At 71.2% G+C, this 57,234-nt stretch carries 51 protein-coding genes and 1 tRNA gene (2 of these 52 cut by a window edge); 24 read left to right on the top strand and 28 right to left on the bottom strand.

From position 1 onward, the window contains the following. On the bottom strand, positions 1 to 848 hold the 5' portion of the coding sequence (locus ACNF49_RS09745) for a glycoside hydrolase family 26 protein (RefSeq protein WP_482943483.1). It extends 172 nt beyond the left edge of the window; the window shows 848 of its 1,020 coding nt (coding positions 1–848); the start codon lies at positions 846 to 848; its stop codon lies beyond the left edge, outside the window. Positions 849 to 1,197: 349 nt separating this feature from the next. Here ACNF49_RS09745 and ACNF49_RS09740 point away from each other — a divergent pair, with 349 nt between their 5' ends. Genes ACNF49_RS09740 through ACNF49_RS09710 form a run of 7 tightly spaced genes read left to right on the top strand, consistent with a single transcriptional unit; the run spans position 1,198 to position 7,644 of the window. Continuing rightward, positions 1,198 to 2,511: a Wzz/FepE/Etk N-terminal domain-containing protein gene (locus ACNF49_RS09740; RefSeq protein WP_357974778.1), complete on the top strand. Its 1,314-nt coding sequence runs from the start codon at positions 1,198 to 1,200 to the stop codon at positions 2,509 to 2,511. Then, complete coding sequence (locus tag ACNF49_RS09735; RefSeq protein WP_357974781.1) at positions 2,508 to 3,773, top strand: hypothetical protein; 1,266 nt, start codon at positions 2,508 to 2,510, stop codon at positions 3,771 to 3,773. Before ACNF49_RS09740 ends, ACNF49_RS09735 begins: the two co-directional genes overlap by 4 nt. Then, positions 3,770 to 4,075: a hypothetical protein gene (locus tag ACNF49_RS09730; protein WP_482943482.1), complete on the top strand. Its 306-nt coding sequence runs from the start codon at positions 3,770 to 3,772 to the stop codon at positions 4,073 to 4,075. Before ACNF49_RS09735 ends, ACNF49_RS09730 begins: the two co-directional genes overlap by 4 nt. Continuing rightward, a complete protein-coding gene (locus tag ACNF49_RS09725) occupies positions 4,072 to 4,665 on the top strand; it encodes a hypothetical protein (protein WP_482943481.1) in 594 nt (197 codons plus the stop codon). Before ACNF49_RS09730 ends, ACNF49_RS09725 begins: the two co-directional genes overlap by 4 nt. After that, positions 4,662 to 5,516, top strand: a complete 855-nt coding sequence (locus ACNF49_RS09720) for a sulfotransferase (protein ID WP_357974787.1) — start codon at positions 4,662 to 4,664, stop codon at positions 5,514 to 5,516. Before ACNF49_RS09725 ends, ACNF49_RS09720 begins: the two co-directional genes overlap by 4 nt. After that, positions 5,504 to 6,757 carry a lipopolysaccharide biosynthesis protein gene (locus ACNF49_RS09715; protein ID WP_482943480.1) on the top strand — a complete coding sequence of 418 codons (1,254 nt, stop codon included), beginning with the start codon at positions 5,504 to 5,506 and terminating at the stop codon, positions 6,755 to 6,757. Before ACNF49_RS09720 ends, ACNF49_RS09715 begins: the two co-directional genes overlap by 13 nt. Continuing rightward, the gene (locus tag ACNF49_RS09710; RefSeq protein WP_357974793.1) at positions 6,754 to 7,644 is read left to right on the top strand and encodes a sulfotransferase; all 891 of its coding nucleotides are present in this window, start codon (positions 6,754 to 6,756) and stop codon (positions 7,642 to 7,644) included. Before ACNF49_RS09715 ends, ACNF49_RS09710 begins: the two co-directional genes overlap by 4 nt. On the opposite strand, the gene ACNF49_RS09705 is transcribed toward ACNF49_RS09710, so the two are convergent. The 12 genes from ACNF49_RS09705 to ACNF49_RS09650 all read right to left on the bottom strand — a co-directional run bounded on the left by ACNF49_RS09705 (position 7,634) and on the right by ACNF49_RS09650 (position 19,171). Beyond that, positions 7,634 to 8,674, bottom strand: a complete 1,041-nt coding sequence (locus ACNF49_RS09705) for a WecB/TagA/CpsF family glycosyltransferase (RefSeq protein WP_482943479.1) — start codon at positions 8,672 to 8,674, stop codon at positions 7,634 to 7,636. The genes ACNF49_RS09710 and ACNF49_RS09705 overlap by 11 nt on opposite strands. Beyond that, complete coding sequence (locus ACNF49_RS09700; RefSeq protein ID WP_482943478.1) at positions 8,671 to 9,558, bottom strand: glycosyltransferase family 2 protein; 888 nt, start codon at positions 9,556 to 9,558, stop codon at positions 8,671 to 8,673. The genes ACNF49_RS09705 and ACNF49_RS09700 overlap by 4 nt, the downstream gene beginning before the upstream one ends. After that, positions 9,555 to 10,454: a sulfotransferase gene (locus ACNF49_RS09695; protein WP_482943477.1), complete on the bottom strand. Its 900-nt coding sequence runs from the start codon at positions 10,452 to 10,454 to the stop codon at positions 9,555 to 9,557. The genes ACNF49_RS09700 and ACNF49_RS09695 overlap by 4 nt, the downstream gene beginning before the upstream one ends. Positions 10,455 to 10,592: 138 nt before the next feature. Continuing rightward, a complete protein-coding gene (gene cysN / locus ACNF49_RS09690) occupies positions 10,593 to 11,855 on the bottom strand; it encodes a sulfate adenylyltransferase subunit CysN (protein WP_357974804.1) in 1,263 nt (420 codons plus the stop codon). Beyond that, positions 11,855 to 12,769 carry a sulfate adenylyltransferase subunit CysD gene (cysD, locus tag ACNF49_RS09685; protein WP_357974807.1) on the bottom strand — a complete coding sequence of 305 codons (915 nt, stop codon included), beginning with the start codon at positions 12,767 to 12,769 and terminating at the stop codon, positions 11,855 to 11,857. The genes cysN and cysD overlap by 1 nt, the downstream gene beginning before the upstream one ends. 18 nt (positions 12,770 to 12,787) lie before the next feature. Then, the gene (locus tag ACNF49_RS09680) at positions 12,788 to 13,552 is read right to left on the bottom strand and encodes a 3'(2'),5'-bisphosphate nucleotidase CysQ (RefSeq protein WP_357974810.1); all 765 of its coding nucleotides are present in this window, start codon (positions 13,550 to 13,552) and stop codon (positions 12,788 to 12,790) included. Further along, the gene (locus ACNF49_RS09675) at positions 13,552 to 14,928 is read right to left on the bottom strand and encodes a sugar transferase (RefSeq protein WP_482945505.1); all 1,377 of its coding nucleotides are present in this window, start codon (positions 14,926 to 14,928) and stop codon (positions 13,552 to 13,554) included. Before ACNF49_RS09675 ends, ACNF49_RS09680 begins: the two co-directional genes overlap by 1 nt. Before the next feature lie 236 nt (positions 14,929 to 15,164). Further along, a complete protein-coding gene (pth, locus tag ACNF49_RS09670; RefSeq protein ID WP_352321980.1) occupies positions 15,165 to 15,749 on the bottom strand; it encodes an aminoacyl-tRNA hydrolase in 585 nt (194 codons plus the stop codon). Between the two features lie 63 nt (positions 15,750 to 15,812). Next, positions 15,813 to 16,442, bottom strand: coding sequence for a 50S ribosomal protein L25/general stress protein Ctc (locus ACNF49_RS09665; RefSeq protein ID WP_482943476.1), 630 nt, complete (start codon positions 16,440 to 16,442; stop codon positions 15,813 to 15,815). Between the two features lie 97 nt (positions 16,443 to 16,539). Next, on the bottom strand, positions 16,540 to 17,517 hold the full coding sequence (locus ACNF49_RS09660) for a ribose-phosphate diphosphokinase (RefSeq protein ID WP_352321976.1): 978 nt from the start codon (positions 17,515 to 17,517) through the stop codon (positions 16,540 to 16,542). Beyond that, positions 17,514 to 18,965 (bottom strand): bifunctional UDP-N-acetylglucosamine diphosphorylase/glucosamine-1-phosphate N-acetyltransferase GlmU, encoded by a 1,452-nt coding sequence (gene glmU / locus ACNF49_RS09655; protein ID WP_357974819.1) that lies wholly within the window; start codon positions 18,963 to 18,965, stop codon positions 17,514 to 17,516. Before glmU ends, ACNF49_RS09660 begins: the two co-directional genes overlap by 4 nt. Positions 18,966 to 19,099: 134 nt before the next feature. Continuing rightward, positions 19,100 to 19,171, bottom strand: a tRNA-Gln gene (locus ACNF49_RS09650). A gap of 305 nt (positions 19,172 to 19,476) precedes the next feature. Here ACNF49_RS09650 and ACNF49_RS09645 point away from each other — a divergent pair. From ACNF49_RS09645 to ACNF49_RS09630, 4 genes are read left to right on the top strand one after another with little or no spacing between them, the layout of a single operon-like run. Continuing rightward, the gene (locus ACNF49_RS09645; protein ID WP_482943475.1) at positions 19,477 to 20,415 is read left to right on the top strand and encodes an acyl-CoA desaturase; all 939 of its coding nucleotides are present in this window, start codon (positions 19,477 to 19,479) and stop codon (positions 20,413 to 20,415) included. Positions 20,416 to 20,458: 43 nt separating this feature from the next. Continuing rightward, positions 20,459 to 21,364, top strand: coding sequence for a TetR/AcrR family transcriptional regulator (locus tag ACNF49_RS09640; RefSeq protein WP_482945503.1), 906 nt, complete (start codon positions 20,459 to 20,461; stop codon positions 21,362 to 21,364). Positions 21,365 to 21,419: 55 nt separating this feature from the next. Further along, the gene (locus tag ACNF49_RS09635; RefSeq protein WP_482943474.1) at positions 21,420 to 23,480 is read left to right on the top strand and encodes an RNA degradosome polyphosphate kinase; all 2,061 of its coding nucleotides are present in this window, start codon (positions 21,420 to 21,422) and stop codon (positions 23,478 to 23,480) included. Next, entirely contained in the window at positions 23,470 to 24,303 is an 834-nt protein-coding gene (locus tag ACNF49_RS09630) for an NUDIX hydrolase (RefSeq protein ID WP_482943473.1), read from the top strand. The genes ACNF49_RS09635 and ACNF49_RS09630 overlap by 11 nt, the downstream gene beginning before the upstream one ends. A 4-nt stretch (positions 24,304 to 24,307) precedes the next feature. Here the strand turns inward: ACNF49_RS09630 and ACNF49_RS09625 are convergent, their stop codons facing one another. The 4 genes from ACNF49_RS09625 to ACNF49_RS09610 are packed head-to-tail and all read right to left on the bottom strand — an operon-like array spanning position 24,308 to position 28,146. Beyond that, positions 24,308 to 25,483: a cytochrome P450 gene (locus ACNF49_RS09625; RefSeq protein WP_482943472.1), complete on the bottom strand. Its 1,176-nt coding sequence runs from the start codon at positions 25,481 to 25,483 to the stop codon at positions 24,308 to 24,310. After that, positions 25,480 to 26,955 (bottom strand): CYTH and CHAD domain-containing protein, encoded by a 1,476-nt coding sequence (locus ACNF49_RS09620; RefSeq protein WP_482943471.1) that lies wholly within the window; start codon positions 26,953 to 26,955, stop codon positions 25,480 to 25,482. Before ACNF49_RS09620 ends, ACNF49_RS09625 begins: the two co-directional genes overlap by 4 nt. 52 nt (positions 26,956 to 27,007) lie before the next feature. After that, entirely contained in the window at positions 27,008 to 27,358 is a 351-nt protein-coding gene (locus ACNF49_RS09615; RefSeq protein ID WP_357974837.1) for a VOC family protein, read from the bottom strand. Between the two features lie 17 nt (positions 27,359 to 27,375). Beyond that, on the bottom strand, positions 27,376 to 28,146 hold the full coding sequence (locus ACNF49_RS09610; RefSeq protein ID WP_357974840.1) for a trans-aconitate 2-methyltransferase: 771 nt from the start codon (positions 28,144 to 28,146) through the stop codon (positions 27,376 to 27,378). A gap of 56 nt (positions 28,147 to 28,202) precedes the next feature. On the opposite strand from ACNF49_RS09610, the gene ACNF49_RS09605 reads away from it, so the two are divergent. Further along, positions 28,203 to 28,706 carry a MarR family winged helix-turn-helix transcriptional regulator gene (locus ACNF49_RS09605; protein WP_357974843.1) on the top strand — a complete coding sequence of 168 codons (504 nt, stop codon included), beginning with the start codon at positions 28,203 to 28,205 and terminating at the stop codon, positions 28,704 to 28,706. A gap of 46 nt (positions 28,707 to 28,752) precedes the next feature. Here ACNF49_RS09605 and ACNF49_RS09600 read toward each other — a convergent pair whose 3' ends face one another. The 3 genes from ACNF49_RS09600 to ACNF49_RS09590 form a co-directional block, all read right to left on the bottom strand. Next, positions 28,753 to 29,085 (bottom strand): YciI family protein, encoded by a 333-nt coding sequence (locus ACNF49_RS09600; protein WP_482943470.1) that lies wholly within the window; start codon positions 29,083 to 29,085, stop codon positions 28,753 to 28,755. A gap of 164 nt (positions 29,086 to 29,249) precedes the next feature. Next, a complete protein-coding gene (locus tag ACNF49_RS09595; RefSeq protein ID WP_482943469.1) occupies positions 29,250 to 31,067 on the bottom strand; it encodes an ABC-F family ATP-binding cassette domain-containing protein in 1,818 nt (605 codons plus the stop codon). 252 nt (positions 31,068 to 31,319) lie between these two features. Further along, the gene (locus ACNF49_RS09590) at positions 31,320 to 32,222 is read right to left on the bottom strand and encodes a 4-(cytidine 5'-diphospho)-2-C-methyl-D-erythritol kinase (RefSeq protein ID WP_352321954.1); all 903 of its coding nucleotides are present in this window, start codon (positions 32,220 to 32,222) and stop codon (positions 31,320 to 31,322) included. A gap of 377 nt (positions 32,223 to 32,599) precedes the next feature. Between ACNF49_RS09590 and ACNF49_RS09585 the strand changes: the two genes are divergently transcribed. From ACNF49_RS09585 to ACNF49_RS09570, 4 genes are all read left to right on the top strand, one after another. Next, positions 32,600 to 33,112: an RNA polymerase sigma factor gene (locus ACNF49_RS09585; protein WP_482943468.1), complete on the top strand. Its 513-nt coding sequence runs from the start codon at positions 32,600 to 32,602 to the stop codon at positions 33,110 to 33,112. Between the two features lie 224 nt (positions 33,113 to 33,336). Then, positions 33,337 to 34,371 carry a hypothetical protein gene (locus ACNF49_RS09580; protein WP_482943467.1) on the top strand — a complete coding sequence of 345 codons (1,035 nt, stop codon included), beginning with the start codon at positions 33,337 to 33,339 and terminating at the stop codon, positions 34,369 to 34,371. Between the two features lie 267 nt (positions 34,372 to 34,638). Next, positions 34,639 to 35,331: an arginase family protein gene (locus tag ACNF49_RS09575; RefSeq protein WP_498702274.1), complete on the top strand. Its 693-nt coding sequence runs from the start codon at positions 34,639 to 34,641 to the stop codon at positions 35,329 to 35,331. Beyond that, a complete protein-coding gene (locus ACNF49_RS09570) occupies positions 35,232 to 35,459 on the top strand; it encodes an arginase family protein (RefSeq protein WP_482943466.1) in 228 nt (75 codons plus the stop codon). The genes ACNF49_RS09575 and ACNF49_RS09570 overlap by 100 nt, the downstream gene beginning before the upstream one ends. Positions 35,460 to 35,812: 353 nt before the next feature. On the opposite strand, the gene ACNF49_RS09565 is transcribed toward ACNF49_RS09570, so the two are convergent. Further along, entirely contained in the window at positions 35,813 to 36,445 is a 633-nt protein-coding gene (locus tag ACNF49_RS09565; RefSeq protein WP_357974863.1) for an NlpC/P60 family protein, read from the bottom strand. Between the two features lie 436 nt (positions 36,446 to 36,881). After that, positions 36,882 to 37,721 (bottom strand): 16S rRNA (adenine(1518)-N(6)/adenine(1519)-N(6))-dimethyltransferase RsmA, encoded by an 840-nt coding sequence (gene rsmA, locus ACNF49_RS09560; protein ID WP_482945501.1) that lies wholly within the window; start codon positions 37,719 to 37,721, stop codon positions 36,882 to 36,884. A gap of 68 nt (positions 37,722 to 37,789) precedes the next feature. Here rsmA and ACNF49_RS09555 point away from each other — a divergent pair, with 68 nt between their 5' ends. The 3 genes from ACNF49_RS09555 to ACNF49_RS09545 are packed head-to-tail and all read left to right on the top strand — an operon-like array spanning position 37,790 to position 41,162. Next, a complete protein-coding gene (locus tag ACNF49_RS09555; protein ID WP_482943465.1) occupies positions 37,790 to 38,956 on the top strand; it encodes a serine/threonine-protein kinase in 1,167 nt (388 codons plus the stop codon). A 41-nt stretch (positions 38,957 to 38,997) separates the two neighbouring features. Beyond that, complete coding sequence (locus ACNF49_RS09550) at positions 38,998 to 39,918, top strand: hypothetical protein (RefSeq protein WP_482943464.1); 921 nt, start codon at positions 38,998 to 39,000, stop codon at positions 39,916 to 39,918. After that, a complete protein-coding gene (locus ACNF49_RS09545) occupies positions 39,915 to 41,162 on the top strand; it encodes an FG-GAP-like repeat-containing protein (RefSeq protein WP_482943463.1) in 1,248 nt (415 codons plus the stop codon). The genes ACNF49_RS09550 and ACNF49_RS09545 overlap by 4 nt, the downstream gene beginning before the upstream one ends. Positions 41,163 to 41,226: 64 nt before the next feature. Here the strand turns inward: ACNF49_RS09545 and ACNF49_RS09540 are convergent, their stop codons facing one another. Further along, positions 41,227 to 42,072 (bottom strand): resuscitation-promoting factor, encoded by an 846-nt coding sequence (locus ACNF49_RS09540; RefSeq protein ID WP_482943462.1) that lies wholly within the window; start codon positions 42,070 to 42,072, stop codon positions 41,227 to 41,229. 158 nt (positions 42,073 to 42,230) lie between these two features. Continuing rightward, complete coding sequence (locus tag ACNF49_RS09535; protein WP_482943461.1) at positions 42,231 to 43,085, bottom strand: TatD family hydrolase; 855 nt, start codon at positions 43,083 to 43,085, stop codon at positions 42,231 to 42,233. 18 nt (positions 43,086 to 43,103) lie between these two features. On the opposite strand from ACNF49_RS09535, the gene ACNF49_RS09530 reads away from it, so the two are divergent. Further along, positions 43,104 to 46,298, top strand: coding sequence for an ATP-binding protein (locus tag ACNF49_RS09530; RefSeq protein ID WP_482943460.1), 3,195 nt, complete (start codon positions 43,104 to 43,106; stop codon positions 46,296 to 46,298). Positions 46,299 to 46,376: 78 nt separating this feature from the next. Then, complete coding sequence (locus ACNF49_RS09525; RefSeq protein ID WP_357974881.1) at positions 46,377 to 47,606, top strand: FAD-dependent monooxygenase; 1,230 nt, start codon at positions 46,377 to 46,379, stop codon at positions 47,604 to 47,606. Here ACNF49_RS09525 and metG read toward each other — a convergent pair. Then, entirely contained in the window at positions 47,551 to 49,332 is a 1,782-nt protein-coding gene (metG, locus tag ACNF49_RS09520) for a methionine--tRNA ligase (RefSeq protein ID WP_357974884.1), read from the bottom strand. The two genes, ACNF49_RS09525 and metG, sit on opposite strands and share 56 nt — an antisense overlap. A 119-nt stretch (positions 49,333 to 49,451) precedes the next feature. After that, positions 49,452 to 50,672 carry a glycosyltransferase gene (locus tag ACNF49_RS09515; RefSeq protein WP_357974887.1) on the bottom strand — a complete coding sequence of 407 codons (1,221 nt, stop codon included), beginning with the start codon at positions 50,670 to 50,672 and terminating at the stop codon, positions 49,452 to 49,454. A gap of 160 nt (positions 50,673 to 50,832) precedes the next feature. On the opposite strand from ACNF49_RS09515, the gene ACNF49_RS09510 reads away from it, so the two are divergent. Further along, positions 50,833 to 52,320 (top strand): hypothetical protein, encoded by a 1,488-nt coding sequence (locus tag ACNF49_RS09510; protein WP_357974890.1) that lies wholly within the window; start codon positions 50,833 to 50,835, stop codon positions 52,318 to 52,320. Here ACNF49_RS09510 and ACNF49_RS09505 read toward each other — a convergent pair. Continuing rightward, positions 52,256 to 53,833 carry a dolichyl-phosphate-mannose--protein mannosyltransferase gene (locus ACNF49_RS09505; protein WP_482943458.1) on the bottom strand — a complete coding sequence of 526 codons (1,578 nt, stop codon included), beginning with the start codon at positions 53,831 to 53,833 and terminating at the stop codon, positions 52,256 to 52,258. The genes ACNF49_RS09510 and ACNF49_RS09505 overlap by 65 nt on opposite strands. Before the next feature lie 5 nt (positions 53,834 to 53,838). Beyond that, positions 53,839 to 54,681 (bottom strand): 16S rRNA (cytidine(1402)-2'-O)-methyltransferase, encoded by an 843-nt coding sequence (gene rsmI / locus ACNF49_RS09500; protein ID WP_352353055.1) that lies wholly within the window; start codon positions 54,679 to 54,681, stop codon positions 53,839 to 53,841. Between the two features lie 177 nt (positions 54,682 to 54,858). On the opposite strand from rsmI, the gene ACNF49_RS09495 reads away from it, so the two are divergent. Next, on the top strand, positions 54,859 to 56,391 hold the full coding sequence (locus ACNF49_RS09495) for a dolichyl-phosphate-mannose--protein mannosyltransferase (RefSeq protein ID WP_482943456.1): 1,533 nt from the start codon (positions 54,859 to 54,861) through the stop codon (positions 56,389 to 56,391). 112 nt (positions 56,392 to 56,503) lie between these two features. After that, a protein-coding gene (locus tag ACNF49_RS09490) for a hypothetical protein (protein WP_482943455.1) crosses the window boundary here: on the top strand, positions 56,504 to 57,234 show its 5' portion. 469 nt of this gene lie beyond the right edge of the window; the window shows 731 of its 1,200 coding nt (coding positions 1–731); the start codon lies at positions 56,504 to 56,506; its stop codon lies off the right edge, out of view.

Here is a 57,234-nt window from a genome sequence, read left to right as displayed (position 1 = left end):
GACTCGAAGAAGCGCCGTTTGAAGGCCCGGTCGGCCGGCCGCTCGAACACCCCCCACTCGGCCACCATGACCGGCTTGCCAGGGAAGCGGGCCTGCATCCACCGGTAGAACCCCGGCCAGCGCCCGTACTCCTTGCGGGTCTTGTTCACCAGCCCGTCGAAGTCGTGCACCCGGTCGTCGGCGTACGGGTCCATGGCCACCCAGTCGACCACGTCGTCACCGGGGTAGAGATCCTCGAACCAGGGCTTGGCCGCCCAGTTGGGCGCTCCCATGTACGTCATGACCGTCACGGCGTTCTTGACCCCGCGCTCGCGCAGCCTGAGCACGACGTGCCGGTACATCGCCGCGTAGTCGCCGGCCTGCATGCCCGACCCCGAGCGGGCGTCCACGTCGTTCTCCGGCTCGTGGTGGAGGGTGAGGAAGAAACGTTCGGGGAAGGTGCGCCTGAGGTAGTCGGCCAGGCGGTCGATCCGCCGGTCGAGCGCGCCGTCGGCGATGTCGGCCCAGGTGCGGTCGAGCGACGGCTTCCAGTTGATCATGAGGAGCCTGGGGCGGCCCGGGTCGCGGGCCAGGCCGATCTCCTGCGGGGTGGGGAACAGCTCGCTGCCGCGATGGTAGACGTGCAGCACGTCGGCGCCGACGCCCATGCGCGACTCGGCCCCGCGCAGCGCCTCGGCCACGGGAGCGCCGGTGAAGACCTCGGGCGCCACGCCCCACCAGGCGCCGCAGGAGGGGATGAGCCTGGCGGTGACCGCGCAGGAGGGCGCGCCGGCCAGCTCGGCCGTGCTGGTGTCGACCCGGGCGGGCGCGCCCTCGGCCGTCGAGCAGGCGGCCAGGAGGGCGAGCACCGCGCAGGTGATTGCGGTTTTCGTCGCGAAATGAGAAAAGCCCCGAAGCTGCAACGCCTTCCAACCCCCTTGTCGACGGACCCCCGCCTATCAAACCTGAACCTTGCCATGCCATTCCTCGAACTTCAGCCAGTGTGCTCGTCTGCCCAGGTCACAGCACCAGACCCGCCACCCGCATTTTCTGGAAATATCCATTTAAAAAGGGGCATCTTCGCGGCCGTACCGGAAAAAATCTTCAGTATTCGACTTGGGTAATATCCGTCCGGCCTATAGTGGGCGCACACTGCGCCGAGTGACGCAGCGTTGCCCACCCGCGACAGCGCGCATCCCCCTCCAGGAGACCGTCCCCATGAGCCCGTCGCCGGACCTCCAGGCGCGCCGCCCGGGCGCCGACCTGGACGAGCATCTCTCCCTGCTGCGCAGGCGGTGGCTGCTCCTCGTCGGCTGCGTCGTGGTCGGCGGCACCGCCGGGCTCGCCCTGCTGCGGGCCACCCCGCCGGCCTACACCGCGATCACCCAGGTCCTGGTCACACCCGTCGACGGTCAGGATCAGGGCAACCAGGTGAGCAACCGGCAGCGCGAGCCGCTCAACCTCGACACCGAGGCCCAGATCGCCCAGTCGGCGGTGGTCTCGGCGCGGGTCGCCCAGGCCCTGCGGATCACCGCGCCGCAGCCGGTCGAGGTCTCCGTCCCGCCCAACTCGGCCGTGTTGTGGGTCTCGGTGACCGACGCCGATCCCGTGGCCGCCGCCGCGCAGTCCCGGGCCTACGCCGACGCCTACCTGGCCAACCGGCGCGAGAGCGCGCAGGCCGCGATGGCCGAGCGGCAGCAGGCGGTGCTGGCCAAGCTCAAGCAGGTCGACGCCGGCCTCGACGCGGCCATCAAAGAGGTCGGCCGCCTGCCCAAGGGCAGCGCCGAGCACGCCATCGCCACCCAGCGCCAGAGCGTGCTCAACCGGCAGGCCGCCAGCCTGACGCTCAAGTACGACGCGCTGCGCACGGTCGCGGTGACCCCCGGCTCGGTCATCAGCGAGGCGCTGCCGCCGACCCGGCCCAGCTCCCCCAGCCTGCCGCTCCACCTCGGCACCGGCCTGATGGCCGGCCTGCTGCTCGGCGCGGCGGCGGCCTACGCCCGCGACCGGCTCGACACCCGGCTGCGCACGGCCGCCGACGTCGAGCGGCTGACCGGGCTGCCCGTGCTGACCGACCTGTCCGCCTCCCGCGAGCACGGCGTGCTGCACGAGCTGGCCTGCGCCGTGGTCGCGGCCTGCCCCGGCAAGCGGCTGCTGGTGCGCTCGCTGCCCGCCGACCTCTACGCCTCCTCGCTGGCCGAGCCGCTGGCCATCAGCGCGCCGCTGTCGGTGCTCGACGGCTCCGACGTCCGCGACCTGGCGCGGGCCGACGCGGCCCTGCTGCTGGTCGGGCTGGGCCGGGTCACCTCGCCGGAGGTGACGGCGGCCGCCCGCCATCTGGAGCGGCACGACGTGCCGGTCGTGGGCGTGGTGACGGCGACCGACGCGGTGCCGGAGTTCGTCCCGCTGCTGGAGCCGCGTACCCACACCTCGCTCGGCAAGCTCGTCGCCACCGGCGAGCTGGAGGTGAGCCTGGCGGCCGAGACCACGCCCATGCAGTCGTTCCACCACCGGCAGCGCAAGCAGACGTGACAGGACCAGCCTGGCCGATCGCGGCGCTCCTGCTCGGCTACCCGATCTGGTGGGCGCTGGGGTTCGGCGGCCTGTCGGTGATCGTCCTGGCCGTGCCGATGGCGGTGATCCTGTGGCGGCGCCGGCCGGTCCGGGTCCCCCACGGGTTCGGCCTGTGGCTGCTGCTGCTGGCCGGCTACCTGCTGAGCGCGATGATGCTGGACGAGCTGCCGCCCGGCACGTACGGCGGGTTCAGCACCGGCCGCCTGATCGGCTGGGCCATGCGCCTGGCTCTGTACGTGTCCGTCCTGATCATGGTTCTCTACCTGGGCAACCTGACCGAGCGCGAGCTGCCGCAGCTGCGCCTGGTGCGCTGGCTCGGCGTGCTGTTCCTGACGACGGTCGCCGGCGGCCTGCTGGGCGTCCTGGTCCCGCACTTCGCCTTCACCTCGCCGGTCGAGCTGCTGCTGCCCGGCTGGATCAGCGAGAACTCCTTCGTCCAGAACCTCATCCATCCCACGGCCGCCCAGACCCAGAAGGTGCTCGGCTACTCCTCGCCCAGGCCGGAGGCGCCCTTCGAGTGGGCCAACGCGTGGGGCAGCAACGCGTCGGTGCTGCTGATCTGGTTCGTCGTCGGCTGGTGGACGTACGGCGGGCGGGGCCGCCGGGTGCTGGCGGTGCTGGTGATCGCCCTGGCCGCGATCCCGGTCGTGTACTCGCTCAACCGCGGCCTGTGGATCGGGCTCGGGCTGGCCGTGGCGTACCTGATCGTGCGGGTGGCCGGCCGGACCAGGATCGTGTTGTGCGGGGCGGTGGCCGCCGGGCTGATGGTGTTCGCCCTCAGCCCGCTGGCCTCGGTGTTCGCCCAGCGGCTGGACAAACCGCACTCCAACGACGTCAGGGCCTTCACGATGACCGCCACGGTCGCCGCGGCCCGCCACTCGCCGGTCATCGGCTACGGCAACACCCGCAACTCGCTCGGCAACCACCGCTCGATCACCACGGGCAAGACCCAGTGGTGCGCGGCCTGCGGGCACCCGCCGCTCGGCAGCGACGGGCAGCTCTGGCTGCTGCTGATCACCCAGGGCTTCACCGGGGCCGCCCTCTACGTGGCCTTCTTCCTCGGCGCCATCCGCCGCCACTGGGCCGACCGCTCCCCGATCGGGCTGGCCGGGGTGCTGGTGATGGGTCTCGTGCTGCTCTACATGTTCGTCTACGACGGCCTGGTGACGCCGCTGAGCCTCTATCTCATCTCGTTCGCCCTGCTGTGGAGAAACGCATGAAGGACGCCTCCGCGCGGCTCGGATACCTCCACGAGACCGTGCGCCTGCTGTTCCCGGGTACGGGGTCGCCGCGGCCGTACTCGGTGCTGCCGCACCGGGTGCTGCCCCGCCGGCTGGCCCCGCGGCGCTGGTGGCACGTGGGGGGCGCGGTCACCGTGCCGCTGGAGGGGTCCGTCGCGGCCTACCTGGGCGAGGTCTTCGACGCGCCCGTGGAGACCGTGCTGCACGTGCGTCCGGCGTTGCGGCCCAACCGCAAGCCCGTCCTGGAGGTTCGTACCGGGGGCGGCTGCTGGCGTACGTGAAGGTCGGCGACAGCCCGCTCGCCCGCGAGCTGGTCGGCCGCGAGGCGGCCGCGCTGCGCGGGCTGGCCGCGGCGCCGCTGAAGACCGTCGTCGTGCCCGACGTGCTGCACCACGGCGAGTGGCGCGGCCTGCCCGTGCTGGCGCTCTCGCCGCTGCCGGTACGGCGCGGCCGGGTCCGCCCGGCCCTGCTGCACGCCGCGATCATGGAGATCGCCGCCACCGGCGGCCCGGTGCCGGCCTGGCACGGCGACCTGTCCCCGTGGAACATCAGCCCGTCCGCCGACGGCCGGCTGCTCGTCTGGGACTGGGAACGGTACGAGACCGGCGTCCCCTACGGTCTCGACGCCGCGCACCATCTCTTCCAGCGGGCGCTGCGCAGGATGGACCCGCCCACGGCGGCCCGCGCCTGCCTGGCCAGGGCGCCCCGCGAGCTGGCCCCGCTCGGCCTGTCGTCGGCCGAGGCCAGGCGGACGGCGCTGCGCTACCTCATCGTGCTGGCCGACCGGCACGCCGCCGACGGCCACTGCCCGCTCGGGCCGCCCGAGACCTGGCTCAACCCGGCCGTCGACCACGAGGAGCTGCTGCCATGAGGACGCTGAAGCGGCCGGTGTTGTCCTTCTCGCGCCTGGCGGGCCGGTTCACGTCGAGCGCGCGGGTGCTGCCGTCGTTCCTGATCGTGGGGGCGCAGCGGTGCGGCACCACCTCGCTCTACCGGGCGCTGGCCCAGCACCCGCTGCTGCTCAAGCCCGTCCTGCACAAGGGGGTCCACTACTTCGACGTCGGCTACCACCGGCCGATGGCCTGGTACCAGGCGCACTTCCCGCTGCGTGCGGGCGCGGCGCTGCTGGCCCACCGGTACGGCGGCCGCACCCAGGCGTTCGAGTCGTCCCCCTACTACCTGTTCCATCCGCTGGCCGGTGAGCGGATCGCCGCCGACCTGCCTGGGGTCAAGCTGATCGTCCTGGTCCGCGACCCGGTCGAGCGGGCCTGCTCGGCCCACGCCCACGAGCTGGCCAGGGGCTTCGAGTCCGAGTCGCACCTCGAATCCGCCCTTGAGCTGGAGGCCGGGCGGCTGGCCGGGGCCGAGGAGAGCCTGCGCGTGTCGCCGTTCTCCGAGCACCACTCCCACCGCCACCACGCCTACCTGGCCCGCGGCCGGTACGCCGACCAGCTCGACCGCCTCGAACCGCTCTTCGGCCGCGACCGCGTCCTGGTGCTCGACAGCCACCGGTTCTTCGCCGAGCCCGAGACCGCCTACGACCGCGTGCTGGAGTTCCTGACGGTGCCGCACCTGGGCTATCCGGCGTTCGAGCGGCACAACGGCCGGCCGCTGCCCCGGCCCGTGCCCCGGGTACTGGAACGGGCGCTCAGGGACCATTTCGAGCCCTACGACGCGCGGCTGACGCGCTGGCTGGGCGGTGAGCCGTCGTGGCGCCGGTGATGGTCCGGCGCGGGATCGCCGGGCTGACCGGGGCCGGGGTGAGCGCGCTGGCGCAGTTCCTGGTGGCCGTGGTGGTGACCAGGACGTTCAGCCCGGCGCAGGCGGGGGCGTTCTTCAGCGTGACGGCCCTGGCCCTGATGGCGGCCGGCATCGCCAAACTGGACGCTGGGAACGGGCTGGTGTACTTCATCGCGCGGGCCAAGACGTACGGCTATCGCGGTATCTCCGGATATTTCCGGGCGGCCATGGTGCCGTGCGCGCTGGCCGCCTGCGCGGCCGGGGTGCTGCTGGAGCCGCGCATCGGGCTGCTGGCCTGGGCCCTGCCGGTCATCGTGCTCGGCGACATCGCGCTGGCCGCCACCCGCGGTTTCGGCTCGATGCGGCCCACCGTGCTGCTGGACGGCGTGCTGCTGCCCGCCGCGCAGCTCGTGCTCGTCACCTGGGCGGCGCTCGCGCACGCGCCGCAGTGGCTGCCGGCGGCCTGGGCGCTGCCCTTCCTGCCGCTGCTCGTCCTGGCCCTCGCCGACCTGCGCGGACGGGCGCCGCGCACGCCGTACCTGCCGGGGACCGGGCGTGACCTGTGGCGGTACACCGCGCCGCGGTCCGCCGCCGGCGCCATCCAGGCGGTGTTCCAGCGGCTGGACATCGTGGTCGTCGCCCTGCTCGGCGGACCGGCCCAGGCCGCCGTCTACACGGCCGCCACCCGGTTCCGGGTCGTCGGGCAGCTCGCCAACCAGGGGCTGGCGCAGGCCGTCCAGGAGCGGCTGGTCCGGGCGCTCGCCGACGGGGAGCTCGGCCGGGCGCGCGAGCTGTACCAGGCCACCACGATCTGGCTGGTGCTGCTGACCTGGCCGGTGTGGCTGGGCTACGCCGTCCTCGCGCCGTGGCTGCTGCGCGTCTTCGGTCCCGCGTACGGCGCCGCCGCCCCCATCGCCCTCGTCCTGGCCGGGACCATGCTGGTGGCCACGGCCTGCGGCATGGTCGACGTCGTCCTGACGGCCGCCGGCCACACCCTGGCCAGCCTGCTCAACCTGCTGGCCGCGGTCGCCTGCACGGTCGCGCTCGACGTGGCCCTGATCCCCTCCCAGGGGGCGTTCGGCGCGGTCGTCGGCTGGTCGGCCGGGGTGATCGTGAAGAACCTGTTGCCGTTGTGGCAGCTCCACCACCGCTACGGCCTGCGCCCGTTCGGCCGCCACACCCTGCCCGCCCTGCGCCCGCGCACCTGGGCGGCGGCCGCGTGAACACGCCCGTCCTGGTCACCGGCCTGCCCAGAAGCGGCACGAGCTGGGCGGGCAAGATGCTCACCGCCGGGGGCGGCCTGGTCTACGTCAACGAGCCGCTCAACCCGCAGCACCCGCCCGGCCGCTGCCCCGGCGTGCTGCGGGCCGAGGTCACCCACCGGTTCCAGTACATCTGCGACGACAACGCCGCCGACTTCCTGCCCGCCTTCCGCGACACGGTCGCCCTGCGCTACCACTGGCTCGCCGAGTTGCGCGCCAACCGCTCCCCCTACGACCTGGCCCGTCTGGCGCGCTACGGCACCGCGTTCGCGTTCGGCCGCCTGAGCGGGCGCCGGGCGCTGCTCGACGACCCGTTCGCGGTGTTGTCGGCTCATTGGTTCGCCCGGCGGCTGGGTTGCGCGGTCATCGTCCTCGTCCGTGATCCGGTGTCGTTCGTGGCCAGCTGGCGCCGTCTCGGGTGGCGGTTCGACGTCGGCGACCTGGTCGGCCAGCCGCTGCTCGTCCGCGACCATCCCGGCCTGCTGGAGCTGTGCCCGCTGCTCGGCTCCGCCGACGACCTGGCCACCATCGCGGCCCTGTGGCGGGCCGCGCGGACGGTGCTGGCCGCCACGCCCGGCGTGCTGGTCGCCTCGTACGAGTCGCTGGCCGAGGATCCGGTCACCGGCTTCCGGCGTCTCTACGCCCATGCGGGCCTGCCGTGGTCACCGTCCGCCGAACGCCGGATCGTCCGGGCCTGCACCACGCCGTCCCGCCGGTCGGCGGCGTTCGCGTGGTCGGGGCTGTCCCGGACGGCCTTCCGTCCGATGGACTCCCGTCACGCCCTGGCCACGGCGGCCCGGGGTCTCACCCCTCAGGAGGCGGACCGCGTCCGGGCCCTCACCGCCTGAGCCTGGTCAGCAGGCAGCCGGCGAGCAGGCGTACCGCGAAGGGGAGATCGTCCACGAGGTAGCGCCGCGCCAGCCGTCCGGGCTCGCTCATCAGCCGGAACGCCCACTCCAGCCCGGCCCGCCGCATCCAGCGCGGCGCCCGCTGGACCGTGCCGGCGGCGAAGGCGATGGCCGCCCCGCAGCCCACGAACCACGCCTGCGGCAGCTCCTCGCGCAGCTCGGCGATGAGCAGGTCCTGCCGGGGGAAGCCCAGCCCGACGAACACCAGGCGGGGCCGCGCCGCGACCACCCGGCGCCGCACCCGCTCCCGCCCCTCCGCCGTTTCGTCGAAGTGGTACGGCGGCGCGTGCACCCCGGCCACCTTCAGCCCGGGACGGCAGCTCCTGAGCTCGTCGGCGGCCAGCTCGGCCACCCCCGGCGGCCCGCCGAGCAGGTACACCGGCCAGTTGCGGGCCGCGGCCATCTCGCTGAGCGACCAGATCAGGTCGGCCCCGGTGACCCGTTCGGGCAGCGGGGTGCCGAGCAGTCTGGCCGCCCACACCAGCGGCATGCCGTCGGCCACCACGATCTCGGCCGAGCCCACGAGCTCCTGGAGGGCGGGGTCGCGGGCGACGGCCCGGCAGATGTCGACGTTGGGCGTCACGATGCGACCGCCCCTGCCTGCCGCGGCCTCCGCCGCCACCCAGCGCACCACGTCGGCCTCGGTGACGACGTCCAGCCCGACGCCGCCGACCCGCACGCGCTCCCCCGCACGCCTCCGGCGACCGGCCTCGGCGGGCCCGCGGCCCGCCGGTCGCTCGGGCGGGAGGTTGCGGGCGGCCCCCGGCTCGGAGCCACGGGCCCGGCCGGCCACGGGCCCGGCCGCGCGGGTCCACGCGGACTCGGCGGCATGCCCGGCCCCGGACGCGTGGGTCCGGGCGGACGCGGACTCGGCGGCATGGCCGCGGGCGGTCGCCGGGTCGGCAGCGGGATTCGGGGTGGGCGGGCGCTGGACGGGGACGGCGGGAATGCGGGTCCTGGGCGGGGTCATATGCCGTGCCCCCGTCCGTGCAGCAGCCCGAGCACGGTCGCGGCCGGGACGATCCCCGCCGCGACGGCCAGCGCGATCGGCGCCCGCGGCTCACCCGGCCGCGCCCCGAACGCGCGCAACGCCCACCGGACCGCCGCGCGCCGCCGCCCGAGCGCCGCGTACGCGAAGGCGAGCTGGCCGTAGACCCGCGCCGCGCCGCGCCGGTCGGCGGCCAGCTCGGGATGGCGGTCGAGCATCCAGTCGAGCCCCGCGATCCGGTCCGCCCAGCGGGCCGCGTAGTAGGACGACCCACCCCACCGCACGCGGACGAGCGGCCGGTCTACGTGCGTGATCGGCCGCCGCCGGGCCGCGCGCAGGGCCAGGTCCCAGTCCTCGTTCTGGCCCCCGGGGGCGCTCTCGTCGACCCACAGGGCCCCGCGCCGGAACAGGAACGTCGAGGAGTGCACCATCACCATGCGCGACCGCAGGAGGTCGGCCGTGGTCACCGAGTCGGCGCCCGCGAGCCTGGCCACCCGGCGCCGCCCGTGCTCGACCTCGATGGCGCAGCTCGCGAACTCGCCACCGGCGGCGGTCAGCGCCCGCACCTGGGCGGCGAGCTTGCCCGGCAGCCACAGGTCGTCGTCGTCGCAGAAGGCGACGAGATCGGTGTCGAGAGCCGCGATGCCGGTGTTGCGCGCTCCAGGAAGCCCAGGGGTACGCCGGTTGGCCAGGACGGGCACGCCCAGCTCCGGCCCCGGGCGCCCGCGCCCCCCGTCGTCGACCACGACCACGACGAGCCGCCCCGGATAGTCCTGGGCCAGCACCGCCGCCACCGCCTCGCGCAACAGCTCGGGCCGGTCGCCGCAGGTCGGGATCACCACCCCCACGGACGGCAACGCGCTCACGCGGCGACCTCCCGGTAGCCGTACCGGACGCGGAGGGGCCAGGTGAGCGCGGTGACCAGCCGCCGGTCGCGGACGGGCAGCGCAGAACGCCACGAGTCGTCGCACCGCAGCCTGATCCCCCCGACCTGGAAACGCATCGGATTGCCGGACGCGGTGTGCGCGGGCCCGAGCCGCGCCGTCGTGCCCTCCAGGAACGGCAGGCCGGGAACGTCGAGCCCGAGGAAGCCGGCCAGCGCGGTCAGCGTGGGCCCCGGGTCGGCGACCAGGTCTTCGTAGCGCACCCGGGTCACGCGGGCCCCCTGGCGGGCGAGGAGCTCAAGACCGGCGTTCTGGGCCGTCCAGTGGAGGGACGTGCGCAGCGGCCCCCAGCGGGTCATGGGACGCCCGTCCTCGGGCCGTTCGACGGTCCTGCGCCAGGAGTGGGCCACCGCCCGCGGATCCCGGACGACGTGCACGACGCGGACGTCCATGCCGGCCGCGACCAGGCAGTGGGCGAGGGAGGCGTGCTTGCTGGAGTCGATCACGACGGGCGCGCCGGTCGCCTCGTAGACCCTCCGGTAGGCCCGCGCGTACTCGGCCAGGTCGGGATGCGCGATGCGCCCCATCCGGTGGGTGCGATCGACCCGCTGCCGCAACGTGAGCATCCGCTCGGCCAGCGACGGCCGCCACCCGCCGAACGCCGCCCGGCCCACCTGCCGCCAGAAGTCGCAGGCGGCGAAGGCCGCGCCGCAGCCGCACGGCTCTCCGGCCAGCACGCCCCTCGACCACAGGTGGACCACCTCGCCGAGCGCCACCACGCCGGGCAGCTCGGCGAGCAGTCGCTCCAGCAGAGTCGTGCCACTACGGCCGAGGCCCCCGAGGAAGATCACTCGGGTGGCGGATGCGCGGTCGGTCACAGGGGGAGGGCCTTCACGTCGCCAACACGGAACGCGACGACCCTAGCGCGGAGGGTAATCAGAGGGTCAGGAAACCCCGCAAAGATCTACCGAAACGGCGAACGGCCCGGCGTGGTGTCGCCGGGCCGTTCGGAACGCTCAGCTGGCGTCGATGATCATGCCGGCGCCGACCGTGCCGTTGGTGGCCTCGTCCACGAGGATGAAGCCGCCGGTCAGCCGGTTGCGGGCGTAGTCGTCGACGAACAGCGGCTGGGTGACCCGCAGCGAGACCCGGCCGATCTCGTTCAGGCCGAGGGAGGTGGCCTGCTCGTCCCGGTGCAACGTGTTGACGTCGAGCCGGTAGTGCAGGTCGCGCACCAGCGCCCGCGCCGTACGGGTGGTGTGCTTGATCGTCAGCTTGGTGCGCGGGGTCAGCTTGAGGCTGTCGGCCATCCAGCAGACCATGGCCTCCAGCTCCTGGGCCGCGTGCGGCTGGTTGTTGGGCCTGGCGATCATGTCGCCGCGCGAGATGTCGAGGTCGTCCTCGAAGCGCAGCGTGACCGACATGGGCGGGAACGCCTCCTCCACCGGCCCGTCGAACGTGTCGATCGAGGCGATCCGCGTGCTCAGCCCGGACGGCAGGTGGGTCACCTCGTCGCCCGGCTTGAGCACCCCGCCCGCGACCTGGCCCGCGTAGCCGCGGTAGTCGTGGAAGGCGTGGTCGGTGGCCTTCTGCGGACGGATCACGTACTGGACGGGGAAGCGCACGTCGACCAGGTTGCGGTCGGAGGCGATGTGCACGTTCTCCAGGTGGTGGAGCAGGGAGGTGCCGAGGTACCAGGGCATGTTCTCCGAGCGCGAGACGACGTTGTCGCCGTTGAGCGCGGAGATCGGGATGAACGTCAGGTCGCTCACGTTGAGCTTGGAGGCGAAGGAGGTGAACTCCTCCCGGATCTCCTCGAAGCGCTCCTGCGAGTAGTCGACCAGGTCCATCTTGTTCACGGCCAGCACCAGGTGCGGCACGCGCAGCAGCGAGGTCAGGAACGCGTGCCGGCGCGACTGCTCCAGCACGCCCTTGCGCGCGTCGATGAGGATGATCGCCAGGTCGGCCGTGGAGGCGCCGGTGACCATGTTCCTGGTGTACTGGATGTGCCCGGGCGTGTCGGCGATGATGAACTTGCGCTTGGGCGTGGCGAAGTAGCGGTAGGCCACGTCGATCGTGATGCCCTGCTCGCGCTCGGCCCGCAGGCCGTCGGTCAGCAGCGACAGGTCGGTGTACTCGGTACCGCGGTCGCGGGAGGTACGCTCGACCGCTTCGAGCTGGTCCTCGAAGATGGCCTTGGAGTCGAAGAGCAACCGTCCGATGAGGGTGGACTTGCCGTCGTCGACGCTTCCCGCGGTGGCAAAGCGAAGAATGTCCATCAGAAGTAGCCCTCTCGCTTGCGGTCCTCCATGGCGGCCTCGGACGAGCGGTCGTCGGCCCTGGTGGCCCCCCGCTCGGTGATCCGGGTGGCCGCGATCTCCTCGATGATCTCCTCGACCGTGGCGGCCGTGGACTGCACGGCGCCGGTGCAGGTCATGTCGCCGACCGTGCGGTAGCGCACGACGGCCTCGAACAGCGGCTCGTCGTCGCCGCGGGACACGACGTCGGAGTCGGGCAGCAACATGCCGTCGCGCTCGAACACCTTGCGGGTGTGCGAGAAGTAGATGGACGGGATCTCGATGCCCTCACGCCGGATGTAGTCCCAGATGTCGAGCTCGGTCCAGTTGGACAGCGGGAAGACCCGGATGTGCTCGCCCTTGCGGATGCGGGAGTTGTAGAGGTTCCACAGCTCGGGGCGCTGGTTCTTCGGGTCCCACTGGCCGAAGTCGTCGCGGAAGGAGAACACGCGCTCCTTGGCGCGGGCCTTCTCCTCGTCGCGCCTGGCCCCGCCGAAGACGGCGTCGAACTCGTGCTCCTCGATCCCGTCGAGCAGCGTGGTGGTCTGCAGGCGGTTGCGCGAGGCGCGCCGGCCGGTCTCCTCGACCACCCGGCCGCTGTCGATCGACTCCTGCACGCTGGCCACGATCAGGCGCGCGCCCAGCTCCTCGGAACGGCGGTCGCGGAACTCGATGACCTCGTCGAAGTTGTGCCCGGTGTCGACGTGCATCAGCGGGAACGGGATGGCCGCGGGCCAGAACGCCTTCTCCGCGATGCGGAGCATGACGATCGAGTCCTTGCCGCCGGAGAAGAGCAGACACGGCCGCTCGAACTCCGCCGCCACCTCGCGCATGATGTGAATGGCCTCGGCTTCGAGTACGTCGAGCTGCGACGTCGTGTAGTCGCGCTGGAGCATGGGCGCTTCCTCCGGCGGTTAGCGATGCAGGTCCCGAATTCCGGCGAGCAGGGATGTCGCCAGCTCCGGTAGGGAAACCAGGATATCCGGTAGTGAGGGGTCGGCTTGGTTGTAGGTCAGCTCCGAGCCGTCGACGCGGCTGGCGAACGCCCCGGCCGCCTGCGCGACGGCGACGGGGGCCGCGGAGTCCCACTCGTACTGGCCGCCGGCGTGCACGTACGCCTCGACCTCGCCGGTGAGCACCGCGGAGATCTTCGCCCCCGCCGATCCGATCGGCACGAGGTCGGCCCCCAGCAGGTAGGCCAGCTTCTGGACGAACTCCGGCGGCCGGGTGCGGCTCACCGCGATACGGAAGCGGCCCTTCTCGAAGGCGGGAAGGGCCGGCGGCTCGGCGGTGGTCAGCGTACGGCCCTGCGCGGGCAGCGCCACTGCGCCCGCGGTCAGCTTGCCGCGCTCCCACAGCGCGACGTGCACGGCCCAGTCGGCCCGGCCCTCCTCGGCGAACTCGCGCGTGCCGTCGAGGGGATCGACGATCCACACGCGCTCGGCGCCCAGCCGGCGCGGGTCGAGCCGCTCCTCGCGGGTGGCCTCCTCGGACAGGACACTGTCACTGGGACGCAACCGTGCCAGCGCCTCCATGAGGAACACGTGCGCGGCCCGGTCGCCCTCCGCGCGCAGCGCGGCGGAGTCGCCGAACCCGGTCTGCTCGCGGACCCGCAGCAGCCTCTCGCCAGCTTCCGTCGCCAGGTCGCCGGCCACGGCGTGGTCGTCGCGAATCGTCATCAATATGCTCCTTGCCCGCGGGCGACGGCCGACCAAGTCTTCCACAGGATCTGGAGGTCCAGCGTGAGGGACCAGTTCTCCACGTAACGCAGGTCGAGACGGACGGATTCCTCCCACGATAGGTCAGATCGCCCGCTCACTTGCCACAGCCCGGTCAGCCCCGGACGCACCAGAAGCCGTCTGCGCACGTCGTCACCGTAGCGCGCCACCTCCTCCGGAAGCGGCGGACGGGGGCCGACCAGCGACATGTGTCCGAGGAGCACGTTGATGAGCTGGGGCAGCTCGTCGAGGGAGTGGCGGCGCATCAGCGTGCCGAGCGGCGTCACGCGCGGATCGTTGCGGATCTTGAACAGCACGCCGTCGTGGTCGCTGACGAGAGTGATCTTCTGCTGCTCCGAGCCGCGCCGCATGGTACGGAACTTCAGGATCGTGAACGGCCTGCCGTCTTTGCCGACCCTGGTCTGGCGGAACAGCGCGGGCCCCGGGCTCGTGCCGCGTACGGCCACGGCCAGGACCGCCAGCAGCGGCGACAGCAGCACCAGCAGCGCGGTGGCGACCACGCGGTCGAAGACGTTCTTGACCAGTTGCCGGGCGCCGGTCAGCTCGGGGTGCTCGACGTGCAGCAGCGGCAGCCCGGCGGCCGGCCGGATCATCGTGCGCGGGCCGGCGACGTCCATCAGGGCGGGGGCGACCACCAGCTCGGTGTGGGTGCGCTCCAGCCGCCAGGCCAGCCGGCGCAGCGCGTCGCCGTCCATCTCGGGGCAGGCCAGCACCGCCACGGTGTCGGCGCGCACCTGGTCGACGACCAGCGGCACGTCGCCGAAGTCGCCCACGACGGGCACCTCGGTCAGCACCCCGGGCGGCTCGCCGTAGGGCAGGCAGGCGGCCACGACGTCCATGCCGTGGTGGCGCTCCCTGCGGAAGAGGTGGACCAGCTCGGCGATCGAGGCCGGATGGCCGACCGCGACCACGCGGCGCATGCAGGCCCCGGCCGCCCTGCGCCGGTTGAGCGAGCGCCGCAGCAGGTAGCGGGTGACCAGCGTGAGCAGCGTGACCAGGGGCAGCGCGAGCACGACGTAGCCGCGGGCGACGTCGGTCTTGGTGACGTACGAGCCGATCGCGGTGGCCGCGGTCAGCGCCACGCCGGCGTGCACGACGCGGCGGAACTCCTCGGAGCCGACGCCGATCATGCGCGGCTCGTAGGCCCGGTTGAGCGCGACCGCGCAGACCCACACCCACGGCAACGCCACGCTGACCAGCAGGTACGGCAGCACGTAAGGGGTGAACCCGCCGAACCTGCCGCAGAAGGCGGCGGCGGACCCGATGCCCGCCCCGCACAGATCACCCACCACGGCACGGAACCGGTAGGAACGCATCCACGCCGGAGTCACCGGGCTGACCCGCCACGAGAGGGCCTCGCCGGACTTCACGGGCTCTCCTGCCTCACTCCGTGAGGCGGCCTCGGTCGCCAAATGCCGTCTTCCCCCGCTCCGCTCCCGCCGTCGCTCCGGGCGGTGGCACGCACGCCTCTGTGTGCCCGTTCCCGAACGGACAGTCACCGATGCTAGCCGCGCCTGCACCGCGACAGGCGGCGAACGGTTCTATGCGGCGATCAGCGCGGAGGGCCGGAAATGTGCAGATCAGCCCGGTGGAAGTCGTTCTGGGTGGCTTCCAGGCCACGTGCCATGAGCGACTCGACGACGTCGGCGCCCCGGTCGACGAGGAAGGGCAGATCCTTGCGCTCGACGGTGGCGAAGTCGCGGAGCACGAAGGTGGCCGGGTCCATGCGGCCGGGCGGCCGGCCGATGCCGAAGCGCACCCTCAGGTAGTCGCGGGTGCCGAGGACCTTGGTGATGGACTTGAGCCCGTTGTGGCCGTTGTCGCCGCCGCCGAGCTTGGCGCGCAGCGCGCCGTAGGGGACGTCGAGCTCGTCGTGGACGACGATCAGCCGGTCGGGGCCGATCTTGTAGAAGTCGGCGAGCGCCTTGACCGGCCCGCCCGACAGGTTCATGTACGTCAGCGGCTTGGCCAGCACGGCCGCCCGCGTCTCCAGCACCTCGGACCTGCTCTTGTGCGCCTTGAAGCGCCCGCCGGCCCGCGCGGCCAGCTCGTCGAGCACCATGAAGCCCGCGTTGTGCCTGTTACCCGCGTATTCGGGCCCCGGATTGCCCAGTCCGACGATCAGCCAGCGGTCCATGTGCGCTCCCCTTACAGCGGAACGGGGGCGGCCTCGCGCCACCCCCGTTTTCGCGGTACGTGCTTACTCGGCGGCAGCCTCGGCGCTCTCGCCCTCGCCCTCGCCCTCGGCGGTCTCGCCCTCGGCGGCCTCCGCGGCCTCCGCGGCGGGCTCCTCGGTCGGCTTGGCGATGACGTGGAGGACCACGGCCTCGGGGTCGGCGGCCAGCGTGGCGCCCGACGGCAGGTTGAGCTGCGCGGCGGTGATCACGGTGCCGACCTCCATGCCCTCGACGTCGACCTCGACGCCGGTCGGGATGTGGGTCGCCTCGGCCTCGACGGCCACCGAGACGAGCTGCTGGTCGAGCAGGCCCTCGGAGTTGACGTCGCCGGTCGTGGTGACCGGGATCTCGACGGTGACCTTCTCGCCGCGCTTGACCAGGAGCAGGTCGACGTGCTCGACGAAGCCCTTGATCGGGTCGCGCTGGACACCCTTGGGCAGGGCCAGCTCGTCGACGCCATCACCCTGGAGGCGGATCAGCACGTTGGGCGTGCGGAGGGCGAGCAGCACCTCGTGACCGGGCAGGGTCAGGTGCTTGGGGTCGATGCCGTGCCCGTAGAGGACGGCGGGCACCTTGTCGGCGCGGCGGATCTTGCGGGCGGCGCCCTTGCCGAACACCGTGCGCGACTCGGCGGCGATACGTACTTCAGACACGACATCTCCTAGGGATGCAGAGATCGGATTGTGGCGCGCTCCCCCTCACCCGCCCTAGCGGAAGGCGTTACGAGCGCAACCCGTACAGCTTACTCGCTCAGGTGTCGCCCTCGAACAGGCTCGTGACGGAGCCGTCGGTGAAGACCTCGGTGACGGCGCGGGCGATGAGCGGCGCGATCGAGAGCACCGTCAGCTTGTCGAACCGCTTGGCCTCCGACAGCGGCAGCGTGTTGGTCACGATGACCTCGGAGATGCGCGAGTTCTTCAGCCGGTCGACGGCGGGGTCGGAGAAGACCGCGTGGGTGGCGGCGACGATGACGTTGGTCGCGCCCTGCTCGTAGAGGGCGTCGGCGGCCTTGCAGATCGTGCCGGCGGTGTCGATCATGTCGTCGATCAGCACGCAGGTGCGGCCGCTGACCTTGCCGACGACCTCGCTGACCTTCACCGAGTTGGCCACGTCGAGGTCGCGGCGCTTGTGGATGAAGGCCAGGGGCGTGCCGAGGGTGTCGGCCCAGCGCTCGGACAGGCGGACGCGGCCGGTGTCGGGCGAGACGACGGTCGTGTTCTCCAGGTCGAGCTTGTTCTTCAGGTAGCTCTCCAGCACCGGCATCGCGAACAGGTGGTCGACGGGACCGTCGAAGAAGCCCTGGATCTGCGAGGTGTGCAGGTCGATCGACATGAGCCGGTCGGCGCCGGCGGTCTTGAACAGGTCGGCCATCAGCCGGGCCGTGATGGGCTCGCGGCCGCGGCCCTTCTTGTCCTGGCGGGCGTAGCCGAAGAACGGCATGACCACGGTGATGCGCTTGGCCGAGGCCCGCTTGAGCGCGTCGACCATGATGAGCTGTTCCATGATCCACTTGTTGATGGGACCGGTGTGGCTCTGGATCACGAACGCGTCGCAGCCGCGGACGGACTCCAGGTAGCGGGCGTAGATCTCGCCGTTGGCGAAGTCGATCAGTTTGGTGGGGGTGAGGGAGACGCCGACGTGCTCGGCAACCTCTTCGGCCAGCTCTGGATAGGCCCGGCCGGAGAAGAGCATGAGGTTCTTCTCGCCCGGCTGTTTGATGCTGGTCACTGTTCGTTCTCCTGCTGTGCTCGCTCGGCCAGCGCCCGTTCGGCGGCGGCGGCCGACTTGGTGCCCGCGCGCTTGCGCAGGACCCATTTCTCGATGTTGCGCTGTCGCGCCCTGGCCACGCCCATCGCCCCTGGGGGTACGTCGCTGACGATCACGGATCCGGCCGCGGTGTTGGCGCCTTCGCCGATCGTCACGGGGGCGATGAGCATGGTGTCGCAGCCGACGAACGCGCCGTCGCCCACGGTGGTGTGGTGTTTGTCGACCCCGTCGTAGTTGACGAAGACGGTGGAGGCGCCGATGTTGACGTCTTCCCCGATGGTGGCGTCGCCGGCGTAGGTGAGGTGGGGCACCTTGGAGCGCTCGCCGACCTTGGTGTTCTTCATCTCGACGAACGTGCCCGCCTTCGACCTGCGGCTGAGCACGGTGCCGGGGCGCAGGTAGGCGTAGGGGCCGACGTTGGCCTCGGGGCCGATCTCGGCGTTGTCGCAGACCGCGTTGCGCACGACGGCGCCCTCGCCGACGCGGGTGTCGGTCAGCGTGGTGGCCGGGCCGACCTCGGCTCCGGCGCCGATGACCGTGCGGCCGTGGAGCTGGGTGCCGGGATGGACGACGGCGTCGGGCCCGATCTCGACGCCCACGTCGACCCACGTGGTGGCCGGGTCGACGACGGTGACGCCGGCGCGCATGTGCTGCTCCAGCAGCCGCTGGTTGAGCACCTTGCGGGCGAAGGCGAGCTGGACGCGGTCGTTGACGCCCTCGACCTCGACGTAGTCGGCGGCCACGCAGGCGCCGACCCGGTGACCGTCGCCGCGCAGGATGCCGAGGACGTCGGTGAGGTACTCCTCGCCCTGGGCGTTGTCGGTGGACACGCGCTTGACGGCGTCGGCGAGCAGCAGGCCGTCGAAGGCGTAGATGCCGGAGTTCATCTCCTTGATCGCGCGCTGCTCGTCGTCGGCGTCCTTCTCCTCGACGATCTCCAGCACGGCGCCGGAGGGGTCGCGGACGATCCGGCCGTAGCCGGTCGGATCGGGTACCTCGGCCGTCAGCACGGTGACCGCGTTGCCGTCGGCGGCGTGCTTGGCGAGCAGCGTGGCGAGGGTGCGGGCCTGCATGAGCGGCACGTCGCCGTAGGTGACCAGGATCGTGCCGGCGATCGTGCCGACCTCTTCGAGCACGGTGCGGACGGCGTGGCCGGTGCCGCGCTGCTCACGCTGGACGACGGCGCGCGCGTCGGGGCTGGTGGCGGCCAGATGACCGCCGACCTGTTCGAGCGCATGGCCGATGACCACGATGAGCCGCTCGGGATCGAGGTCGCGGGCGGCGGCGAGCATGTGGTCGACCAGCGCGCGGCCGCACAGCTCGTGGAGGACTTTCGGGGTCTGGCTCTTCATCCGGGTGCCCTCGCCCGCGGCGAGGACGATGACGGCTGCCGGGCGCGGCACACTCACGGACTGAGACTCCCTGTGACTGGACGGATCAGGGTCGTCGGCGCGGCTACCGCGCCGCAACCCCCCGACACCGTGAGGATACCTGCCCGGTTCGTAACTCTCTCGCGCGGGGAGTCGCGGGATGGCTGTCAAGGCTCCCGGAAGAGGACTCGAACCCCTACAAAGTGGACCAAAACCACTTGTCCTGCCGATTAGACGATCCGGGACGGACCGGACGCCGTGGCGTCCGACACACAGCCCCTACGATACCGAGCCCGCACGGGCGTATGCGCCCTCAATTCTCTCCCACATCTCCAGTGGCCGTGAATACCGGGGACACGCAGGGGTAGTCGGCGCGCTGACCGTATAACAGACCACCCCAAATGCCGCAAGGCACGAAACCCACTCACCTGGGCGAGCCGACCGTCAGCTAAGTGACATCCACAACTTAGGGCTTCCTTACTTACGATGGCGTAGGTTACGGTGGCGTAGCCTGGACATTCATCCTCATACATGTCGTTGGAGGTAGCCCATGACCGTTCTCGCCGAGCGTTCCTCCCCCGCCCCGAAGCCCGACTTCGAACCCGAACCGAAATCCAGGGCAGAGATCATCACGTTCGCGCTCGTGGTCGGACTGCCCCTGGTCGCGCTCGCGGCGGCGGTGCCCCTGGCCTGGGGATGGGGACTCGGCTGGACGGACATCGCCATCGCCTTCGTCTTCTACGTCGTCTCCGGGCTCGGCGTCACCGTCGGGTTCCACCGCTACTTCACGCACGGCTCGTTCAAGGCCAAGCGGCCGCTGAAGATCGCGATGGGCATCGCGGGCAGCCTGTCGCTGGAGATGTCCGTGCTCGACTGGGTGGCCACGCACCGCAAGCACCACAAGTTCTCCGACAAGGAGGGCGACCCGCACTCGCCGTGGCGCTTCGGCCCCGGCTTCAAGTCCATGTCCAAGGGCCTGCTGTACGCCCACATGGGCTGGCTGTTCGAGAGCGAGCGCACCAACCGCGAGAAGTACGCCCCCGACCTGTGCAAGGACGAGGACATCCAGAAGCTGCACAAGTGGTTCCCCACGCTGGCCCTCGTCTCCATCCTGCTGCCCGGCGTGCTCGGCCTGCTGCTGACCTGGTCCTGGCAGGGCGGCCTGACCGCGCTGTTCTGGGGCTCGCTGATCCGCATCGGCCTGCTGCACCACGTGACCTGGTCGATCAACTCGATCTGCCACGTCTTCGGCGAGGAGTCCTTCCAGACGCGTGACAAGTCGCGCAACGTCTGGTGGCTGGCCATCCCGTCGTTCGGCGAGTCCTGGCACAACCTGCACCACTCCGACCCCACCTGTGCCCGGCACGGCGCGCTCAAGGGCCAGATCGATCTCAGCGCCGGCACGATCCGCCTCTTCGAACGGGCGGGCTGGGTGTCCGACGTGCGCTGGCCGACGCCAGAACGCCTGGCGGCGAAGCGCATTGCCTGACGAGAATCAGCCGATGAACGGCCATTCGTCCGTGGCCGTCATTATGGAACCCGTGACCGAACCCCGATCTCGCAGGCGCATGTCCGGTAGAGAGCGCAGAGAGCAGCTGATCCGGATCAGCCGCACGCTGTTCGCCGAGAAGGGGTTCGACGGGACCTCCATAGAGGAGATAGCCGCCACCGCGCAGGTGTCGAAACCCGTGGTGTACGAGCATTTCGGCGGCAAGGAAGGCGTCTACGCGGTCGTCGTCGACCGCGAGATGCAGAAGCTGCTCGGCATGATCACCTCGGCCCTCGCCGCCTCCCACTCCCTCATCAAGCTGGAGCGGGCCGCCCTGGCCCTGCTCCAGTACATCGAGGAGAGCAGCGAGGGCTTCCGCATCCTGGTGCGCGACTCGCACGCGGCCTCGGGCACGGGCACGTTCGCGAGCCTGATCAGCGAGATCGCCAGCCAGGTCGAGGACGTCCTGGCCGACGAGTTCGCCGGCCGGGGCTACGACCCCAAGCTCGCCCCGATGTACGCCCAGATGCTGGTCGGCATGGTCGCGCTGACCGGCCAGTGGTGGCTGGACGTGCGCAAGCCGGGCCGCGAGGAGGTCGCCGCGCACCTGGTGAACCTGGCCTGGAACGGCCTGACCGGCCTGAACCCGAGCCCGGCGATCTCGGTGGCCACCCGCAACCAGGCCGCCGCCGCCGCCAAGCCGCGCGTCAGCGACAAGGATCTGCGCGACTTCGAGAAGGCGCGCGAGAAGGAGCTCAAGGAAGCCGAGAAGCTCCGCCAGCGAGAGTTGCGTGATGCGGAGAAAGCCAGGGTACGAGAGTTGAAGGAGCGCGAGCGGCTGCTGAAGGAGGCGGAGAAGGCCCGCGAGCGCGAGGAGAAGATCCGTCAGCGGGAGGCCAGGCTCGCCGAGCGCGCCGCACGCCTGGAGCAGGCCGACCAGCCAGAGTGAGTTCGTTGCGGCTACGTTAACGTTCCGTTCAACCAATCGGGGCAATATAGGCCATATGTCCGCGGAACCGCTGCAATCGGGAAACGACCTGCTCCTGCCACAGGAGCGGTTCCTCAACCGCGAGGAAAGCTGGCTCCAGTTCAACGAGCGCGTCCTCGAACTGGCCGAGGACCCGTCGGTCCCCCTGCTCGAACGGGTGCGCTTCCTGGCCATCTTCGCCAGCAACCTCGACGAGTTCTTCCGCGTACGGGTGGCCGGCCTCAAGCGGCGCATGGCCACCGGCCTGCTGCTGCGCACCAAGAGCGGGCTGAAGCCGCGCGAGGAGCTGGCCCGGATCGCCACGATCGCCGACTCCCTGGCCAAGCGGCACGCCGCCGCCTTCCACGACCGGGTCTGCCCCCAGCTCGCGACCGAGGGCATCGAGATCGTCCGGTGGGACGACCTGGGCCGCGAGGAGCGCACGGAGCTGCGCAAGCTGTTCAGGGAGCGGATCAGGCCCGTGCTGACGCCGCTGGCGGTCGACCCGGCCCACCCGTTCCCCTACATCTCCGGGCTCAGCCTCAACCTGGCCGTGCTGGTGCGCAACCCGATCACCGACCACACCGTCTTCGCGCGGGTGAAGGTGCCCTCGCAGCTCCCCCGGTTCGTGCCGGCGTCGAAGGACCGGTTCGTGCCGATGGAGGACGTCATCGCGGCGCACCTCGGCCAGCTCTTCAAGGGCATGGAGATCCTCCAGCACCACGTCTTCCGCGTCACCAGGAACGAAGACCTCGACGTCGACGAGGACGTCACCGAGAACCTCATGCAGGCGCTGGAGAAGGAGCTGCTCAAGCGGCGGTTCGGGCCGCCCGTGCGGCTGGAGGTCGAGGACACGATCACGCCGGAGGTGCTGGCGCCGCTCATCGAGGAGCTGGAGCTGGCCCCGCACGAGATCTACCGGCTGCCCGGCCCGCTCGACCTGACCGGCCTGCACGCCATCGCCGACCTCGACCGCGGCGAGCTGAGCTACCGCCCGTTCGTGCCGGCCGAGGTGATCAACGCCGAGGACGACCTCTTCTCCACCCTGCGCGAGCGCGACGTGCTGCTGCACCACCCGTACGACTCGTTCGCGACCAGCGTGCAGCGTTTCATCGAGGTGGCCGCGGCCGACCCCCGGGTGCTGGCGATCAAGCAGACCCTCTACCGGACCAGCGGCGAGTCGCCCATCGTCGACGCGCTGATCGACGCGGCCGAGGCGGGCAAGCAGGTCGTCGTGGTCGTGGAGATCAAGGCCCGCTTCGACGAGCACGCCAACATCTCCTGGGCCAGGAAGCTGGAGCGGGCCGGCTGCCACGTGGTCTACGGCGTGGTCGGCCTGAAGACCCACTGCAAGCTGGCCCTCGTCGTACGGCAGGAGCCCTCGGGCGAGCTGCGCCGCTACTGCCACATCGGCACCGGCAACTACAACCCCAAGACGGCCCGCCAGTACGAGGACTTCGGCCTGCTCACCGCCGACCCGCTGGTGGGCGAGGATGTCACCGACCTGTTCATCCACCTGACCGGCTACTCCAACCACTCGGCCTACCGCCGGCTGCTGGTCGCGCCGCACTCGATGCGCAGCGGCCTGCTGGCCAGGATCGACCGGGAGATCGCCCACCAGCAGGCGGGCCGCCCGGCGCGGATCAGGATCAAGACGAACTCGCTGGTGGACGAGCCGATCATCGACGCGCTCTACCGGGCGTCCAGGGCGGGGGTGCCGGTGGACCTGTGGGTGCGCGGTATCTGCATCCTTCGCCCAGGAATCCCCAATTTGTCAGAAAATATCCGCGTAAGGTCGGTTTTGGGGCGCTTTTTGGAGCACTCCCGCGTGTACGAGTTCGGCCTCGGCAGACGTCCCGAGGTGTGGATCGGCAGCGCCGACCTGATGCGCAGGAACCTCGACCGCCGGGTCGAGGCCCTGGTCAAGGTGACCTCCCAGCAGCACAAGGCGTACCTGATCGAGCTGATGGACCTGGCCATGGCAGACACCACGAACGCGTGGTGGCTCAACTCCGACGGCACCTGGATCCGCCACCAGGGCGAGGACCTGCAGAGCCATCTCGTCGGAACCAGGCGATGGAGGACCGTTGACGACTGACCTGCTCCGGGCCGCCGGGGCCGTGGTCTGGAGGGGCGCGGAGAGCAGCCCCGAGGTCGCGGTGATCCACCGCCCGCGCTACGACGACTGGACCTTCCCCAAGGGCAAGCTGGAGAGCGGCGAACACGTCATCGCCGCCGCCCTGCGCGAGGTCGCCGAGGAGACCAGCCTGACGGTCGTCCTGGGGCGCGCCCTGCCGCCGATCCACTACCTCAGCGGCGGCCGGCTCAAGCGCGTCGACTACTGGACGGCGCGGGTCACCTCCGACGCCGGCTTCGAGCCGGGCGACGAGGTCGACGGGCTGCGCTGGCTGCCCGTCGACCGGGCTCGCGAGCTGCTGACCTACGAGTGGGACGCCGGGCTGCTGCGCGCCCTGGCCGCCGCGCCGCTGGCGACCGTGCCGCTGGTGCTCGTCCGGCACGCCACGGCCGGGTCCAGGAGCCGGTGGGAAGGCGACGACGCGCTGCGCCCACTGGACGACCACGGCGGCTCCCAGGCCGCCGCCCTGGCCACCGCGCTGCCCGCGTACCGGCCCGAGCTGCTGGTCAGCTCGCCCAGTCGGCGGTGCGTCCAGACGCTGGAGCCGTACGGGACCGAGATCAGGACCGAGCCGCTGCTCAGCGAGGAGGGCCAGGATCCGCACAAGACGCCGGACCTGGTCGGCGACCTCGCCGTGCCCGCCGCCGTGTGCAGCCACGGCAAGGTCCTGCCGCACCTGATCCACGCGCTGAGCGGCAAGGACGTGCACCTGCGCAAGGGCGCGTTCGCGGTGCTGCACCGGGTCGGCGGGCACGTCGTCGGCGTGGAGCGCTACGCGACCTGACGGCTCACCAGGTGACCGGCAGCCGGGCGAAGCCCTGGGTGATCCTGCCCTCGTTGCGCGGCAGCTCGGCGACGGGGACGGCCAGGCGCAGGCCGGGGAACCGCTGGAAGAGCCGGCTGAACACCGCCTCCAGCTCCACCCTGGCCAGGCTCGCGCCGATGCAGAACCGCGGGCCGTACCCGAAGGCGAGATGCGGGTCGGCCGGAGGACGTCCGATGACGAAGGTGTCGGGATCGGGATAGACGTCTTCGTCCCGGTTCGCCACGCCGGTGTTGAGGACGACGGCCTCGCCGCGGCGGATCGTGCGGCCGTCGATCTCGATGTCCTCGTGGGCGTACCTGGGCAGGCCGTGCAGGCTCGGCACGGCCATGCGCAGGATCTCCTCGACCGCGGCGGGCGCGAGCCCGGGGTCCGACCGCAGCAGGGCGAGCTGGTCGGGGTTGGCCAGCAGCAGGAGCACGCCGTGGTCGATGCGGTTGACCGTGGTCTCGTGCCCGGCGAACAGCAGGCCGGCGGCCAGCTCGGCGATCTTGCCGTCGTCGTCCAGCTCGTTCGCCAGGTCCGACAGGACGTCCTCGACCGGTTCGTGCCGTTTGCGGGCGATCAGCCCGGCCATGTAGGCGCTGAGCTCGGCCCGTGCCGCCTCGCCGGCCGCCTCGTCCTGGAGGTCGGCCATGCGTGCCGACACGCCGCTGAAGTACTCCCTGTCCTCGTACGGGACGCCGAGCAGCCGGCAGATGACCAGCACGGGCAGCGGGAAGGAGAGCTCGGCGTGCAGGTCGGCCGGCCGCGTCAGCCCGGCCAGGCGGTCCAGCCGCTCCTCGACCAGGGAGCCGACCTCGTCGGCGAGCCGCCTCATCCGGCGGGCCGAGAAGGAGGGGGCGAACAGCTTGCGCAGGCGCTCGTGGTCGGCCTTCTCGGTGGCGGCCTCGCCCTGCGGCCCGCCGAGCAGGGCCGAGTTCGACACGCGCGGCGCCCGCTCGGGCTCGGGGTGGGAACGTCCCAGCCGGCTGTCGGTGAACAGCCTGCGTGCCTGTTCGTAGCCGGTGACCAGCCAGACCTCGTCGCCCACCGAGGTGCGCACCCGCGCGATGCCCTCCTTCGCCCGCAGCTCCCGGTAGGCCGCCGGAACGTCGAGGGGGTCGCTGCGCGCGAAGGGAATTGCCGGAAGGTTCGTCATAGAACCTTCTTAACCGCCTTCACGGTTTCCGCCCAGACTCTGGGGAAATCGGCCTCGGCGCGTTCGGCGGTGTTGCGTTCGATCCCGATCAGCAGCCCGTACGTGAAGGTGTCCTCGCCCGCCTGCCGGGCGCCCTCGGCCTCCTTGGCCAGCGTCTCCTGGGCGACCACGCCGTCCCGGTGCGCCCCCAGCACCTCCTGGACGTTCTCGGCCAGCTCGGCCAGCCTGGCCATGCCCTTGCCGAGGGTGGGTTCGAGCGCCTCGGCGGTGTATCGAGCACGTTTGGCCGCCTTGCGGACGTCGTGCAGGGCGATCTCGCGGCGTCCGGCGTCCTCGGTGGCCTGGGCGGCCTCGTACGCCCTGGTCACGCGGTCCCAGCCGGCGGAGGCGAGGGCGGTGAGCTTGTCCTTCGCCGGCTTGGCGGCGGCCCTGCCCAGCTCGGGGGTGGCGATCAGGGCGTCGAGGGCGTCCAGGAGGGTGTAGTAGCGGGCGCCGCTGAGTGCGTCCTTGATGCGCTCGTACGCCTCCTGCTCGCGTACGCGCAGGTCCGCGCCGAGGCGGGTCTGGATGGGGCCGGTGACCAGCTCGGGGGCGAGGCCGGACAGCTCGCCGGCGAACCTGGCCCTGATCACCTCCAGGTCGCGGGCCTCGCCGAGCACCGTGCCGAGCCAGCGCAGCTCCTCCTGCACCTGCTCCGTGCCGGTCACCACCGACTTGAACGCCTTGAGCGCGCTGCGCAGCCTGCGCGAGGCCACCCGCATCTGGTGGACGGCGTCCTCCTCGGCCCTGCGCACCCGCGGATCCTGGCTGAGAAGGGCGGCGACCTGGCTCGACAGGTAGTCGATGACGGTCTCGCCCGCCGTGCCGGGCTCGGTGGCGACCCTGGCGGGCGGGGCGGGTTCGAGGAGCCGGGCGAGCTTGCTGGCGCTGCCCGCCGGGCTCGCCCCCGCCTTGCGCAGCCGCTTGCCGACCTTGGCCAGCAGGTCCCGCCGGTCCTCGGCCAGCAGCTCGGCCTCGACCTCACGCCACCGCAGCACCCTGCCGTCCCGGTGGACGGTGCCCTTCACCCGGTCGTCGGCGATCTCGACCAGCCGGGTGTCGCCGTCGTGCAGCAGGGTGACGCTGCGGCGGGTGTCGAGCTCGGCCACGACCTGGAGCTCCGCGCCCCGGGCGTAGGCCCGGACGAGCTCGGCCAGCTCCGGCGGCACGACCTTGGTGCTGCGGGTGAGCGGGCACGTGATCTCCTGGCGCACGCCCCTGGCCTTGGGCAGCTTCAGGTGCCAGCCCGCGTCGTCGCCGCCGCGCCTGCGTCTGAGCGTGACGCCGCGCGCGGCCAGCCGCAGATCGGCCGTGTCGTAGTAGAGCGCCACAAGCTGATGGCCGCGCGGGCCCGTGACCTGGGCCAGACTGCTCAGGTCCGGGATCGCGTAGTCGGTTGGAACGTCGAACTTGTCCTCGATCTCGATGCCCACTGCACCTCACAAGTGTCCGATTTCGGACCATGATGCCACCTGCAGGTGAACATCACACGGCCTGCAGGAGCTCGATCCGGTTGCCCACGGGGTCCGTCACGTAGATCCGGCGGTAGCCAGGGAAGAGGTCGTCGGGCACCGCGCCGGGGATCTTGGCCGCGTAGGCGTCGAGGTCCTCGACCAGGAACGCCGGGTGGGCCTTGCGTGCGGGCCTGAAGTCGTCCTCGATGCCGAGGTGGATCTCCACGCCGTCGCCGCGGAACCAGGCGCCCCCGCGTTTGGCCAGCTCAGGCGGTTTGGGGACCTCGCTCAGGCCGAGCACGTCGCCGTAGAAGGCACGCAGTTCGGGCTCGCTGCCCTTGGGCGCGGCAAGCTGGACGTGGTGCAGGGCTTTGATCGTCATCTCTGGGCCTCCGGGAGCTATTTCTGGGCCACCACGAAGATGCGACGGAAGGGGAAGGGGGTGCCGTAGCTCCTGGCCGGGTAGGCCTCGGCGAGCGGCCCGGCCAGGTCGGCCTTGAACCGCCGCTGCTCGGCAGGGTCGAGCCGGTCGAAGATCGGGCGCAGGGCCGTGCCGGAGACCCAGTCGAGGACCGGGTTCTCGCCCTGGAGCAGGTGCACGTACGTGGTCTCCCAGGCGTCCACCTGGCAGCCGCCGTCGTTGAGGAAGTCGAGATACTGGACCGGGTCGTCCACCGGGTTGTTCCTGTTGAGGTCGCTGAGCCGGTCGGACCAGGCGCGGGAGGCGCACAGCTCGCGGATCGCGACGTGGCTCGGGGCGTCGAAGTTGCCCGGCACCTGGAAGGCCAGCCAGCCGCCGGGAGCCAGCTCCTCCAGCCAGTGTTCGAGCACGCCGTGGTGGGAGGGCACCCACTGCAGGACGGCGTTGGAGACGATCACGTCCATGGGGCGGTCCGGGTGCCAGGTGTCGACGTCGGCCACGGCGAAATGCACCCGGCTGGTGAGCTGGCGGGCCTTGGTGATCATCGCGGGCGAGGCGTCGAAGCCCTCGACGGTGGCGCCAGGCCAGCGTTCGGCCAGCATGACGGTGAGTTCGCCGCTGCCGCAGCCCGCGTCCACGACATAATCGGGAGCCACCGCACCGACTCTGGATATCAGCTCGATGAACGGCCGCGACCGCTCGTCGGCGTAGACGGCGTACGTCACCGGGTCCCAGATATCTCTTGACATAGAGATAATTGATATCGAGAGAGATATCTCGATGTCAAGACAGTAGACTCTGTGTCATGACGCCACAGGATGACGAGGTCGACCGGCTGGTCGCGGCATGGCGGATCGAGCGGCCCGATCTCGACGTCGAGCCCCTCCAGGTCCTCTCCAGGGTGTCACGGCTGGCCAAACATCTCGACCGCGCCAGGCGGGCGGCGTTCGCCGAACATGATCTGGAGCCTTGGGAGTTCGACGTGCTCACCGCGTTGCGGCGGGCCGGGAAGCCGTACGAGCTGAGCCCCGGGGCCCTGTTGCGGGCCACACTGGTGACGTCCGGGACCATGACCAACCGCATCGACCGGCTCGCGCAGGCGGGCCTGGTGCGGCGGCGGCCCGACCCCGAGGACCGGCGCGGCGTGCTGGTGTCGCTGACGGACACGGGGGTGGCGCGGGTGGACGCGGCGTTCGCCGACCTGCTCCGGCGTGAGCGCGACCTGCTCTCCGGCCTCCCACCCGCCGACCAGCGCTCCCTCGCCGCCCTCCTCCGCCTGCTCCTCGCCCCCTTCGACTCCCCTCAGTAACCCCTCGACGAGGTCATGCACGCTCTGCCGCGGGCAGCGCCGCACCTCAGGACGGGATGGGCGGGCACTCGAGGACCTCGATCGAGTTCCCCGGCATCAACGCGATATGAGGGTGGTCACTGAAGAGCCGCGCCGCGGCCTCATGTGTCTCGGCCTCCACGATCGCGTATCCGGTCTTCGAGTCAGTGAAGTCCTCGACGCCCTGGGCCGTCACCAACTTCTTGCGAAAGAGCGGCGCCCCGGGATCGACCAGGGCGTGCTCGTTCTTCTGGGCCCACACCGCCCAGGCGTTCATGAACTCACTCTGCTGCTGCTCGGTGAACTTCGCCTTGTCAGCCTCGTCGGCCGCGCCGTTCAGGACAGCGAGAAACTTCCCCATGGCCGGAGGCTAGCCCACGAAGGTTCTGGAGCGTCGCAGAGCCAGCACGTCGGCCGCCGCCTTGCGACCCGCACCGGCGACGGATCCGGGCCGGCCCGCCGACGCCGTCTCTCCAGCTGCCGTCGAACCGGCGCGCACCCTCGCGTGCGAGGGTTCGGCGCCGGTCAGTCGCCGAGGCGGTCGGCCACTTCGAGCCATTCCGCCTCGACGGTGTCCTTCTGGGCCAGGACGTCGCGGAGCTGGGCGTCGAGGGAGCCCAGCTTGGCGTAGTCGCTGGCGGCTTCGGCCATGGATGCGTGGAGGCGGGCCTCCTGGTCGCCGAGCTTGTCGAGCTGGCGTTCCAGGCGGTTGAGTTCCTTGCGGAGCTCGCGTTCCTCCTTGGCCGACAGCCCGGTCTCCGCCTGCGTGGCGGACGAGGCCGCGGCAGGGGCCGGAGCGCCGGATGCCGGGGCAGGAGCGCTGCCGATACGGGCGGTCACGGCCGTGCCGGCGCTGCGGCGTTCGAGGTATTCGTCGACCCCGCCCGGCAGCAGCGCGAGCTTGCCGTCACCCAGCAGCGCCACGCACCGGTCGGTCACCCGCTCCAGGAAGTAGCGGTCGTGACTCACCAGCACCAGCGTGCCCGGCCAGCCGTCCAGCAGGTCTTCGAGCTCGTTGAGCGTCTCGATGTCGAGGTCGTTGGTGGGCTCGTCGAGGAGCAGCACGTTGGGATCGTCCATCAGCAGGCGCAGCAGCTGCAGCCGCCGCCGCTCGCCGCCGGACAGGTCGCCGATGACCTTCCACTGCGCGTCGCCCTTGAAGCCCAGACGCTCCAGCAACTGGGACGCCGTCCACTCCCGCTTGCCCAGCTGGAGGTACTTGCGGATCTCCTCCACCGACTCCAGCACCCGCCGCGACGGGTCGAGCTCGGTCAGCTCCTGGGACAGATGCGCCAGGCGGACGGTCTTGCCGCGGATCACCCGGCCCGAGTCCGGCTGGACGCCGTCGGCGAGCAACCGCAGCACCGACGACTTGCCTGACCCGTTGACGCCGATCAGGCCGATCCGGTCGCCCGGCCCGAACTGCCACGTGCAGTGATCGAGCACCAGCGGCCCGTCGCCGGGGCCGCCCGCGTGCAGGGTGACGTCTTCCAGGTCGTAGACGGTCTTGCCGAGCCTGGCCGCGGCGAACCGCATCAGCTCGACGGTCTCCCGCGCCGGCGGCTCGTTCGCGATCAGGGCCTGCGCGGCGTCGATCCGGAACTTCGGCTTGGACGTGCGGGCGGGCGGACCGCGACGCAGCCAGGCGATCTCCTTGCGCATGAGGTTCTGGCGACGGTCCTCGGCGGCCTGGGCGATGCGCGCACGCTCGGCCTTGGCCAGCACGTACGCGGCGTAGCCGCCCTCGTAGCGCTCGACCCGGCCGTCGACGACCTCCCACGTGCGGGTGGAGACGGCGTCGAGGAACCAGCGGTCGTGGGTCACGACCAGCAGGGCGCTCTTCCTGGCCGCCAGGTGGGCGGCGAGCCAGGCGATCGCCTCGATGTCGAGGTGGTTGGTGGGCTCGTCGAGCATGACCAGGTCGTGGTCGTCGATGAGCAGACGGGCCAGCGCCGTACGCCGGCGCTCGCCGCCGGACAGCGCGGCGGCCTTGGCGCTGAGGTCGAGGTCGCCGATCAGGTTCGCCAGGATCTCGCGGACCTGCTGGTCACCTGCCCATTCATGCTCGGCCCTGTCCCCCAGGACGAGCTGGCTCACGGTTGCCTCGGGGTCGAGGGTGTCCTGCTGGGACAGCAGCCCGACCCGCAGCCCGCGCGTGTGGGTGACCCGGCCGCTGTCGGGACGAACGTCACCGGCGATGACCGACATCAGGGTCGTCTTACCGCCCCCGTTGCGGCCGACGACGCCGATGCGCTCCCCGGCCTCGATGCCCAGGGAGACGTCGCTGAGGAGCGGCTTGGGCCCGTAGGCGTGGGAGACCGACTCAAGGTTGACCAGATTCATGACGTGTCCAGGGTATCGGTCCCCTCAACCGCTTCCCGACGCCCACGACGTCCCTTGATCGTCTACGGGGCTGGGATTGCCGGACCGCATGCCGACTGCGAGCGCCGGTCTTCTCGTCCAGGCCCCATGCAGCGTCAGCCCCTCACACGACGGGAAGGTGCGCGCGATGCCCGCCCGCACTGTGGGCGGGTCTGTCGTCCCGCGCTCAGCGTGGCGGTGGTGGTTGGGGCCCTGGTGGGTGTCACCAGGGGGTCAGAGCAGGGTGGCGCCGGTCACAGGGCCGTGGGCGGCGACCGTGGTGGTGGCGGCGCCTGTCGCGGTGAGGCTGTTGGCGAGGTCGCGGGCGTGGGTGGCGTCGATGGCCAGGAAGGCGCAGGTGGGGCCGGAGCCGGAGACGATCGCGCCCAGCGCGCCGTGCTGGCGCCCGCTGTCGAGGGTCGTGGCGAGCTCGGGGCGCAGGGCCAGGGCGGCGGCCTGGAGGTCGTTGCTCAGGTGGGCGCCCAGGGCGTACGCGTCGCCGGTGCCGAGGGCCTCGATGAGCGGGGCGTCGAGCTCGGGCCAGGGCACGCGGGCGTTCGAGGCCTCGCGCTGGCGGTCGCACTCCGCGTAGACCTTGGCGGTCGAGAGGCCGCCGTCGGCCAGCGCGAACACCCAGTGGAACGTGCCGCCCGTGGGCAGCTCGCTGAGCTGCTCGCCGCGGCCGGTGCCGACCGCCGTGCCGCCGAGCAGCGAGAACGGTACGTCGCTCCCCAGGTCTCCGGCGATCTCCATGAGGTCCTCGAAGGGCAGGCCGAGCCCCCAGAGCTCGTTGCACGCCACAAGGGCCCCCGCCGCGTCGGCGCTGCCGCCCGCCATGCCGCCGGCGACCGGAATGGCCTTCTCGATGATCAGGTCGGCGCCGTAGGAGCGGCCCGCGTGCTTGGCGAGGGCGCGGGCGGCGCGGATGGCGAGGTTGTCGTCGTCGACGGGCACCTGGTCGGACCATCTGCCGTTGACCGTGACGGTGATCGACTCGGCCTCCTTGGCGACCACCTCATCGAAGATCGACACTGCGTGGAAGACATTGACCAGGTCGTGGTAGCCATCTTCCCGGAGCGGGCCGACTGAAAGCTGCACGTTGACCTTCGCGGGCACACGTACGGTCACCGAACTCATCGATCTTCTGCCACTTTCATCGCTTGCCGGGGTCAAGGACACTCGATGTTATCGGGGTGGGGTGCGCTGACATGCGGTTCTCGGAATTAGACGTGTGAGATGGCCGACTGTGGGCCACGCAGAGTGAGGTTCGTCCGGCTTTCTACCCGTCAGAGGGTCATACGCCGACATTGCCGTCTTTCTGCCACCGCCTTCGCTTCGGGCCAAGCTTCTCTCCCGGACGACGCCTTGCCTTCTCTTCGGGCCAAGCTTCTCTCCGGAACGACGCCTTGCCTTCTGCTTCGGTGGCGGTCGCGGCCGTTGTCGGCGGTGGTGCAACACGTGGGCGGGTGCCGGACATTTACCACTGTGTCCGGCACCTTTCGCTAGGAGAACCTGTGACACAGCGAGATCGCTTCGAGGCGGTCTACGACACGTACTACCCGGCGATACAGCAGTACGCCACCCGTCGTACCAGCTCGCCCGAGGACACGGCCGACGTGCTCGCCGAGACGTTCCTCATCGCGTGGCGGCGGATCGGCGACGTCCCCCAAGGGGACAAGGCGTTGCTGTGGCTGTACGGCGTGGCACGGCGGGTGCTGGCCAACCAGCAGCGCGGCGCCTCGCGGCGGGCCGTGCTGGCCGAACGCCTCCGCGACGAGCTGGCCGCCACCCGGACGGTGACGCCGGTTGAGCTCGACCACGTGCGCAAGGCGTTCGACGAACTGCCCGAACGGGACCGCGAGGTGCTGGCGCTGGCGTGCTGGGAGGGGCTGAGCGGCGAACAGATCGCCCAGGTCCTGGGATGTACGGCGATCGCCGCCCGTACCCGGTTGCATCGTGCGCGCAGACGGCTGGCGGCGCTGCTGGAGCGGCAGCCGTCCTGGACGATGGTGATGAGGAAGGCATGAACGACATAGACGATCTGGTGAAGGCCATCGATCCCGCCCCGCAGGCGCTTCCTCAGGGACCCGGTGCGCGCCAGCTGCGGGACGCGATCATGGCGGACGAGCCGCGGCGGGCACGCCGCCTGCGGTTCCTTCGCCTGCCAGGCCGGAGGCGTGTGCCAGTCGTCGGTGGCGTACGTGCGGTGCGGGAGCCGCGCCTCCCCCGTCTGCGGGTTCTCTGGGCGCCGGTGGCGACGGCCGCGGTCGTCGCCCTGGTCGTCACGCTGGTCACGAGCTTGACCGCTGCCCCGCCCGTGCTCACGCCGTCGAGACCCAACCAGGAGCTGTACGACCTCGCCGACAGGATCGAGAAGCTCCCTGCGAGCGGCGGCGCGTACTGGCGCGATGTGCGGATCGAGGGCAACGCCTGGTCGGCCGGCAGCGGGTACACGATCATGGTGGTCGAGCGCCGGGAGACCTGGCAGCCGCGCGATCCCGCCGACGTGGTGATCAGGCAGCGGTCGCCGGTCGTCGCCCGCCCGGCCACGGTCGCGGACGAACGTGGCTGGCGCGCTTCCGGGGCACCCGCCCAGGTGGCCGGCCCGTGCTACGGCGGCGGCAGGACGTCGTGCCGTCCGGTTCCGATGAGCGAAGGGGATGTCGTGGGCGGGACGCCGTCGGCTCGTGGCGGCGAGGCCAAGTCGATCACCGGTGTGGACGGTCCCAAGGGTTGCGTGTACAGCGCAGGGCTGGAGCCTAGGGGGATCTATCCCGATATGACGGTCGCCGAGTTCACCATGGCGGATCTGTCCGCGTTCCCTGCCCGTCCTGACGACCTTCTGAAGCGGCTGCACGGCTACCACGAGCTCTCGACGGCCCGTGGGTTCGCCCAGTCCTTCCAGGAGTTCCTGCCCGTCACCGTGAACCTTCTGGCCATGCCGCTCGGCCCGTCCCAGCGTGCGGCGGTCATCCGGGTGCTGGCCGGGCTGCCGTCCACCAAGGTCGTCGGCACGGTCAGGGATCCGCTGGGCAGAGCAGGGCTGTCGGTGGACTTCGGCGGCACCGGGAGCCAACTGCTGTCGCCGAGCAGGACGGTGGCGGTCCGCGACAGGCACATCCTCGATCCCGGGACGGGCGAGCTGCTCGCGTCGGTCTCCTATGCGGCTCGTACGGCTGCGGGGGTGAGTGAGGACGAGGTCGTGAGCTATCGGGCACGCGGCCCCGAATCCGGCTGGACCGGCCCGCCGGCTCCGGCGCCCAAGGGGTGCAAGCGGGACAGATGACCACGTACGGGGTGGTGCTGCCGCGTCGGCCTTCTTGGCCTGACGTTGGGGACGTTCGGGGTCAGGAGTGCTCATGGCACATCACCGCCCACCTGTGAGTTGAACGTGCGGGATCCGGCCGAGGCGGTCGTGGTGGGTGGCGTTCGGGGGCGCCCGCCGTTCAGGACGACGGCCGGGGCTTCCATGTGGCACTCATCGATCGGGTTAGCGGGGTTTGTGGTGGTCAGCATGGGTTCGTCCTTGGGATGCTGAGAGGGACTACTTGATGTGGAGGTGCTCGTGTCCGAGGTGACGGTTGTCGAGGTGCCGCAGTGGCGGGGGTCGGGGGCTCGTACGGCTGAGCGGCTGCGTGAGGGGGCTCAGCTGGTTGCGGAGATGGTGGACGCGGATCGTCGGATTCAGGTCGAGGTCGATGACGATGATCTGGTGGTCACTGCTTCCAGGGTTCGGGCGGCGGTCGCCGCGGCTGGATGGGACGGGCTTCTGGTCACCGCGGGTGGGGACTGCGGTGTCGAACTGGAGCCGGTGGCGGCGGCGCGGCGGAGGTTCGGGGATGGGCTGGTCGTCGTCTGGTTCGATGCGCATGGGGATCTGAACACGCCGGAGTCGTCGCCGTCGGGGGCCTTTCATGGCATGGTCCTGAGGGCGTTGACCGGTGAAGGGCCTGACGGGCTGGTGGCCGGGCAGCCGGTCGGGGCGGGGCAGGTCGTGCTGGCGGGGGTGCGGGATCTGGATCCGGCCGAGGTCGCGTTCGTCGAGGCCCGGGGGGTGCGGTGGGTACGGGCGGCGGATGCGGAGGCTCTGGTCGAGGCTGTCGGTGCCGCGGCTGCGGCGGGGGCGGGGAGCGGACGGCTGTTTATGTGCATGTCGACTTCGATGTGCTTGATCCGCAGATCTTCGGGAGCGTGGGGTCTCCTGCGCCGGAAGGGTTGCGGCCCGAGGAGCTTCTGGAGCTGGTGAGGGCCATTGCGGGGCGGTTCGAGGTGGTGGGGTTGGGGCTCATGGAGTACGAGCCGGCGGGGGCTGAGGATCAGGCGTTGCTCACGTCGGTGGTGAAGGAGTTGGTGACGGTCTGCGCCGGGCGGTAGGTGGCGCTTCCGGTGGAGTGGTCCTCCCGGGGTGCTGGCCGGGGCAGGCGGTCGCCTGCGGCGCTGATCGGGTAGACGGTGGGCGCCCGTGGTGCTGGTCCGGGGACGATGGGTGCTCGTTGCGCTGCTCGGGGTAAGTGGCTGGTCGCAGTGCTGGTCCGTGGTGGCCGGGCTCGGGTGACGAGTAGGCATCCGGGCGGATGGCCGCCCGCCGAAGGGCGCGTCGTCAACAGTTGGTGGACGCCCGGGGTTGGCGCGCACTCTGGTTGGCGGGCGCCCATGGCTGGTGGACGGCCGGGGTTGGTGGACGGTCGGGGGCGGGCAATTCCTTGCCGGCCCGGGGGGCGGTGGTGTCAGGCGGGGCGGATGGTTCCTCGGTAGGTGGTTCGGTAGTAGGCGGAGTTCAGGAAGTTGGTTCTTCGTACTACGTCGCCGGTGCGGGGGGCGTGGATCATGATGTTGTCGCCCAGGTAGAGCGCTACGTGGGTCGGGTCGCCGGTGCCGCCGAAGAAGAGGAGGTCGCCCTTGCGTCTGGAGGCGAGGGGGACTCTGCGGCCCTGGCGGAACTGGGTGCCGGTGTAGTGGGCGAGCCTTACTCCGGCTTTGGACCAGGCGTAGAGGGTGAGGCCGCTGCAGTCGAAGCCTCTTGTGTTCGCGCCGGTGCCCACTCCGATGGTGGGGCCTCTTGAGGAGCCGCCGCCCCAGGAGAACGAGACGCCCAACTGGGTGAGGGCTGCGGCGGCTGCGATTTCGCCCTTGTGCTTCGGGCGCTTTCTGGGTTTCTTCGGCTTCGGTTTCTTGGGGTGGTGGGGGGCCGGGCAGCGGGTGGTGGCGGTTGCTTGGGCGCCGGTGGCGGGGATGGTGACGGTGGCCCGGAGGCAGGGAGCGGGTGTGGCTCTGGCGAGGGCGGGGTGGGCTCCTGTGACGGTCAGGAGGCCGCCGCTGAGGATGATCGACAGTTGGGTGACGTGGTGGCGGCGGTGCATGAGTGGGCTCCTTCGTCGTGATGAGGGACGGGAGCCAGGATCACGTGGGTGAACCGGGGGCGGAGGGGCCGAACGGGATTCTGTGGATAGGTGGTTGTTGAGCGTCTTGGGTTGTGGACAGCCGCCTGGTGTCGGGGGACCCGTGCGAGCGAGTGTGGGTGCGGGTGGGGCGATTGCGCGGAAGGGCGGATGTGGTGGGGGCTGTGCAGGTTCGCCGTGCCGACGTAGGCGGACGCCCGGGGGTCGCATGCGATGTGAGGCGAGGCACCTGAGGGTGTGCGGGCCCAGGGGTGGCGGTTCTTCGGGCCGAAGTTGCACGTGGCCAGGGCCGGGTGGCGGATGCCTCAGGCTGGAGAGAACCTTGGCATGGTCGCGGGACGCCACAAGCCCTGGGGGGTGGAGGGGGTGCTCTGGTGGGGCTTAAGGGCGGGGCGGGTTAGGGCTTTTGTTCGGCTATTCGGGCGAAGGACTCGATGGTGAGTTGTTCGCCTCTGGCCGAGGGGTCCACGCCGGCGGCTCTCAGTGCCGTTTCCGCCTGGGACGGGCTGCCGGCCCAGGACGCCAGGGCCGCCCTCAGGGTCTTGCGGCGTTGGGCGAAGGCGGCGTCCACGACGGCGAAGACCTCTTGCCTGGTGGCCGTGGTTGCGGGGGGTTCGCGGCGGGTCAGGGAGACCAGGCCGGAGTCGACGTTGGGGACGGGCCAGAACACCGTACGGCCGACCGGGCCCGCCCGGCGTACGTCGGCGTACCAGGCGGCCTTGACCGACGGCACGCCGTACACCTTGGAGCCGGGACCGGCGGCGAGGCGGTCGGCCACCTCCAGTTGCACCATGACCAGGCCCTTGCGCAGCGAGGGCAGCGTCTCCAGGAGGTGGAGCACCACGGGGACGGCCACGTTGTACGGGAGGTTGGCCACCAGGGCTGTGGGGTCGTGTCCGGCGAGGTCGTCGAGGGAGACCTTCATGGCGTCGGCGTTGACGACCGTGAGCCGGTCGGACGGGCCGCGCTCGGCGACGGTGAGGGGCAGTTGGGTGGCCAGGACCGGGTCGATCTCGACGGCCACCACGTGCGCGGCCTCGGGCAGGAGCGCCAGGGTGAGCGAGCCGAGGCCGGGCCCGACCTCGATGACCACGTCGTCGGCCGACAGGTCGGCCACGCGGACGATGCGCCGGACGGTCCCCGCGTCGATCACGAAGTTCTGGCCTAGCTTTTTCGTGGGGCGAAGATCTAGCTTGTTCGCCAAAATACGTATTTCTGCAGGGCCCAACAGCCTCATCATCCAACCAGTCTCCCGCATCGAACAACCTGCGATGGCGGATGGGGGAGACCTAAGGAGAGGATGGCGTGGAACAGGAAGGGACGTCCCTGATGGAGCCAACGGGCGCCGCGCCGCTCCGTCCGACCGATCTGCGGGAGATCGGGCCCTACCGCCTGCTCGGACGGCTCGGCGAAGGCGGCATGGGGACCGTCTTCCTCGCCAGGGCCCCGACGGGGCGGTTCGTCGCGGTCAAGGTGGTGAAGGCGGAGTTCGCCAACCAGGAGGGGTTCGCCGCCCGCTTCCACGCCGAGGTGGACAACGCGCGCCGGGTGGCGTCCTTCTGCACGGCTCAGGTGCTCGACAACGGCAACACCGGGGACGGACGTCCTTACATGGTGACCGAGTACATCGCGGGCACCCCTCTTTCCGACCAGATCGTGACTTTCGGGGCGCTCGACCCGGGGCCGCTGCACGGCGTGGCGCTGGGGGTCGCCGCCGCGCTGGCGGCGATCCACGTGGCCGGGCTGGTGCATCGGGATCTGAAGCCGGCGAACGTCATCCTGTCGCTGTCCGGGCCGCGGGTGATCGACTTCGGGATCGCCAGGGCGCTGGACCGGGAGACCGGGTTCACGCTCTCCGGGGAGCTGCTGGGCAGCCCCGGGTGGTGGGCTCCCGAGCAGGTGCGGGGTGAGCTCGTGTCCCCCGCGGCGGACATCTTCGCCTGGGGGTGCCTGGTGGCGTACGCGGGCAACGGGCGGCATCCGTTCGGGCGGGGCGATCCCATCACGATGGCGACCCGCGTGCTGAACACGCCGCCCGACCTCGGCGCGCTTCCCGCGCCGCTCAACGACCTGGTACGCCGCGCCACCGCCATGGACCCCGCCCATCGGCCCACGGCCCAGGAGCTGCTGATCGCGCTGGTGGGCGGGAGCACTCCGGCGATCGCCGACAATCCGCCCACGCTGGTCGCCACGGAGATGCTGACCGACTGGGAGCCGCCGCAGAACGTCGTGGACGAGCCGGACGCCACGGCCACGTTCACGACCCCGCCGCCGAGCGACGCGACGGGCGCGCGCACCCCCGCCCCTGGGGGCGCCGCGGACCCGGGAGGGGGTCAGGGCCAGGAGCAGACCCAGGCCCCGGAGCAGAGTCGGGGTCAGGAGCGGGGGCGGGGCGGCGCAAGGTGCCGGGGGCGTTCGGGGCGGACGCCGGGCCTGATGTTCGGAACGCGCCCGGAGGGGCCGCCGACTTAGCGGGCGGGCAGGCAGGGGCGCGGCAGGCGTCCCCGGACGAGTTGGCGCGGCGCGAGGAGCAGGCCGCCCGCGAGGAGCTGGCCCGCTGGGAGGCCGAGGCGCAGGCCCGCCGCCAGGAGCAGGAACGCCAGCTTGAGCAGGCCCGCCAACTGGCACGCAGACAGGCCGCCTCGGGCGGGCACCCGGCACGGCCCCGCCCGATCCCGGAGTCCCAGACGACCCCCGAGTCCCGGCGGCCCCCCGAGTCCCGGCCGATCTCCGAAACCCGTCCCGCCACTGAATCCCGACCCTTCACCGGGTCCCGATCCACAGCCGACTCCCGGCCGGCTGCCGAGTCCCGGAGCGGCGGGTCCCGGAGCGGCGGGTCCCGGAGCGGCGAGGGTACGGATCCGGGCGTCCTGACGTACGCCCCCGACGAACCGGACACCCTGGGCGGCACCCGTACGAAGGGCACCCGCTGGCTGATCGCCGCCGCGGCCGCCGTCCTGGCGATCGTGGTCACCGTCACCGTCCTGATCGTGAACTCCGGCCGCAACTCCGCCGGCGTCGCCACCTCCAACAGCCCCTCCAGGACCGTGACGAACCCGCGTTCGGGCGACGTGGGCCGCAGGTTCGCGCTGGGCGGGAACTTCGACGACCCGGTCGTGGTCGTGCCGGAGGCGCCGGAGTGCGGGCTGAAGGAGTTCGAGGGGCAAACCACCACGAAGGGGCAGCTCTGCGTGGTCCACTGGACCGTGATCAATCCAGGCGGTGAACGCCGCCGGCTCGTCCGGCCCGTCGTCACCATGGTCGACGACAAGGGCGGCGAGCACGCCCCCGCCCCGGTCACCCTGCCCCCGGCCCTCCAGCCGGGCGGGCGGGTGGACGGCGCCTTCGTGTTCGACCTGGCGCCTTATCGCAGGCCCGTGAAGATGACCGCGACCATGCTGGAGAACGGCCGACAGATCGAGGTCGCCCTGTGAGCCCCGTCCGAACGCTCCCCGCCGGTCCCCTCAGGACGGCCGTGGCGATGGCCGTCCTGCTCACCGCCGGCGGCGTCCTGGCGACGGCGCCCGCCGCCGCGTCGGAAACGGCAACAGCAGGGGGCGCCTGCGCCGGAGCCGCCGACTTCGACGGTGACGGCGCGGACGACGTGGCCGTGGGCGACCCGTTCGGCGACGGCCGGAAGGGGTCGGTCCACCTGCTGTCGGGCGCCAAGGTGACCCCCGTCGCCGTGCCTGGGCCGGTCAAGGGGGACGGGCTGGGCTGGTCCGTACGGCTGGCCGACGTCAACGGCGACTCCTGCGCCGACCTGCTGATCGGCGCCCCCTTCGCGGACGTGGACGGCGAGCAGGACGCGGGCAGCGTCTACGTCGTCTACGGCGGCAAGGCCGCGCCCCCGCAACGCCTGACCGCCCCGCAACCGCAGCGGTTCGCGCACTTCGGCTGGTCGCTGGCGGCCAGGGGCGGCCTGACGGTGATCGGCGCGCCCTACGAGGACGACGGCCAGATCGAGGACGCCGGCGCGGTCTACGTGCGCCAGGGCTCGGACGCGCTGCGCCGGATCAGCCAGGAGACCGTGGACGTGCGCGGCAACAGCGAGGTCGGCGACCAGTTCGGCTGGTCGCTGGCGATCGGGCCGCGGAACGGCCTGGTCGTCGGCGTCCCGTACGAGAACGACGACGGCGCGGGACGGCAGGTCCAGGCCGGCAAGATCGACTCGGGGTCGGTGGTCTTCATCGACGATGTGCTGGCTCCCCGGATCGTGAGCCTGAAGCTCGACTCCCCCACCAAGGCCTCCGGCGACCGGTACGGCTACGCGGTCGCCTACGCCGAGGGCAACGGTTACGCGGTCAGCGCGCCCGGCCCCGGCTACGTGCAGCTCCTCGACCTGGGCAGGAAGCAGACGAGGATGCTGAAGCAGGGCGGCCGGCAGGCGTTCGGCTTCTCGATGGCCGCCTCCTCGGACGGCAGGCTGGCCGTCGGCGCGCCCTATGGCGGCGGCGTCCAGGTGTTCTCGTGGAAGAACCCGGCCGACGACCGGAAGCTCCCGGCGGCCGAGGGGCTGTTCGGCTGGTCGGTGGCCTTCAGCGGGAACAAGCTCTTCGTGGGCCAGCCGGACGGGCCGCCGTACGGGAAGGTCGCGGTGGCGCCGCGCAACGCCGACGACGTGCAGTCGGTGCAACCGGCCAAGGGCACCGACTTCGGGACGTCACTGGCCGGGTGAGCGAGCCGGGGCCCCGGACAGGGCCCCGGGCAGGACGGCGAACAGGGCGGCGGACAGGACGGCGTCAGGTGAACAGGCGGTCGCCGCAGTTGGGCCACTGGGTCTGCCACCGGCCGCCGACCCGCTGGTAGAGCAGCTGCGCCCGGTAGGTCTGCTCCTCCTCGGGCCAGGCGCTCGGCAGGCCGACGCCGCCGACCGCCTGCCACATGGGCAGGCTGAACTGGTACATCCCGTAGTAGGGGCCGTCGGGGTTGTACGCCTGGGGGTCGCCGCGCGCCACGCAGGCGGCCAGCGCCTGCCAGTCGAGCCTGGTCACCTCCCACGGGATCTGTACGGCTCGCGGCGGCATGACCGTGATGACCGTCCCGTCCTCGGGGAAGCTGCCGAGCGGCGGGCGCACCATGGACCCGCGCCGGACGACGACGCGCTCCTGCCTGAGCACCTGCCGGACGGTACGCGCCGTGGTGCGCGAGGCGAGCCGGGTGGTGCCCGCGACCACGTAGACCCTGCGCTCGGTGTACGCCGTGAGCGACATGCCCGACAGCGGCACCGGGCGGCCGGGCGGCGCGGACAGGCTGCCGGCCGCCGCCTCGACGTCGAGCTCGGCCAGGACGTCCCGGACGTTCGTGGCGGTGACCAGGTGGGTCGTGGTGTGGCCGTCGAGGGTCAGCGTGATCAGGCGGGCGTGGCGTACCTCGATGGTGGAGCCGTCGGCGAGGCCCTCGCTCAGGGCGGGACGCACGACGTCGCCCTGCCCCACGGACACGCCGGCCTCGCCGAGCGCGTCGGCCACCCGCGCGGCGAAGCTGCGGATCGCCACCGGGCTGCCGTCGACGACCACGACGACATCCTTGACCAGGTACGAGGCCGCGACCAGCAGGCCGGCGGCCAGCGTACCGACGACGCACACCACCGGCGTCCACGGAGAACGCCAGGGGATCCGCGGACGCGGCGCACGCCTCCTGCCTCGCACGAACCACCTCCGGAAACGGCCAGGGACCGCCCGAACGCTAGCGGCGGCGGCGCGACCGCCTCCACCGCTTCACGAAAAGCCGCACCGAAAGATGGTCACCACTCGCCGAAGACCGTGACTCCGTTGGTGCTGATCGCCGCGCACAACTCGTCCGGATGGACACCCTTGACCTCGGCGAGGCAGCGCAGGGTGAGCGGGATGAGGTAGGGGGCGTTGGGCTTGCCCCGGTACGGGACCGGCGGCAGGTACGGGGCGTCGGTCTCGACGAGCATGAGCTCCATGGGGGCGACGGCAGCGGCCTCGCGCAGGTAACCGGCGTTCTTGTAGGTGACGGGACCGGAGAAAGACATGAAATATCCGGCTTCCGCGCACTTTTTCGCCATTTCGGCGTCGCCTGAGTAGCTGTGGAACACCACCTTGTCCGGCGCGCCCTGCTCGGCCAGCACCCTCAGGACGTCGTCGTGCGCGTCCCGGTCGTGGATGACCAGCGCCTTGCCGGTGCGCTTGGCGATCTCGATGTGCGCGCGGAAGCTCGCGTGCTGGTCGTCCTTGCTCGCCCAGTCGCGGAAGTAGTCGAGGCCGGTCTCCCCCACCGCGCGGACGTCGGCCTGCCCGGCCAGCGCCTCGATCTCGGCCAGGACCTCGGGGGTCGCCTCGTGGGCCTCGTTGGGGTGGATGGCGACCCCGGCGTACACGCCTTCCTGCTCGGCCGCCACCTCGGCGTTCCAGCGCGAGGAGGGCAGGTCGTACCCGATGGTGACCAGCCTGGTCACGCCGACCTCGCGGGCGTCCCGCAGGATGGACCGTACGGTGGCCGACGCCGCCTGGGCGGCCTGGGCCACCGGATCGCCCGAGGACGCCTGCCTGTTGCCGACCATGATGTCCAGATGGCAGTGGCTGTCGAACACCGGTACGGAAAGCGGCTCGGGCGCGGCGGGAATCTTGCTCACGCATCTAAAGTAGCCTCCATGCGCTTCGGCATTCTCGGCAGCACCCGAGCCTGGGACGCGGCCGGCGTCGACGTACCCCTGGGTGGTCCGGCCAGGCGCGCGCTGCTGGCGTTGCTGCTCGTCCGTCCGGGCGAGATCGTCAGCCAGGACCGCCTGGTCGACCTCCTGTACGGCGACCGCTCGCCGAAGAACGCCCAGCACGCCCTGCACTCCCAGGTCTCCCGCCTGCGGGGCGACGGGATCCCGGTCGAGCTGACCCCCGCCGGCTACCGGCTGCCCGTTGCCCCCGACGACATCGACGCCGGCCGTTTCCTCCACCTCGCCGACGCCGGCCGCGCCACCCTCCTCGGCCACCACCCCGCCGACCGGGCCGACGCCGCGCTGGCCGGGAAGTTGTTGCGGGAGGCGCTGGCCCTCTGGCGGGGGCCCGCGTTCGCCGACCTCGACCCCGTGCACGGCGCGCCGCTGGAGGAGCGCCGCCTGGCCGCGCTGGAGGACCGCATCGAGGCCGACCTGCGCTGCGGCGGCCACCAGGGCGTCATCCCCGAGCTGGGCGAGCTGGTCCAGCGCCACCCCCTGCGCGAACGGCTGCGCGGCCAGCTCATGCGGGCGCTGCGCGCCGACGGCCGGCCGGCCGAGGCGCTGGTGCTCTACGAGGAGACCCGGCGGCTGCTGGCCGAGGAGCTGGGCGCCGACCCCTCCCCCGAGCTCGCCGCGCTCCACCGGTCCCTCCTGCGCGGCGCGACCAGCACGCCCCCGCGCTCGGCGCCCCGGGCCGAGACGCGCACAGCGCCGGTGCCGTTGCCCGGGAGGCTCACCAGCTTCGTCGGCCGCGACGGCGACCTGGCCGAGGTCCGGGCGCTGCTGGCCGCCACCCGTCTCGTCACGCTGCTCGGCCCCGGCGGCGCGGGCAAGAGCCGGCTGGCGGTCGAGCTGGCCAGAGACCACCGCGACGCCGTCCTGGTCGAGCTGGCCCCGCTCGGCCCGGGGGCCGACCTCGCGCGAGCGGTCCTCGTCGCGCTGGGCGTACGCGACGGCGCGCTGCTGGGGGCCGCTGCGCTGGGCGCGTCCGGTGAGCCTGATCCGCTGGCCCGCCTGGTCGCGGTGCTCGCCGATCGGCCGGCCCTGCTGGTCCTGGACAACTGCGAGCACGTCGTCGGCGAGGCCGCGGCCCTGGCCGAGCGGCTGCTGTCGGCGTGCCCGGCGTTGCGCGTGCTGGCCACGAGCCGCGAGCCGCTCGCGATCACCCCCGAACACCTGTGGCCGGTACGCCCCCTCGCCCCCTCCGACGCCCGCACGCTCTTCACCGACCGGGCCAAGGCCGTACGTCCCGGTTTCACCCCTGGTGAGCCGGTCGAACGCATCTGCGCCGCGCTCGACGGCCTCCCGCTGGCCATCGAGCTGGCGGCCGCCCGCATGCGTACGCACGAGGCCGGCGAGCTGGCCGAACGCCTGGCCGGTCAGGGCCGCTTCAGCCTGCGCGGCAGCCGTACGGCCGACGCCCGGCACCAGACGTTGCGCGCGGTCGTCGCCTGGAGCTGGGAGCTGCTCACCGAGCCCGAACAGGCCATGGCCATGCGCCTGACCGTCTTCTCCGGCGGGGCCACCGCGGCCGCCGCCGCGGCCGTCTGCGGCCTGCCCGAGCACCTGCTCGACTCGCTGGCCGACAAGTCGCTCCTGGAGGTGGCCGACGGCCGCTACCGCATGCTGGAGACGATCCGGGCGTTCTGCGCCGACCGGCTCGGCGAGGAGGCCGCGACCTTCCGGCGGGCGCACGCCGCGTACTTCCTCGCCCTGGCCGAGGAGGGCGATCCCCGGCTGCGGGGCGCGGAGCAGCTGCCGTGGCTGGCCCGGTTCGCGGCCGACCACGACAACCTCCAAGCGGCGCTGCGCTGGACGGTGGAGCAGGGCGAGGTGGCGCTCGGGATGCGGCTGCTGGCCGCGCAGACGTTCTCGCTGTGGATGCGCGGCATGCGCACGGTTCCCGCCAAGGCGGCGGCGGCCCTGCTGGAGGCGGCCGGTCCACGGCCCGATCCCGCGCTGGGGGACGCGTACCTGCTGACCCTGCTCACCGCGGCGAGCGGGCGGCGGGAGCTGTGGGAGCACCACAAGGACGACGCCGAGACGATGATCGCGGCGGACGGCCTGCGGAACCCGGTCGTCACGTGCCTGTGGCCGATGGTCACCTCGGCGGCGGTCGACCCGGCCGTCACGATCGCGCTGATCCGGCGCGGCGAGCGCGGCCCCGACGCATGGGAGAAGGCCGCCACCCGGCTGATCTGGGCCTACCCGCGGATGGCGGCGGGCGAGTTCGCCGCCGCCGAGGCGGACCTGAAGGCGGCCCTCCAGGGTTTTCACGGCCTCGGCGAGCGCTGGGGCTCGGCGATGACGCTCGACGCCCTGGCCTGGCTGGCCAGTACGTGCGGCGACGAGGCCACCGCGCTGGCCCGCACCGAGGAGGCCATCACGCTGGCCGAGCAGCTCGGCGCGGAGGAGGACCTGGCCGACCACTACTGCAACCGGGGCGACTACCGCATCCGGCACGACCTGGCCGGCGCGCGGGCCGACTACGAGCGCGCCGCCGAGCTGGCCGGGCGTACGGGCGGCGCGATCCTGCCGGCGGCCCTGCGCGGCCTGGGCGACGTGGCGGTACGCGAGGGCGACCTGCCCAGGGCCCGGGAGCTCTACGAGGACGCGTTGCGCCGGTCCGACCCGGTCTGGGTGAAGACGTCCGGGAACATGGCCAGGCTGCTCGTCGGGCTCGGACGGCTGGCCGCGTCCGAGGGCGACACGGCCGGGGCGCGGGCCTCCTACCTGCGGGCGATGGAGAGCACGGTCACGTCGGGCGCGCTGTCGGAGAGCGTCCGGGCGATCGAGGCGCTGGCGGTGCTGGCCTTCGACGACGATCCGGCGGCGGCGGCCACGCTGCTCGGCGCCGCCGTCGCGATCCGTGGCATCGACGTGCCCGAGGACGACGATGTCGCCGGGCTGTCGCGGCGGCTGCGCGAGGCGCTGGGCGAGCAGGCGTACGCGGGGGCGCGGCGCGCGGGCGCACGGCTCTCCCACCGGGAGGCGCTGATGCTGGCCGGCGTCCCGGCGGCGGTCATCGACGCCTCCCCCTGCACTCCATCGACGACTTCCCGCTCCACGACCCCACCTGAGACGCGGAAGACCCGAGCGGGGGCGCGGAAGACGGTGAGCGGGGGGGCGTAGAAGGCGGTGAGCGGGGGCGCGGCCGGCGGTGAGTGTGGGGTGAGGGGGCGGTGAGCGGGGCCCGGCAGGCTCTCGGGCATGGACATCCTGATCTCCGGCGCGAGCGTCGCCGGCCCCGCCCTGGCCCTTCACCTCACCCGCTCCGGCCACCGCGTCACCGTCGTCGAACGCGCCCCCGCCCTGCGCGAGGGCGGCTACTCCGTCGACTTCCGCGGCGAGGCGCACATGACCGCGCTGCGCGCGCTCGGCATCCTCGCCGACGTCGAGCGCCTCCAGACCCACATGGGCGACATGTCGTACGTCAACGAGTCCGGCGGGAAGCTCGCCTCCGTGCCCGGCGACCTGTTCTCCGGCGACGTCGAGATCCTCCGCGGCGACCTGGCCCGCATCCTCTACGACGCCACCAAGGACCGCACCGAGTACGTCTTCGGCGACTCCATCACCTCCCTCACCCAGGACGCGGACGGGGTGACGGTGACGTTCGAGCGGGGCGCGACGCGCAGGTTCGACCTCGTGGTCGGCGCGGACGGCCTGCACTCCAACGTGCGCTCGCTGGCCTTCGACGTGCCGGAGGCCGCCGTCACCAGCCACCTCGGGCTCTACTGCGCGGTGTTCACGCTCGACAACTACCTGGACCTCGACCACACGGGCCTGCTCTACAGCACGCCCGGCAAGACGGTCGGCCTCTACAGCGCCAGGAACAACACCGAGGCCAAGGCCATGTTCTACTTCGGCTCACCGCCGCTGGAGCACGACCGCCGGGACGTCACCCGGCAGAAGGAGCTGCTGGCCGAGGCGTACCGGGGGGTCGGCTGGGAGACGCCCAAGCTGCTGCGCAAGATGTGGGACGCGGACGACTTCTACTTCGACTCGACCAGCCAGGTGCACCTGGACTCGTGGTCGCGCGGCCGGGTGGTGCTGATCGGCGACGCCGCCTGCTGCCCCTCACCGCTGTCGGGCATGGGCACGGGCCTCGCGCTCGTCGGCGCGCACGTGCTGGCGGGCGAGCTGGCCGCGGCCGGCGGCGACCACCGGACCGCGTTCGCCCGCTATGAGCAGGAGGTGCGCGGCTACGCCACCGGCTGCCAGAAGTCGGCCGTGGGCGTCAGCAAGTTCATGGTGCCGGAGAGCCGGCTGATGGCCTGGTTCATGAACCAGAACTACAAGATCATGCCGTATCTGCCGTGGAAGGGCATGATGGCGAAGTCCGTCAGGAAGACGGCCTCCGCCATCACGCTCAAGGACTACGGCCTCAGTCGGCCAGCCGGCCAAGCTCCTCTTCGACGACCTTCTGGTCGAGCTTCTTGAACAGCGGCACGGGCGGCGCGAGCGGGGTGCCCGGCTTGATCGGCCGGTGCTCCCAGCGCGCGGCGCCGTCGTACTCGCCGGTGATGACGGGGTAGGGGGCGCCGCCGTCTTCGTCGACCTCGCGGATCTCCGGCATGCCCGACCAGACGCCTTGGCCGCCGAGCATCGAGAAGACCTTGTTGGACGAGCCCGGCAGGAACGGCGTGAGCATCGTCTTGGCGTCGTCGACGACCTGGAGGGCGACGTGGAGGATCGACTTCTGCCGCTCGATGTCGTCCTTGAGCTTCCAGGGCTCCTGCTCGGCCAGGTATTTGTTGGCCTCGCGGACGACGTCGAACGCCTCGGTGATCGCGTTCTTGAACCGCGACCTGCCCAGCTCGGCGCCCACCGGGGCGAACGCGTTGCGCGAGCGCTCCAGCATGGCCCGGTCGGCGTCGGTCAGGTCGCCGGCCTCGGGCACGACGCCGAAGTTCTTGGACGCCATCGAGATCGACCGGTTGACCAGGTTGCCCCAGGCGGCGACGAGCTCGCCGTTGTTGCGGTTGACGAACTCCTGCCAGGTGAAGTCGGTGTCCTGGTTCTCGGGGCCGGCCACGGCGATGTAGTAGCGCAGGGCGTCGGCGTCGTAACGCGCCAGGAAGTCGCGTACGTAAATTACTACTTGCCTGGAGGAGGAGAACTTCTTGCCCTCCATCGTCAGGAACTCGCTGGAGACCACCTCGGACGGCACGTCGAGGGCGCCCAGCTCGCCGGCCGAGCCGCCGCGCGCGCCGATGCCGCTGTAGCCGAACAACATCGCCGGCCAGATCTCGGCGTGGAAGACGATGTTGTCCTTGCCCATGAAGTAGTAGCCGCGGGCGTCGGGGTTCTGCCACCACTGGCGCCAGGCGTCGGGGTCGCCGGAGCGCCTGGCCCACTCGATGGAGGCCGACAGGTAGCCGATGACCGCGTCGAACCACACGTAGAGGCGCTTGTTGGGCTGGTCGCGCCACCCGTCGAGCGGGATCGGCACACCCCAGTCGAGGTCGCGGCTGATCGCGCGGGGCTGGAGGTCGCCGAGCAGGTTGAGGGCGAACTTCAGCACGTTGGGCCGCCACTCGCCCTGCTTGGACTGCAGGTAGGAGCCCAGGACCTCGGCGAAGGCGGGCAGGTCGAGCATGAAGTGCTCGGTCTCGACGAAGACGGGGGTCTCGCCGTTGATGCGGCTCTTGGGGTTGATGAGCTGGATCGGGTCGAGCTGGTTGCCGCAGTTGTCGCACTGGTCGCCGCGCGCGCCGTCGTAGCCGCAGATGGGGCAGGTGCCCTCGATGTAGCGGTCGGGCAGGGTACGGCCGGTCGAGGGCGAGATCGCGCCCATCGTGGTCTTGGGGAAGATGTAGCCGTTGTCGTAGAGGCCCTTGAAGATCTGCTGCGTGACGGCGTAGTGGTTCTTCGTCGTGGTCCGGGTGAACAGGTCGTAGGAGAGCCCGAGACCGGTCAGGTCTTCGGCGATCACCCTGTTGTACCTGTCGGCCAGCTCGCGGGCGCTGACGCCCTCCTTGTCGGCCTGCACCTGGATCGGAGTGCCGTGCTCGTCGGTGCCGGACACCATCAGCACCTTGTTGCCCGCCATCCGCTGGTAGCGGCTGAAGACGTCGGACGGCACGCCGAAACCCGAGACGTGCCCGATGTGGCGGGGGCCGTTAGCGTACGGCCACGCGACGGCGGTCAAGATGTGCTGGGACATGTGCTTAGCCTACGGGGCGCGGCCCTGCTCCTCGTCCAAACCCCCAACCCCCACGCGGAAAGACGGGAGCCGGCGCCGGCACGTGGCCGGCGCCGGCTCCCACCGGGACGCGGAGGACCCTAGTGCTTGGACTTCTCCAGGGAGACCGCCTCAGCGGCCTCCTCGGCCGCCTTGGCGGCCACGTCGATCGAGCTCTCCTTGGTACGGCGGATGCCGAGGATGCTGATGAACAGCGAGGCGAAGATCGTCTGGAAGCTCATGACGAGCGCCGTGGCGGCCGGGACCACCATGCGCAGCGACTCGCGCGGGTCGAGCGCGCCGAAGCTGCGCACCTGCCAGTGGACCAGCGACATCACCAGGCCGACCAGACCGGCCAGCGCCAGCAGACCGCCGACCACGAGGCCCTTCTCCAGGGTCACGATGTCGATGATCTTCCGGATCCGCCGCGACTCGGGCAGGAAGCCCTCCTCGGCCGCGTAGACCTTCGTGAACACCGCGAACAACGCCGCCTGGAAGCCGATCACGACCAGCGCCGACGACCCGACCAGGGTGTCGACGTCGAAGGCCAGCTCGCCGATCTCCACCGGCCCGAACGTCAGCGCCGTGCCCGCGACCAGGCCGAGGACCATCAGGAACACGCCGGGGTAGAAGAACAGCCACTTGGGGCTGTAGAGCAGCAGGAAGCGCAGGTGGCGCCAGCCGTCGCGCCAGGAGCGCAGGTGGGGCGGGCGCGAACGGCCGTCGGGCGAGAGCGTGGTGGGCACCTCGCGCACGTCGAGGCCGGACAGCGTGGAGCGGACGACCATCTCGGAGGCGAACTCCATGCCCCCGGTCTGGAGGTGGAGGCGCAGGATGGAGTCGCGCCGGAAGCCACGCAGGCCGCAGTGGAAGTCGCCGATGGCCGACGGGAAGAACAGCCGGCCGATGAACGACAACACCGGGTTGCCCAGGTAGCGGTGGAGCGGGGGCATGGCCCCGGGAGCGATGCCGCCCTTGAAGCGGTTGCCCATCACGAGGTCGGCGCCGTCGCGGAGCTGCTCGACGAACGGGAGCAACGAGGTGAAGTCGTAGGAGTCGTCGGCGTCGCCCATGATGACGTACTTGCCGCGGGCGGCGCGGATGCCGCCCATGAGGGCGTTGCCGTAGCCCTTCTCGTCGACGTGGACGACACGGGCGCCGGCATCACGAGCGAGCTGCTGCGAGCCGTCCGTGCTGCCGTTGTCGGCGATCAGGACTTCCCCTTCGATTCCGTGCTCCTCCATGCACGCCAATGCCTTGCGCACACAGACTTCCACGGTCTCCGCCTCGTTGAGGCAGGGCATGACCACCGTCAGTTCCACGTCTCAACCCTTCAGTAATAAGGCTCTTCCAGTGAACCATCATGCCCTGTGCCCGGCGTGCTCGGGTCAAGACCTAAAAACGACTGGCATTCTTTACAGCATGGTGAGCGTCGCGGAGATTACCCCTGTGGACCACTCCGCTCCTGGCCGGGCAGCTCGCGTGCTGTCCCTCGTGCGCCGTCATCGCGTGTTCGCCGTGGCCTTCGGCGTCGGCGCCGTGCTGCGGCTGATCACCATGCTCGGTTACGGCCCGGCGATGTGGTTCAACGACTCCTACGAGTACGTCAACGTGGCGCTGCACCCCAGGCCCCACCCGATCAGGCCCGACGGCTACAGCTTCTGGCTGATGCTGCTCAAGCCGTTCCACAGCTTCACGCTGGCCATCTTCACGCAACACCTGATGGGCCTGGCCGCGGCCGCGCTCATCTACGCCCTGCTGCGCTGCAAGTTCGCGCTGCCCAAGTGGGGGGCGACGCTGGCGGCGGCGCCGGTGCTGTTCGACGCCTACCAGATCCAGCTCGAGCAGATGGTCATGTCCGACACCCTGTTCACGCTGCTGGTCGTGGGCGTGGTGACGCTGGTGCTGTGGAAGCGGCGGCTGTCGTGGCGGGCCGGGATCGTGGTCGGGCTGCTGCTCGCGCTGACCTGGCTGACCCGGTCGATCGGCATGCCGATCCTCGGGCTCGTGGTGCTCTACCTGATCGTCCAGCGCACGGGGTGGCGGCCCATTGTGACCGTCATCGCGGCGTGCGCGGTTCCCGTTCTTAGCTATATGGGGTGGTTTTCTACAAATTACGGCAAATTCGCGATGACCAACAGCGACGGGCTCATCCTCTACATGCGTACCGCGATCTTCGCCGACTGCAACGAGATGAAGATCGACAAGTACAAGGAGGTCCAGCTCCTCCTGTTGTGCATCAACGACCCGGTCAACCAGCGCAAAGACTACGCACAGTGGTATCTGTGGGGCCAGGGCAACGGCGACGGCACGGGCACCGGCGAGGTCCTCCACCGGTGGGGCATCAACAAGAAGTTCAGCGGCATCACCAACGACGCGGCCAGCGCGTTCGCGACCCGGGCGATCCTGTCCCAGCCGGGCGACTACCTGAAGGTGGTCGCGCGCGACTTCTTCCGCTCCTTCCACTGGGGACGGCCGCGCTTCCCGGACGAGTCGACGTACAACATGTACCAGTTCAAGCCCTATTACGAGGTGGACGACACCGGGCGGCCCAAGCGCCTGCCGAAGTGGTCCTCCTACGGCGGCGGCCACACCGACACCGACGCGTTCAGCTACGAGCAGGGCCCGCCCGAGACCAGGATCGTCCACCCGTGGGCGGACATCATGAGCGGCTACCAGAAGATCTTCTACCTGCGCGGCATCATGCTCGGCGGCATCATGCTGATCGGCCTGTACGGCATCGTCGTCCGCTGGCGCAGGTTCGGCGGCCCGGTGGCGCTGCCCTGGCTGGGGGCGTTCGGGCTGCTGCTGGCCCCGGCGGCGACGGCCGAGTTCGACTACCGCTACGTGCTGCCGGCCGTCCCGCTGGCCTGCATCGCGGCGGCCATCACGCTGCGCAAGGGCGTCACTTGGGGGCGGCGGTCACCCAAGAGCGCATCAGCATCCGAGCCCACCACTGTGCCTGCGTGAGCGTCTCGGCCGTGAGCACCGGCTGCAGCCACCAGAAGTTGATCAGCACGATCATCGCGAACGCGCCCACGAACGCCGCCCCGACGGCCCTGCGCGTGGGCGGCGCGTCGGCCCGGCCGAGCACGAGCCCGGCCATCAGCACGACCGCCAGCACCATGAACGGCACCACCGGCAGCATGTAGAACAGGTACATCGTGCGGTCGTCGGCCAGGGCGTAGTAGAACCAGGGCAGCCAGCCCATCGCGTACGCCAGCAGCACCGCCCCGGCCCGCCAGTCGCGTCTCCTGGCGTACAGGACGGCCGTGCCCGCCAGCGCGAGCAGCGCGCCGAACCAGAGGGCGGGGGTGCCGACCCCGTGGATCGCCTGCGCGCACGCGGAGGCCCCGCACGCCGACGGCGGCAGGTTCGCGGGGTAGTGGAACGACACCGGGCGGATGAGCAGCGGCCACGTCCAGGGGTCGGACATGTACTGGTGATAGTCGTGCACACCGCTGTGGAAGGTGAAGACCTGCCACTGGTACTGGACCCATGAGCGCATGGAGTCGAACAGGAAGAAGAAGGGGCCGGAGGAGGTGGCCTGGTCCCAGTTGCGGCCGTAGCCGCCCGCGGAGGCGAACCAGCCGGTCCAGGTGGCCATGTAGGCCAGGAAGGGGATGACGGTGAAGGAGAGCAGGGCGTGGGGGAGGTCTTTGTTCCAGGCTCCGGCGTAGGGGCGTTTGAGTCCGATGGCTCGGCGGGCGCCGAAGTCCCACATGAGGGACATGATGGCGAAGGCGACGGCGAAGGCGAGTCCGGACCATTTGACGGACATGGCGAAGGCGAGGCAGACGCCGGCGGCCAGGCGCCAGGGGCGGGCTCCGAGCCAGGGGCCGTGGGGTGAGACGGGTGAGTTCTCGTACCAGGCGACCAGCCGTTCGCGGGCGCGGTCGCGGTCGACCACCAGGCAGGCGAACGCGGCCAGCACCCAGAACATGAGGAACACGTCGAGCAGCGCCGTGCGGGACAGCACCAGATGCAGGCCGTCGAGCGCGAGCAGCAGCCCCGCCAGGCAGCCGAGCAGCGTCGAACGGGTCATCCGGCGGGCCACCCGGGCCAGGACGAGGATCGACAACGTGCCGACCAGTGCCGCGGCGAACCGCCAGCCGAACGGGTTCATCCCGAACAGCCACTCACCGGCGCCGATCATCCACTTGCCCAGCGGCGGATGCGCGACGAACGAGGCGCAGTCGGACGACTGGGAGCACTGGCGGAAGATGTCCAGGTTCCCGGCGATGAGCCGCCGGTCGGCGATCGGGTTCTTGGCGTCGCCCAGCATCGCGCGCTCGACGCCGTACCTGAGCAGGGAGTAGGCGTCTTTGGCGTAGTAGGTCTCGTCGAAGACGACGGCCTTCGGCTCGCCGAGGCGGACGAAGCGCAGCAGCCCGCCGAAGAGGGCGACCAGCAGCGGCCCCGCCCAGCCTAAGAGGGGCCGCCCCTGAAACGGCGGGACCAGCCGTCGTGCCGTCTCCCCCATGTCGATCACCCTATGCGTTTGTGCACCAGGTCATAAAGTTCGCGTCTCGGCACGCCCGCGCCCTTGGCCACGTCGGCGATGGCGATCTTCCGCTGCTCGCCCTCGGCCACCCGGCGGTCGACCTCGGCGACCAGCTCGTCCATGTCGGGCTCGCCCGCCCCCGGCACGCGGCCCGCGACGACCACGGTGATCTCGCCCTTGACGCCGCCCGCGGCCCACTCGGCCAGCTCGCCGAGACCGCCGCGGCGCACCTCCTCGTACGTCTTGGTCAGCTCGCGGCAGACGGCGGCGGGCCGATCGGGCCCGAACGCCTCGGCCATCGCCCCCAGCGACTCGGCCAGCCGGTGGGGGGCCTCGAAGAAGACCATCGTCCGCTCCTCGGCCGCCAGCGCGGACAGCCGCCGCGCCCGGTCGCCGGTCTTGCGCGGCGGGAAACCCTCGAAGCAGAACCTGTCGCTGGCCAGCCCCGACACGGCGAGGGCCGTGGTGACGGCGCTCGGCCCCGGCAGCGCGGTCACCGTGATGCCCGCCTCGACCGCGAGGTGGGTCAGGCGGTAGCCGGGGTCGGACACCCCGGGCATCCCGGCGTCGGTGATGACCACGACCGTGCGGCCCTGTCTCAGCGCCTCGACGAGCTCCTGGGCGCGCCCCGCCTCGTTCTGGTCGTAGTAGGACACCACCCGGCCGCTGATCTCCACGCCCAGCTCGGTGGCGAGCCTGCGCAGCCGTCTGGTGTCCTCGGCGGCCACCACGTCGGCGCCGGCGAGCACCTCCCGCAGCCGCGGCGAGACGTCACCCGCCTGACCGATGGGGGCTCCGGCCAGCACCAACCTGCCTTCTCCAGTCACCCGACCATTGTGGCAGGGCATACCAATTAGACCGTGATTCTTGCAGTACCTAACGGCTTGGGGCCCGTACGATGTCCGAATGGCGGTGACCGATTCCCCGTACCAGGCCTACGACAACCCGGAGGTCGGCGAGAGTCAATCGCAGACGCGGTCCCTGCGTGACCGGGTGATCCCCCCATGCGCGGCAGCGTCCTGTGGGGGTGGGTCGGCCCGCTGCTGGTCACGCTCTTCGGCGGCATTCTGCGCTTCGTCAACCTGGGCCACCCGCGCGCCGTGGTCTTCGACGAGACCTACTACATGAAGGACGCCTTCTCCCTGATCAACTGGGGCGTCGAGCGCGTCACGATCAAAGACGCGGACAAGGCGATCCTGGCCGGGAAGACCGACATCTGGCAGTCGTGCACGCAGGAGACCCTCGACAAGTGCGCCTCGTACGTGGTGCATCCGCCGCTGGGCAAGTGGATGATCGGCGCCGGTGAGTGGCTGTTCGGGCTCAACCCGTTCGGCTGGCGGTTCGCCGCGGCGCTGATCGGCACGTTGTCGATCCTCGTCCTGGCCCGGGTGGCCCGCCGGATGACCCGCTCCACGCTGCTCGGCTGCTTCGCCGGCCTGCTGCTGGCCCTCGACGGCCTCCACTACGTGCTCTCGCGCACCGCGCTGCTCGACGTGTTCCTCATGTTCTGGGTGCTGGCCGCGTTCGCCTGCCTGGTGGTCGACCGCGACCGCGCCCGCGAACGGCTGGTCGCCTGGTACGAGAACTCACCCGTCTCACCCCACGGCCCCTGGCTCGGAGCCCGCCCCTGGCGCCTGGCCGCCGGCGTCTGCCTCGCCTTCGCCATGTCCGTCAAATGGTCCGGACTCGCCTTCGCCGTCGCCTTCGCCATCATGTCCCTCATGTGGGACTTCGGCGCCCGCCGAGCCATCGGACTCAAACGCCCCTACGCCGGAGCCTGGAACAAAGACCTCCCCCACGCCGTCCTGTCCTTCACCGTCATCCCCTTCCTGGCCTACATGGCCACCTGGACCGGCTGGTTCGCCTCCGCGGGCGGCTACGGCCGCAACTGGGACCAGGCCACCTCCTCCGGCCCCTTCTTCTTCCTGTTCGACTCCATGCGCTCATGGGTCCAGTACCAGTGGCAGGTCTTCACCTTCCACAACGGGCTGGAGACGTCCCATCCGTACATGTCGGAGCCGTGGCAGTGGCCGCTGCTGCTGCGTCCGGTGGCCTTCTTCTACGAGGGCAAGCAGAACGTGTGCGGGGCCAAGGACTGCTCGGAGGCGGTGCTCGGCGTGGGCACGCCGGTGATCTGGTTCGGCGCGCTGGCCGCGCTGGTGGCCCTGATCGCCTGGTACGTCTCCTCGCGCGACTGGCGGGCGGGGGCGGTGCTGCTGGCGTACGCGATGGGGTGGCTGCCCTGGTTCTACTTCGCCATCTCCGAGAACCGCACGATGTTCCTGTTCTACGCGATCCCCATGGTGCCGTTCATGATCCTGGCGCTGACGTTGTGCGCCGGGTTGCTCATCGGGCCAGCCACGCCGACGGAGACCGGGGCCATGCCGATGCGCCGCACGCTGGGGGCCGCGGTGGTCGGCGCGTACGCGCTGCTGGCTCTGATCAATTTCTGGTGGTTGCACCCGATCCTGTCCGCCGAGGTGATCCCGTACACCGAGTGGAAGGCCCGGATGCTGTTCGACAAACGATGGATCTGACCCGCTCACTGTAGGTAAACATCGGTTTCGTAGGGTAGTCGCTGTGCAAGACCCAATACGCACCGCATTCGGTCATCGTCATAGCTGGGTTCGATACGGCAAACTTCGAGGCATGAGTGCACCGGATGTCACCGCCCTTCTCGCCGAGTTGGAGCGATCTCAGCCGGACCTGGCCGAGGAGGCCAGGACCGCCGTCGAATGGTTGACGGGTGGGGAACCGCTGGAGACGGTGACCCAGCTCGACGTCTGCGAGTTCCTCTGGTACACGCTTCCGATCAAGGTCGGCCCGCTCCGGCCCGGAGGCGACCACGAACGCCTGTCCCGCTCGCTCGCACGGCTGCTGCAACTGGGCGGCATGGAACGTTACGCCGCCCTGTGCGTGTCCCCCACCACCGCGCAGATCCTGCGCACCTACGCCCAGGAGGGCGAGGACGCCGGCACCAGCGCCTACCAGAAGGCCCTGGAGGCCACGGGCGTGCTCCCGCCCGACGTGCCCGAGCTGCAGTGGAGCATGATCATGGGCCCGGAGGAGCTGGGCGCGCACGTGGCCTGCTCGGCGGCGCTCGAACTGGCGATCGTCGCCGGCGACGACATCGACCGCACCGCGCTCACCCGCCGCTGGCTCACCGAGCCCCGCGCCGAGCTGGGCGGCGACAGCTGGCTCAACCGCGTGCACGGCGAACGGCTCAACCGCTGGGTGCTCGGTCGCGGCCCGGCCAGGCGGGAGCTGGCGCAGCCGTTCGAGGTGCGCCTGTACGCGCCGGTCACCCCGCAGCCCCTGCCCGCCCTGCGCAAGTTGTTGTCCCTGGCCGCCTCCGAGGGCAGCCTGCCGCTCCGGCTGGC

This window comes from Actinomadura sp. ATCC 39365 (genome assembly GCF_054392275.1).
This window is presented reverse-complemented; position numbering and strand designations above follow the sequence as displayed.

Coding starts and splice junctions, on each gene's coding strand:
- ACNF49_RS09740 (WP_357974778.1), top strand. CDS start 1,198: ATGAGCCCGTCGCCGGACCTCCAGGCGCGCCGCCCGGGCGCCGACCTG.
- ACNF49_RS09730 (WP_482943482.1), top strand. CDS start 3,770: ATGAAGGACGCCTCCGCGCGGCTCGGATACCTCCACGAGACCGTGCGC.
- ACNF49_RS09720 (WP_357974787.1), top strand. CDS start 4,662: ATGAGGACGCTGAAGCGGCCGGTGTTGTCCTTCTCGCGCCTGGCGGGC.
- ACNF49_RS09705 (WP_482943479.1), bottom strand. CDS start 8,674: ATGACCCCGCCCAGGACCCGCATTCCCGCCGTCCCCGTCCAGCGCCCG.
- cysN (WP_357974804.1), bottom strand. CDS start 11,855: ATGGACATTCTTCGCTTTGCCACCGCGGGAAGCGTCGACGACGGCAAG.
- cysD (WP_357974807.1), bottom strand. CDS start 12,769: ATGCTCCAGCGCGACTACACGACGTCGCAGCTCGACGTACTCGAAGCC.
- ACNF49_RS09680 (WP_357974810.1), bottom strand. CDS start 13,552: ATGACGATTCGCGACGACCACGCCGTGGCCGGCGACCTGGCGACGGAA.
- ACNF49_RS09675 (WP_482945505.1), bottom strand. CDS start 14,928: ATGCGTTCCTACCGGTTCCGTGCCGTGGTGGGTGATCTGTGCGGGGCG.
- pth (WP_352321980.1), bottom strand. CDS start 15,749: ATGGACCGCTGGCTGATCGTCGGACTGGGCAATCCGGGGCCCGAATAC.
- ACNF49_RS09645 (WP_482943475.1), top strand. CDS start 19,477: ATGACCGTTCTCGCCGAGCGTTCCTCCCCCGCCCCGAAGCCCGACTTC.
- ACNF49_RS09640 (WP_482945503.1), top strand. CDS start 20,459: ATGGAACCCGTGACCGAACCCCGATCTCGCAGGCGCATGTCCGGTAGA.
- ACNF49_RS09635 (WP_482943474.1), top strand. CDS start 21,420: ATGTCCGCGGAACCGCTGCAATCGGGAAACGACCTGCTCCTGCCACAG.
- ACNF49_RS09625 (WP_482943472.1), bottom strand. CDS start 25,483: ATGACGAACCTTCCGGCAATTCCCTTCGCGCGCAGCGACCCCCTCGAC.
- ACNF49_RS09615 (WP_357974837.1), bottom strand. CDS start 27,358: ATGACGATCAAAGCCCTGCACCACGTCCAGCTTGCCGCGCCCAAGGGC.
- ACNF49_RS09610 (WP_357974840.1), bottom strand. CDS start 28,146: ATGTCAAGAGATATCTGGGACCCGGTGACGTACGCCGTCTACGCCGAC.
- ACNF49_RS09605 (WP_357974843.1), top strand. CDS start 28,203: ATGACGCCACAGGATGACGAGGTCGACCGGCTGGTCGCGGCATGGCGG.
- ACNF49_RS09600 (WP_482943470.1), bottom strand. CDS start 29,085: ATGGGGAAGTTTCTCGCTGTCCTGAACGGCGCGGCCGACGAGGCTGAC.
- ACNF49_RS09595 (WP_482943469.1), bottom strand. CDS start 31,067: ATGAATCTGGTCAACCTTGAGTCGGTCTCCCACGCCTACGGGCCCAAG.
- ACNF49_RS09590 (WP_352321954.1), bottom strand. CDS start 32,222: ATGAGTTCGGTGACCGTACGTGTGCCCGCGAAGGTCAACGTGCAGCTT.
- ACNF49_RS09565 (WP_357974863.1), bottom strand. CDS start 36,445: ATGCACCGCCGCCACCACGTCACCCAACTGTCGATCATCCTCAGCGGC.
- rsmA (WP_482945501.1), bottom strand. CDS start 37,721: ATGAGGCTGTTGGGCCCTGCAGAAATACGTATTTTGGCGAACAAGCTA.
- ACNF49_RS09530 (WP_482943460.1), top strand. CDS start 43,104: ATGCGCTTCGGCATTCTCGGCAGCACCCGAGCCTGGGACGCGGCCGGC.
- ACNF49_RS09525 (WP_357974881.1), top strand. CDS start 46,377: ATGGACATCCTGATCTCCGGCGCGAGCGTCGCCGGCCCCGCCCTGGCC.
- metG (WP_357974884.1), bottom strand. CDS start 49,332: ATGTCCCAGCACATCTTGACCGCCGTCGCGTGGCCGTACGCTAACGGC.
- ACNF49_RS09505 (WP_482943458.1), bottom strand. CDS start 53,833: ATGGGGGAGACGGCACGACGGCTGGTCCCGCCGTTTCAGGGGCGGCCC.
- ACNF49_RS09495 (WP_482943456.1), top strand. CDS start 54,859: ATGCGCGGCAGCGTCCTGTGGGGGTGGGTCGGCCCGCTGCTGGTCACG.